43 protein-coding genes (2 of these 43 only partly in view) are annotated in these 57,671 nt (G+C 37.8%); 20 read left to right on the top strand and 23 right to left on the bottom strand.

The genetic code is table 11. The features are described 5' to 3' along the window. On the top strand, positions 1 to 325 hold the 3' portion of the coding sequence (locus ACMAYL_RS02930; RefSeq protein WP_412462705.1) for an acetyl-CoA C-acetyltransferase. It extends 947 nt beyond the left edge of the window; 325 of the gene's 1,272 nt are visible here — the last part of the coding sequence; the start codon falls outside the window, past its left edge; it ends in the stop codon at positions 323 to 325. Positions 326 to 384: 59 nt separating this feature from the next. On the opposite strand, the gene ACMAYL_RS02925 is transcribed toward ACMAYL_RS02930, so the two are convergent. The 3 genes from ACMAYL_RS02925 to ACMAYL_RS02915 all read right to left on the bottom strand — a co-directional run bounded on the left by ACMAYL_RS02925 (position 385) and on the right by ACMAYL_RS02915 (position 1,861). Then, entirely contained in the window at positions 385 to 660 is a 276-nt protein-coding gene (locus ACMAYL_RS02925) for a hypothetical protein (protein ID WP_021266765.1), read from the bottom strand. Between the two features lie 18 nt (positions 661 to 678). Next, positions 679 to 1,035, bottom strand: coding sequence for a hypothetical protein (locus tag ACMAYL_RS02920; RefSeq protein ID WP_412462704.1), 357 nt, complete (start codon positions 1,033 to 1,035; stop codon positions 679 to 681). Between the two features lie 88 nt (positions 1,036 to 1,123). Then, on the bottom strand, positions 1,124 to 1,861 hold the full coding sequence (locus ACMAYL_RS02915) for an NAD-dependent deacylase (RefSeq protein ID WP_392991645.1): 738 nt from the start codon (positions 1,859 to 1,861) through the stop codon (positions 1,124 to 1,126). Positions 1,862 to 1,909: 48 nt separating this feature from the next. On the opposite strand from ACMAYL_RS02915, the gene ACMAYL_RS02910 reads away from it, so the two are divergent. After that, on the top strand, positions 1,910 to 2,962 hold the full coding sequence (locus ACMAYL_RS02910) for a metal-dependent hydrolase (RefSeq protein WP_412470720.1): 1,053 nt from the start codon (positions 1,910 to 1,912) through the stop codon (positions 2,960 to 2,962). On the opposite strand, the gene ACMAYL_RS02905 is transcribed toward ACMAYL_RS02910, so the two are convergent. Further along, positions 2,948 to 3,616: an acyl-CoA thioester hydrolase/BAAT C-terminal domain-containing protein gene (locus ACMAYL_RS02905; RefSeq protein ID WP_412470719.1), complete on the bottom strand. Its 669-nt coding sequence runs from the start codon at positions 3,614 to 3,616 to the stop codon at positions 2,948 to 2,950. The genes ACMAYL_RS02910 and ACMAYL_RS02905 overlap by 15 nt on opposite strands. A 36-nt stretch (positions 3,617 to 3,652) precedes the next feature. On the opposite strand from ACMAYL_RS02905, the gene ACMAYL_RS02900 reads away from it, so the two are divergent. Next, on the top strand, positions 3,653 to 3,940 hold the full coding sequence (locus tag ACMAYL_RS02900; protein ID WP_146037820.1) for a hypothetical protein: 288 nt from the start codon (positions 3,653 to 3,655) through the stop codon (positions 3,938 to 3,940). A 19-nt stretch (positions 3,941 to 3,959) separates the two neighbouring features. Here the strand turns inward: ACMAYL_RS02900 and ACMAYL_RS02895 are convergent, their stop codons facing one another. Continuing rightward, positions 3,960 to 4,676, bottom strand: a complete 717-nt coding sequence (locus ACMAYL_RS02895; RefSeq protein WP_412462701.1) for a diacylglycerol/polyprenol kinase family protein — start codon at positions 4,674 to 4,676, stop codon at positions 3,960 to 3,962. Positions 4,677 to 4,713: 37 nt separating this feature from the next. Further along, positions 4,714 to 6,039 (bottom strand): cation:proton antiporter, encoded by a 1,326-nt coding sequence (locus ACMAYL_RS02890; RefSeq protein ID WP_412470718.1) that lies wholly within the window; start codon positions 6,037 to 6,039, stop codon positions 4,714 to 4,716. A 157-nt stretch (positions 6,040 to 6,196) separates the two neighbouring features. On the opposite strand from ACMAYL_RS02890, the gene ACMAYL_RS02885 reads away from it, so the two are divergent. Together ACMAYL_RS02885 and ACMAYL_RS02880 are read left to right on the top strand one after the other, a co-directional pair. After that, positions 6,197 to 6,664 carry a hypothetical protein gene (locus tag ACMAYL_RS02885; RefSeq protein WP_103217473.1) on the top strand — a complete coding sequence of 156 codons (468 nt, stop codon included), beginning with the start codon at positions 6,197 to 6,199 and terminating at the stop codon, positions 6,662 to 6,664. Positions 6,665 to 6,892: 228 nt separating this feature from the next. Continuing rightward, positions 6,893 to 14,512: a beta strand repeat-containing protein gene (locus ACMAYL_RS02880; RefSeq protein WP_412470717.1), complete on the top strand. Its 7,620-nt coding sequence runs from the start codon at positions 6,893 to 6,895 to the stop codon at positions 14,510 to 14,512. A gap of 22 nt (positions 14,513 to 14,534) precedes the next feature. Here ACMAYL_RS02880 and ACMAYL_RS02875 read toward each other — a convergent pair whose 3' ends face one another. Genes ACMAYL_RS02875 through ACMAYL_RS02835 form a run of 9 tightly spaced genes read right to left on the bottom strand, consistent with a single transcriptional unit; the run spans position 14,535 to position 23,128 of the window. After that, positions 14,535 to 14,666 carry a hypothetical protein gene (locus tag ACMAYL_RS02875; protein WP_412470716.1) on the bottom strand — a complete coding sequence of 44 codons (132 nt, stop codon included), beginning with the start codon at positions 14,664 to 14,666 and terminating at the stop codon, positions 14,535 to 14,537. Then, positions 14,657 to 15,370 carry a sulfite exporter TauE/SafE family protein gene (locus tag ACMAYL_RS02870; RefSeq protein WP_412470715.1) on the bottom strand — a complete coding sequence of 238 codons (714 nt, stop codon included), beginning with the start codon at positions 15,368 to 15,370 and terminating at the stop codon, positions 14,657 to 14,659. Before ACMAYL_RS02870 ends, ACMAYL_RS02875 begins: the two co-directional genes overlap by 10 nt. Continuing rightward, positions 15,354 to 16,757, bottom strand: a complete 1,404-nt coding sequence (ccoG, locus tag ACMAYL_RS02865) for a cytochrome c oxidase accessory protein CcoG (protein WP_392991655.1) — start codon at positions 16,755 to 16,757, stop codon at positions 15,354 to 15,356. The genes ACMAYL_RS02870 and ccoG overlap by 17 nt, the downstream gene beginning before the upstream one ends. A 24-nt stretch (positions 16,758 to 16,781) precedes the next feature. Then, entirely contained in the window at positions 16,782 to 17,393 is a 612-nt protein-coding gene (locus ACMAYL_RS02860) for a cbb3-type cytochrome c oxidase N-terminal domain-containing protein (protein WP_158246832.1), read from the bottom strand. After that, a complete protein-coding gene (locus tag ACMAYL_RS02855; RefSeq protein WP_021267131.1) occupies positions 17,386 to 17,586 on the bottom strand; it encodes a cbb3-type cytochrome c oxidase subunit 3 in 201 nt (66 codons plus the stop codon). Before ACMAYL_RS02855 ends, ACMAYL_RS02860 begins: the two co-directional genes overlap by 8 nt. A gap of 2 nt (positions 17,587 to 17,588) precedes the next feature. Beyond that, positions 17,589 to 19,742 carry a cytochrome-c oxidase, cbb3-type subunit I gene (gene ccoN, locus ACMAYL_RS02850; protein WP_103217575.1) on the bottom strand — a complete coding sequence of 718 codons (2,154 nt, stop codon included), beginning with the start codon at positions 19,740 to 19,742 and terminating at the stop codon, positions 17,589 to 17,591. 8 nt (positions 19,743 to 19,750) lie between these two features. Then, the gene (ccoS, locus tag ACMAYL_RS02845) at positions 19,751 to 19,927 is read right to left on the bottom strand and encodes a cbb3-type cytochrome oxidase assembly protein CcoS (protein ID WP_103217468.1); all 177 of its coding nucleotides are present in this window, start codon (positions 19,925 to 19,927) and stop codon (positions 19,751 to 19,753) included. Then, on the bottom strand, positions 19,927 to 22,371 hold the full coding sequence (locus ACMAYL_RS02840; RefSeq protein ID WP_412470714.1) for a heavy metal translocating P-type ATPase: 2,445 nt from the start codon (positions 22,369 to 22,371) through the stop codon (positions 19,927 to 19,929). The genes ccoS and ACMAYL_RS02840 overlap by 1 nt, the downstream gene beginning before the upstream one ends. 52 nt (positions 22,372 to 22,423) lie before the next feature. After that, the gene (locus ACMAYL_RS02835) at positions 22,424 to 23,128 is read right to left on the bottom strand and encodes a Crp/Fnr family transcriptional regulator (protein WP_412470713.1); all 705 of its coding nucleotides are present in this window, start codon (positions 23,126 to 23,128) and stop codon (positions 22,424 to 22,426) included. 228 nt (positions 23,129 to 23,356) lie between these two features. On the opposite strand from ACMAYL_RS02835, the gene ACMAYL_RS02830 reads away from it, so the two are divergent. After that, positions 23,357 to 25,084 carry a DUF6178 family protein gene (locus ACMAYL_RS02830; RefSeq protein ID WP_412469645.1) on the top strand — a complete coding sequence of 576 codons (1,728 nt, stop codon included), beginning with the start codon at positions 23,357 to 23,359 and terminating at the stop codon, positions 25,082 to 25,084. Between the two features lie 128 nt (positions 25,085 to 25,212). Continuing rightward, positions 25,213 to 25,710, top strand: a complete 498-nt coding sequence (locus ACMAYL_RS02825) for a hypothetical protein (RefSeq protein ID WP_103217464.1) — start codon at positions 25,213 to 25,215, stop codon at positions 25,708 to 25,710. Between the two features lie 29 nt (positions 25,711 to 25,739). Here ACMAYL_RS02825 and ACMAYL_RS02820 read toward each other — a convergent pair whose 3' ends face one another. Both ACMAYL_RS02820 and ACMAYL_RS02815 read right to left on the bottom strand, forming a co-directional pair. Then, positions 25,740 to 26,540, bottom strand: coding sequence for a LysR family transcriptional regulator (locus ACMAYL_RS02820; protein ID WP_103217463.1), 801 nt, complete (start codon positions 26,538 to 26,540; stop codon positions 25,740 to 25,742). A gap of 3 nt (positions 26,541 to 26,543) precedes the next feature. Next, positions 26,544 to 26,981: a HesB/IscA family protein gene (locus tag ACMAYL_RS02815; RefSeq protein WP_412470712.1), complete on the bottom strand. Its 438-nt coding sequence runs from the start codon at positions 26,979 to 26,981 to the stop codon at positions 26,544 to 26,546. A gap of 117 nt (positions 26,982 to 27,098) precedes the next feature. Here ACMAYL_RS02815 and ACMAYL_RS02810 point away from each other — a divergent pair, with 117 nt between their 5' ends. Further along, positions 27,099 to 28,841, top strand: coding sequence for a M61 family metallopeptidase (locus tag ACMAYL_RS02810; protein WP_103217461.1), 1,743 nt, complete (start codon positions 27,099 to 27,101; stop codon positions 28,839 to 28,841). Here the strand turns inward: ACMAYL_RS02810 and ACMAYL_RS02805 are convergent. Further along, on the bottom strand, positions 28,838 to 29,410 hold the full coding sequence (locus ACMAYL_RS02805) for a 4'-phosphopantetheinyl transferase family protein (RefSeq protein WP_412470711.1): 573 nt from the start codon (positions 29,408 to 29,410) through the stop codon (positions 28,838 to 28,840). The two genes, ACMAYL_RS02810 and ACMAYL_RS02805, sit on opposite strands and share 4 nt — an antisense overlap. A gap of 51 nt (positions 29,411 to 29,461) precedes the next feature. Between ACMAYL_RS02805 and ACMAYL_RS02800 the strand changes: the two genes are divergently transcribed. Together ACMAYL_RS02800 and ACMAYL_RS02795 are read left to right on the top strand one after the other, a co-directional pair. Next, positions 29,462 to 29,620 (top strand): hypothetical protein, encoded by a 159-nt coding sequence (locus ACMAYL_RS02800; RefSeq protein ID WP_158246831.1) that lies wholly within the window; start codon positions 29,462 to 29,464, stop codon positions 29,618 to 29,620. Between the two features lie 79 nt (positions 29,621 to 29,699). Beyond that, positions 29,700 to 31,874 (top strand): glutamine synthetase III, encoded by a 2,175-nt coding sequence (locus ACMAYL_RS02795; RefSeq protein ID WP_103217459.1) that lies wholly within the window; start codon positions 29,700 to 29,702, stop codon positions 31,872 to 31,874. 36 nt (positions 31,875 to 31,910) lie between these two features. On the opposite strand, the gene ACMAYL_RS02790 is transcribed toward ACMAYL_RS02795, so the two are convergent. Further along, a complete protein-coding gene (locus tag ACMAYL_RS02790) occupies positions 31,911 to 32,654 on the bottom strand; it encodes a glutathione peroxidase (protein ID WP_103217458.1) in 744 nt (247 codons plus the stop codon). Positions 32,655 to 32,977: 323 nt separating this feature from the next. Here ACMAYL_RS02790 and ACMAYL_RS02785 point away from each other — a divergent pair, with 323 nt between their 5' ends. Together ACMAYL_RS02785 and ACMAYL_RS02780 are read left to right on the top strand one after the other, a co-directional pair. Then, the gene (locus tag ACMAYL_RS02785; RefSeq protein ID WP_412470710.1) at positions 32,978 to 35,086 is read left to right on the top strand and encodes a hypothetical protein; all 2,109 of its coding nucleotides are present in this window, start codon (positions 32,978 to 32,980) and stop codon (positions 35,084 to 35,086) included. A gap of 157 nt (positions 35,087 to 35,243) precedes the next feature. Beyond that, positions 35,244 to 36,071, top strand: a complete 828-nt coding sequence (locus ACMAYL_RS02780) for an SAM-dependent methyltransferase (protein ID WP_103217456.1) — start codon at positions 35,244 to 35,246, stop codon at positions 36,069 to 36,071. Between the two features lie 15 nt (positions 36,072 to 36,086). On the opposite strand, the gene ACMAYL_RS02775 is transcribed toward ACMAYL_RS02780, so the two are convergent. After that, positions 36,087 to 37,865 (bottom strand): S41 family peptidase, encoded by a 1,779-nt coding sequence (locus ACMAYL_RS02775; RefSeq protein ID WP_392991674.1) that lies wholly within the window; start codon positions 37,863 to 37,865, stop codon positions 36,087 to 36,089. A gap of 334 nt (positions 37,866 to 38,199) precedes the next feature. On the opposite strand from ACMAYL_RS02775, the gene ACMAYL_RS02770 reads away from it, so the two are divergent. The 3 genes from ACMAYL_RS02770 to ACMAYL_RS02760 are packed head-to-tail and all read left to right on the top strand — an operon-like array spanning position 38,200 to position 40,993. Continuing rightward, positions 38,200 to 38,871 (top strand): hypothetical protein, encoded by a 672-nt coding sequence (locus ACMAYL_RS02770; RefSeq protein ID WP_103217454.1) that lies wholly within the window; start codon positions 38,200 to 38,202, stop codon positions 38,869 to 38,871. Positions 38,872 to 38,894: 23 nt separating this feature from the next. Then, positions 38,895 to 39,980 (top strand): hypothetical protein, encoded by a 1,086-nt coding sequence (locus ACMAYL_RS02765; RefSeq protein ID WP_103217453.1) that lies wholly within the window; start codon positions 38,895 to 38,897, stop codon positions 39,978 to 39,980. Next, positions 39,977 to 40,993, top strand: coding sequence for a hypothetical protein (locus ACMAYL_RS02760; protein ID WP_412470709.1), 1,017 nt, complete (start codon positions 39,977 to 39,979; stop codon positions 40,991 to 40,993). Before ACMAYL_RS02765 ends, ACMAYL_RS02760 begins: the two co-directional genes overlap by 4 nt. Here the strand turns inward: ACMAYL_RS02760 and ACMAYL_RS02755 are convergent. After that, the gene (locus ACMAYL_RS02755) at positions 40,980 to 45,866 is read right to left on the bottom strand and encodes a hypothetical protein (protein ID WP_412470708.1); all 4,887 of its coding nucleotides are present in this window, start codon (positions 45,864 to 45,866) and stop codon (positions 40,980 to 40,982) included. The genes ACMAYL_RS02760 and ACMAYL_RS02755 overlap by 14 nt on opposite strands. 368 nt (positions 45,867 to 46,234) lie before the next feature. Here ACMAYL_RS02755 and ACMAYL_RS02750 point away from each other — a divergent pair, with 368 nt between their 5' ends. From ACMAYL_RS02750 to ACMAYL_RS02735, 4 genes are all read left to right on the top strand, one after another. Then, the gene (locus ACMAYL_RS02750; RefSeq protein ID WP_412470707.1) at positions 46,235 to 51,511 is read left to right on the top strand and encodes a hypothetical protein; all 5,277 of its coding nucleotides are present in this window, start codon (positions 46,235 to 46,237) and stop codon (positions 51,509 to 51,511) included. Positions 51,512 to 51,555: 44 nt separating this feature from the next. Then, positions 51,556 to 52,527 (top strand): hypothetical protein, encoded by a 972-nt coding sequence (locus ACMAYL_RS02745; RefSeq protein WP_103217449.1) that lies wholly within the window; start codon positions 51,556 to 51,558, stop codon positions 52,525 to 52,527. A 44-nt stretch (positions 52,528 to 52,571) separates the two neighbouring features. Further along, on the top strand, positions 52,572 to 53,036 hold the full coding sequence (locus ACMAYL_RS02740; protein WP_103217448.1) for a cyclic nucleotide-binding domain-containing protein: 465 nt from the start codon (positions 52,572 to 52,574) through the stop codon (positions 53,034 to 53,036). 340 nt (positions 53,037 to 53,376) lie between these two features. Beyond that, on the top strand, positions 53,377 to 53,991 hold the full coding sequence (locus ACMAYL_RS02735; protein ID WP_103217447.1) for a transposase: 615 nt from the start codon (positions 53,377 to 53,379) through the stop codon (positions 53,989 to 53,991). A 16-nt stretch (positions 53,992 to 54,007) separates the two neighbouring features. Here ACMAYL_RS02735 and ACMAYL_RS02730 read toward each other — a convergent pair whose 3' ends face one another. Further along, positions 54,008 to 55,249, bottom strand: coding sequence for a CinA family nicotinamide mononucleotide deamidase-related protein (locus ACMAYL_RS02730; protein WP_412470706.1), 1,242 nt, complete (start codon positions 55,247 to 55,249; stop codon positions 54,008 to 54,010). Positions 55,250 to 55,339: 90 nt separating this feature from the next. Here ACMAYL_RS02730 and ACMAYL_RS02725 point away from each other — a divergent pair, with 90 nt between their 5' ends. After that, entirely contained in the window at positions 55,340 to 56,890 is a 1,551-nt protein-coding gene (locus tag ACMAYL_RS02725) for an NAD(P)/FAD-dependent oxidoreductase (RefSeq protein WP_392991682.1), read from the top strand. On the opposite strand, the gene ACMAYL_RS02720 is transcribed toward ACMAYL_RS02725, so the two are convergent. Continuing rightward, on the bottom strand, positions 56,887 to 57,671 hold the end of the coding sequence (locus tag ACMAYL_RS02720; RefSeq protein ID WP_412470705.1) for a tandem-95 repeat protein. It continues 6,040 nt past the right edge of the window; the window shows 785 of its 6,825 coding nt (coding positions 6,041-6,825); its start codon lies beyond the right edge, outside the window — the gene reads right to left on this strand; the stop codon is at positions 56,887 to 56,889. The genes ACMAYL_RS02725 and ACMAYL_RS02720 overlap by 4 nt on opposite strands.

The raw sequence follows: 57,671 nt of genomic DNA, 5'->3' as shown, positions 1-57,671 counted from the left end.
GCGTGCAGGACTTACTCTTCAAGATTTTGATTTCTATGAAATTCACGAAGCCTTTGCTGCTCAAGTTCTTTGTACACTGAAAGCTTGGGAAGATGAAGAGTTCTGTAAAACAAAGCTTGGCCTAGATTCAGCGCTTGGGTCAATTGACCGCTCAAAGCTAAACGTTAAAGGTGGCTCTCTTGCTCTTGGACACCCATTTGGTGCAACTGGTGCAAGAATTGTTGCAGGCCTTGCTAAAATGCTTCAAGAAAAAGGCGGCGGACGTGGACTAATCTCAATCTGTACAGCAGGTGGGATGGGCGTTGTTGCTATCGTTGAAAGATAAAATTGAATAAAAAAAGGCACCCATTGGGTGCCTTCTTTATTTATACTTTATTGTATGAATTATTTTTCAGTACAAGTTTCGTAGCAAAGGTTTCTTTGAGCTTCGTCTTGAACAAGAGCACACTCATCAAAACACCATGGCATTGACTTGTTACCTGATTGGTACATGTAGTTATCAATACAGTAGTCACGTACTGAATTGAAACATGTGTAGAAGTCTTCTTTGTTTGTTAACTCTTTACAAGTTTCTTGAGCTTCCATTGCACAAATTTTGATTTGGTTTGCGCTTGCATTTACTGAAATAAAAAGAGTTGCTGCTAGTAATAGTTTTTTCATATTTTTTCCCTCTAATGATTAAAGATCATAAACACATGAAGCTTTATTTCCTGTGATCTTTGCAAGTTCACTAAGGGCCGCTTCATATTGATATGAATTTAGTTTTCCATTTTCTTTTAAAGTATATTTTGATTTGTTATTACCTAGATCTTTCTCAGCTAGAACTTTGAAGTAGTCTGAGTAGATAATATTCTCAAGATCAACTAGGGCGTGATCCGAAATACGGGCCCAGTTGACGATGAGATTATATTGATGAAGCTTAGTATAGCCAGTGGCATAGTAAGCATTTTCGCAAATTTCTCTAATATTACTTGAAGCTTGTGCGTTTGATGTAACTGCAAACAGCATCGCTAGTGTTAAAATCACTGATTTCATTTATCTCTCCAATAGCATTGAGTGCCCACTTATAGCCAAGGGAAAACGAAAATTAAAGTGATTTTATGAGATATGTAATTTCTGCATGCTAGATGGCAAGCATGGATTCCACGAAGTGACGTACGCCCTGCGTTGCAACTTCTGCGATTGTTTCATCAAAGAGCTCAGCATTATTTGTCGGATGTGGATTAATCTCTAAACAATGAGCACCAGCGCTTTTTGCAATAGCAACAAAGTTTGCGGCCGGGTAGACTAGCCCTGAAGTACCTATTGAGACAAATAGATCGCAATTGAGTAGTGCCTGTTGAATTTCATCTAAGAAAAGCGGGACTTCACCAAACCAAACGATATGTGGCCTAAGATTTCCTTTGGTATGACAACATTGGCAGCGATCTTCGATGGTAAGGTCTTTAGTCCATTCATAGATTTTCTTGGTTTTCTTGCAGCGAATTTTTAGAAGTTGGCCATGCATATGAAAGATATTCTTTGAGCCGGCCCTTTCATGAAGATTGTCGACGTTTTGAGTGATAACCGTTGTATGAAAACTTCCTGTCTTTTCAAGCTCCGCAAGTGCTATGTGAGCATCATTTGGGTGTACTTCACCTGACTGTAACTGTCGTCTTCTTTGGTTGTAGAATTCGTGAACTAAATTGGGGTTATTGTTAAAGGCCAAGGGGGAGGCTACCTCGTAGATGTCGTGGTTTTCCCAGAGCCCATTTTGGTCACGAAAAGTCTTTAATCCCGACTCCTTAGAGATGCCAGCGCCTGTTAGTATACAAATATTTTTTATGCCAGCAAGGAGTGCTTGGTCTTTTAAAAATTTCATTAATTTATGGTAACATACTCTTGGTGAATACATAAAGTGAGGATTTTAGTGGACCCATTATCACAGGCAGTGCTCGGTTCGATGGCATCTCTTGGAGCGGCCAAAGTTAAAGCAAAAATGCGTCAAAAAACAAAAGATAGTAGTGACTCTAATGACTCTAATGAATCTAAAGAAATGCCTAGATTAAAGGTGATAGCTCTATGGGGTGCTCTTGCTGGGATGGCCGCTGACCTAGATGTCTTAATTCGTTCATCCTCTGATCCTCTATTTCATGTTCAGTTTCACAGGCATTTCACTCACTCTCTCTTCTTTATACCAATAGGGGCCTTAATCGTTAGTTTATTTCTTAAACTATTTCGTGTGCCAGTGAAAAGAAGTTACCTTTATACGTTTTGTGCTTATGCAACCCATGGGCTTCTTGATTCATTCACAAATTATGGAACTCAGCTTTTTTGGCCACTTTCTTCAACAAGAGTGGCGCTAAATACCGTTGCTGTCATTGATCCACTTTGTACTATCCCGCTCGTTATTCTTGTTATTCTTTGTCTTCGAACAAAGAATTTAAAATTTAATGATGCCGCCATTATTTATGTCATTGCTTTTATGTCACTTGGTTTTTATCAACGTGAGCGAGTTACTAATTTCCTAACGTCTAAGGGCCTTATTAATGAACAAACACAAAGGCAGATGATTAAGCCGACAATTTTTAATAATGTCATATGGCGAGGAATTGTCGTCGATCAAGATCAAGCAAAGTTTTATGCTGTTAAAAGTATTCCTTTTGGTAAGATTAAGCTTTATCCAAAAAGTGAGAGTGCATCGATTGTTAAAGAAAATGAGATTAAAAACCTTTTAAAGCACTATAAGTCTCAGAAGTTTCCTTATGACTATGAGAGGTTTAGAAGCTTCACTAGCGGTTATCTACATTGGGGCCAAGATAATACAATTGTGGATTCACGCTACAGTATTCTTCCTTATTCATCACAGGCCATGTGGGATATTAAATTTCATAAGGGAGAAGGACACGTTGTCTTTAATACATCTCGTGCCGTTGATATCAATTCACGAAAAGAGTTCTTAAAGTTACTATTTGATTTCTAATAAGAAGGTCTCACTAGCTCTAATATTCTCAGGCGCAATTTCGTGAGAGTTAATTTTAAAGCTTACATATTGAGCATTAGAAATCTTCTTTTTAAGCTCAATAAAGCTATTATGAGAGTTTTGAAATTCAACAACGGGGTCACCTTCATTATGTATTGAAAGATGATCAAAGCTTAGGTTTTCTCCAAGCTTATCAACTCTTGTATTTGCATTAATTGCAATTGAAGCTTTTATTCCGGGTAGGTAGCTTGCCATAATTGGCGCAAGGTAGCCTCCCTGAGAGTATCCAATAATTATGACATGCTTAAAGTCAATTGCGTTGGCCTTAAGATAGTTTCCAAGGGCCTGGATTGGTGTACTCATATCAATATAATATTTCTGTCTTGTGTGGTCGTAGAAATACCAACTATAGCGATAAGTAATTTCTTTAGGTCTAATCTTAGGGATTGGAAAAATCCCATTTGGAATAAGAATACGAAAGTTCTGTATAATCTCTGATGAAAATTTATCGACAATATTTTCTTTTATTTGTTCATTGTTTTGGGCAAAACCATGTAGGACTAAAAGAGTTTTTTGCGCTTTAGGATTGCCGACTTCAATAGAATCAATCGGGAGATTTGTACCAACATTTGTTCGACTAGTATTATTTTCCATATGTTTTATAATAGATGGAGCGAGGAGAATTTAAAAGTGAATTCTAAAATGCAGCATACATTCAAGGACGATGAAATCGATTTAGCAAAAGAGATTATTCTGGAGAATATATCATTCTTTGAATGGATGAATATGGAAAATCTTCTCATTTCAATAAAGAGTGAAGATCTAAGCCTTCTTGATGATGTAAATATGGAAGTCCTCGAAGCCTATCTCAATGAGTTTATTAGAGAAGGACTAGTGGAAGTGAAGCATGAGGCTAAGAATGAAGCTTTCTATCGTCGCGTGCAAATAAAGAAGAAGAAATTTTTAAAGTTCTTCTAGTAGCTTTCTACTTATCTTTCTAAAGAAAAATTGCCATAAATAACCAAAGCGCTCCAGCTGTTGAAAGTGGAATCGTTAGGTTGTCATCAATTTTAAAATCCATAAAGTCTACTGCTGTTACCACAAGGGAGCTGAAGATTGAAACGAGTGCTATCTTTATATTAAACTCATAGACATTTATAAGCACCATTAGGTGAATGGCAAGTGTGGCAATTAAGAAGGCCAAAGTTCCCTCAAGGGAGCGATTCGCTTTTAATTTAGTTTTACCAAAACGAATTCCAATGATTGCGCTTAATGGGTCACAAACAGCAAGAGTGAAGACGGCCACTAGTGAAATCGTTTTTGGAAAAGTTAAGATTGTAAGAAGTAGGCCCATAAGATACGGCATGGAAGCTGACTCTTTAAGTTGTTCCTCTGCACGTAAAAGGTAGCGGCTACCTAGCTTCATTAATTTATTTTCTGGATAGTTAATTCTTATCTGTTCAAGTATATAGAATACACATGTAGCAATACCAAGGATGTGAACAGCTTGGGCGTGAGTAAGAAAATGCTTATAGATCATTCCCGCAATAAGGCCCATCGAAAAGTGAAAAATCCTACGTGGCATATGTAGGTCTTTTCTTGTTTTCGTTATCTCTTCTTTTGTATCGTTTTCTTCTTGTGAAACTTGTTCAGCTATATCTTTAGTCGATGTTTCCACATCGTTTTTTTCATTATTTGCAATTGTCGTATCCATATGTGCATCTTAACTCAGGTTGTTAATCCTGACAAAACTATTTTTTTAGTCCTGACAGACTGTTCGAGATAAAATCTTTGGTGATTTTGAAGATTGATCGGCGATCCTGTCCATAACTATACTGCCCATCACTCAGGGACTCTAAAGAGACCTCTCCACTGCGTTTTAGGGCCTCTTTGAGGATAAGTGGCCCTGCAATTTCAAAGATGAATATACTGGAAATGATGGTCTGAAAGATTATACCACTTGTGATATGGGGGATTCTTTGAATAGTCATGGCAATAGCTATGGCCGTACCAGCATGTGAATAGAGGCAATGACCTAACATACTGTAATCATTGATTTTTACTCGCTTTGCAAAGAAGCGATGGGCCACAAAAATAGATAGTGTTCGAATGACGATGTACATGATCACAAAGAGTGCGTCATCAGATATAAGCCCTGCAATATTGATATGGGTGCCAGCAAAGACAAAGAAAATGGCATAGAGTGAACTTCCAATATCTCTAACTGTCGTATGAATGAGGCGACCTTTTGAAGAAGCTTGGGTGACAGTAAAACCTAAAACTAGCGATATTAAGAGAACATTCAACTTTAAGAAATAAGCGAGTGTTTGAGCAAAGAGAATCATTGTTATGATGGAAAAGAGAAAGTTACCAATCTTATTCTCAAAATTTTCAAGCCAAGTAAGAAGAAGTCCCAGTACAACTCCTACTGCAATTGATCCGATCACTTCTTTGGCCATGGAAAGTAGTGACTGATAAGCAGAGGCAGAAGAAGGCCACAGGTCTGTTGCTTCAAAAATTGAAGTCAAAAATAAACTCCCTACAATTGTTAGTCCAGTGACAACGGCCAAGTGAATCATGATAGCATCAGTAATTGGGCCATGTGTGTTGTATTCTTTCATTACTAGTACCGTTGTAGGGGGAGCCGCTTCGATACTTATAATTCCAAGCATTGAGGATATTATAAAAATATTTGTTAAGGAGAGTCCGGTAAAGATAGCAAGACAAGTGGCAAAGAGAACACTGCTAATCAAGAACATCAGAAAAACTTTAAGGTGAGTTTCCTTAATGATTTCATTGCTTAAGCGCCTTAAGAGATACTTATTAAATTCCCCGCCAATATTAAAGAGAATAAGGCCTAGAGCAAGGTCAGAAAGATAATTAGTTTTTTCAAGAAATTCGTGAGTGATTAGGCCTGTGACATATGGCCCTAGAATAATCCCTAGCATAATAAAACCACTGACCTTAGGGATTCCTATAAATTTAGTAAAACGTGCTACCACAAGACATAACAGAAGGCACAGGCCTAGAATTGGAATAACGGCCTGGGTATCTGTTAAATCGATGAAGTCGAACACATTTAACCTCGCTCATTGGCTTTGTTGAAATTTAACGCACACAGACGCTAGATCAAACTTAAGAGGTATAAAGATGCGTTAATAATATTAAGTTTTTTACAACTAAGGATGTAAATGGCTACAATAGAGCTATCAATTATTTAACGAGGTTGTTCATTTGAAGAAGAAAATCTATTTCACACTTTTTATTCTCGCAATTATTGCAGGTCTTCTAGGTTGGGGAATTTTAAATTATCCAAAGTCTGATGGGACTCGCTCGGGTAAATTAGTGCGAATCACAAAGAAAGGTGTCTTCTTTAAAACTTATGAAGGAACGCTAGATCTTGGAAGTGGTGATCGACTGACGTGGGGATTTTCTGTTCATGATAAAGCGCTTGGCGAACAATTAATTGCTCAGGCCGGAAAGAATGTAAAACTTGAGTACAAAGAACTCTTTTTTAAATTTTTCTATGAAACAAATAATGTCGTTGATGGCTGGTCAATTGTTGAGAGCCCAGAAGATAATGTCTTTCTATGTCGCTTAGTTCGTATCCTTCAAGAAAACTCTTCAATTGTTGAGTATTTAAGACCTCGAATTCAAGAACAGGATAGTGAACTACTTCAGCGCATGCGAGAGTGTAAGTAGTTTAGCTGGCCTTCGAAGTTGGCAGTTTGGAATTACGCCATGTCAAATCAAGGCCATGGCAAGAATTTCACTTTTCAATAGAGTAGTTTTGTAAGAGCTTAATATTACAGGACTTTATGAATGGCTTCTTGAGTTTATTCTGCTAAATACTAAAAATTGTTAAGAAAATTAACTTTATGTCGATAAACTTGTTTGAGTAAGTAAAATTATTTAACAGGTTTGATATCGATGCACGTTTTTCTCCTTCTATTAGCAATAGCTTTTAGCTCCTGTTCGAAAATTAAGTACTCTATCGTTGGTGATGGAGCAATCACAATTCCGACAGTTTCTTTATTGGATTCAGACTCTAGTAGCCCCGAAATTAGTAATGACTTAACTGTTGGGCTTAATATCACCAACACAAGTGGCGCTACAAAGTATTGTGTTTCAGAATCTCAGACAACTCAGCCTACAGATACACTAACTTGTAACGGAGGAGCGTGGACACCTGCCCCTCCTGCGACTTATACATTTTCTCCTGGAGAAGGTAGTCGCGACCTGTATGTTTGGACAGCAAATAGTGGTGATGAAGTTTCAGAAGATCCTATTATTGGAACCATTGAAGTTGATACCGTAGCACCATCTACTGCAATCACAACTCCTCCCGCTACTGTTATTGATGAAACGAATCAAACGAATTTTACTTTAGCGGGAACTTGTAGTGAAGATGGTGGTGAAGTTCATTTATCAAATGCAATAACAGCAACAACTACTTGTTCTGGTGGGAGTTGGAGCGTTGATGTCGATACATCAGCAATACCTAATGGCAGTCTCGATTTTGATGTTGTCTATACTGATAGCGCTGGAAACTCCTCTGCTCAAGAAACGATTACTCTGACAAAAAATGTTTCGATGCCAGATCCTACAATCACGATGGCAACGAGTGACTCAAATGATTTAACAGTAGGCCTTAGCATTGGTAATGATACTTATGCAACGATGTGGTGTTTATCTGAATCACAGTCTACAAAGCCAGCGGATACTTCTACTTGTAGTGGCGGTAGTTGGGTGACGACTGAGCCTACTGATTTTACCTTTTCAGCAGGAGCAGATGGATCAAGAACTGTTTATATTTGGACCGCTACAACTGGTGAGTATATTAATGATAATCCCATTAGTGCGACAATAAATTATGATACTTCAATTCCAAGTGTGACTATTACAAACACAGCAGGTGAAGTCTTTGGCCCAAGTGCTACATTATCAGGAACGTGTACAGAAGATGGTAGCGTGACTTTAAGTGGAAATGTCGTAACCAAGTCAACTGCATGTACAGGAGGCAATTGGAGCGATACCTTTGATTTTAGCTCTCAAGCAGATGGAGCTGTAACCGTAAGTGCAACAGTTACTGATAGTGCTGGAAATACCTCAAGTGCTGAATCTAAAAACTTCTCAAAAACTTCCAGCTACTTACACTCACTAAATCTCGATACAATTAATAGTTATGATATTGCTTTAAGCTACGCTGTTATCAATACAACAAATCTACAAACATATAAGTATCACCTTGTGACGGGAGCAATTGCCCCTAGTGATTGTTCTGCGGGGATTGACTTTGGTAATACAAACTTAACTCAAAATATATCGTCACTTAATCCTTCGACTCAATATAGTTTAACGGTTTGTTATATTGATACTTCAAATAATACGATCGGGCAGCAGGCCCAGACATTCACAACAGCAGCAATCGCTTCATCTGGAACTGGCCTTGTTTGTTCAGGTGGAGGAGATGTAAACACAACTTGTTATGTAAATGATCTACAAACAATGGCGGATTCAACAGTTATTTATATTCCAGGAAATCTTGTGATTCAAAGTGGAGGAGACATCTCTTCAAATGCTCTTGAAAAAATAATTATGCAAGTTGATGGAAATGTCACAATTGAATCTGGTGGAAAAATTTCTGCAAACCTTACTCTTTTAAGTACAACTACTCTTGATATTCAAGCAGGTGCAAGTATTGATGTTTCAAGCAAAGGTTATGCTGGTGGAGCAAGTGGTGCTGCAAATGGAAGTGGGCCATCAGGTGGTCTAGGACATTCAAATACAAGTGCTGATCCAGGTGGTGCAGGACACGCTGGTGCTGGTGGTGATGGACGCTCAAGTGGTGGAACAACTGTCTATGGTTCAAGAACTGAGCCGGTCGATTTTGGTTCAGGTGGTGGAGCTGGTGATGATCAGTCTGGTGGTGCCGGTGGTGGTGTCGTAAAAATAATAACAACAAATTTAAATATTGATGGAAATATACTTGCTCAAGGTGGAGCAGGTGTTCAAACTTGTTGTGACCAAGGAGCTGGTGGCTCTGGTGGGTCGCTATGGATTATTTCTCAAAATACAATTACTGGTGGCGGTAGTGTTTCTGTTAATGGTGGATCTGCTGGTGCAATCGATGGTGCACAAGGGACAGGTGCTGGAGCAGCTGGACGATTAGCAATTTATCAAAACACTGGTGTTTATACATTTAATGGAACCATTGGTGTTTCTGGCGGAAGTGTCGGTACTCGCGCATCAGATGGTAGCTTTTATCTAGGTCTTGCAAGTAATGACCAACTTTGTGATAGTGGAAATTTTTCTTCAACATGTATTATCAATACTCCTAAAGTAATCGGTGGTGACATAAATCTCACAAGCGGAAATTTAACAATTGATACAACCGGAAACGTAAGTATTAAGGGCCTTGACTCTGACTTCACTTTTAATAATGCTGGCGGAGATTTCACAATTGCTACTGGTGGGCTTTTATCAATGGATGCAATGACGGCCATTAGTAATATTATTGCTAATAATTTTAATATGGCCGGAACGCTAAACGCTAATATTTCAGATTCAACTATTTCTAATGCAACGATCACTGGTACCATTAATGTAAATAGTAAAGGCTACTTTGGTGGTCGTGCTATGGGCAATGGTGGAGGACCTGCTGGCGGTATTGGAACAGATGATAATGGTGGTGGCGGTGGTCATGCTACAGATGGTTTCAATGGTAACGCAGGGACGGCCGGTGCTCCTGCATATGGTTCAATTAGTGCTCCTGTCGATTATGGTTCAGGTGGAGGTGCTGGTGGTTCACGTATTGGTGGAAGCGGTGGTGGTGCCGTTAAGTTAAGCGTTACAAATACTTTAGAAATTTCTGGAACAATTTCTGCTAATGGTGGCAATGGCCAAGAAAATAGTGATATCTCAGGTGGTGGTGCTGGTGGTTCAATTTGGCTAACTGCTGATAACTTAATTTTAGCTGCAACACTAACGGCTACTGGTGGAACTTCTGGTCATACCAACTCCGCTGCCAATGGTGCTGGAGGACGAATTTCAATTATTGCAAATCAGGCAACTGTTAATGCAAATGTTAGCCACCTTGCTGGACGTGGAGTTGCAGAGGGAACGGCCTATGTAAATATCCCAAATATTTATCCAAATTGTAGTGGTGGCGGTGATGTTCTAACAACGTGTTATATCAATGATACTCAAACACTCATGGCCAATGTAACTTATACGATTTTAGGAAACTTAACTCTTCAAAGTGGTGCTCTTGTTCAAACTCCTGATGCTACAAGTATTGAACTTAATATTGGAAGTAATCTTGTGATTGAATCTGGCGCAACACTTGCGGCCAATATAACAGAACTTACGGCCACATCTATTGATATCCAAACTGGTGGTGCGATTAATCTAGATGGTCGAGGATACACTGGTGGACGTGATGGTGGTGCTGATGGGAAGGGGCCATCTGCAGGTTTAGGCAATGGTACTGACGAATCAGGTGGTGGAGGCCACGCTTCTGTTGGAGAAAACGGAGAGAATGCTTCAACAGCTGGTGGTAGCGTTATCTACGGTGTAGCTAGTGCTCCAATTGAATATGGTTCTAGTGCTGGGGCATCAAATGGTTACGATGGTGGAGATGGTGGTGGTGCCATTAAAATTATTACAGATAATCTAACGGTTAATGGCTCATTAACGGCCAATGGTACAGACGGTGCTTCTGGCTCAATCTATGCGGCAGGTGGTGGAGCTGGTGGTTCAATCTGGCTTCAAGTAAGCAATTCTTTTACTGGATCGGGGATGATTACTGCTGCTGGTGGTGCTGGTAAGGTTTATAGCTTTGGTGCAGGAAGTGGTTCTGGTGGCCGAATTGCCATTGAGTATAATGGTTCTTCTTATGACTTCTCTGGAAATGTTTTTACGTCAGGTGGCCTTGGAAAGAAAAGGGCCGGAGATGGAACATTTTATTTAGCTCTAGGAAATCCTTCTTCAATTTGTGATAGTGGTGATCTGGTTTCAACTTGTTATATAAATGAAAATAAGACGATTGGTGCAAACTATACGATTACTGCAAATAACTTAGAGATCGCAGATAGTGTCTCGCTTTCTGTTGATGGCCTTAACCCTGGTATCGCAGTTGATCTAACTGGTAACTTAACTCTTAAGCCAAATTCTCGTATTACATATATTGCCAATGCTCGTGGTATTGAACTGCTTGCAGATGGAAATGTGACATTAGAAGCAAATGCAATGGTTCTAGCTAATCTCACAAATCTTGAGGCCCAAACACTTGAACTTCAAGCAGGATCAAGCCTCAATGCAAAAGGGCTTGGTTATCGTGGTGCCGGTCTTGGTTATCAAGAAGGATTTGGGATCTCTCCTGGACTTTCAAATAATACAGATGAAGCTGGTGGTGGTGCTCACGCCTCTGTTGGTGGAAACGGAGAAGGCGCAGCAACGCTAGGTGGACAATCTCCATATGGTAGTGAAACTAATCCTGTTGACTATGGTTCAGGTGGTGGAGCTTCTAAGAATATTTCTGGTGGTAATGGTGGTGGGGCCATTAAGATTGTGGCCAACGATATTATTCTAAATGGTAATATCCTGGCACAAGGAAATGACGGAGCAACTACTTCTATTTATGCTTCAGGTGGTGGTGCCGGAGGTTCTGTTTGGATTCAAGCGGCCAATTCAATTATTGGTAGTGGAAATATTCTTGTTTCTGGTGGTGAAGGTAAATTGTATTACTACGGAAGTGGTAGTGGTTCTGGTGGAAGGCTTTCAATTGAACTTGCAGGTAGCAACTATAACCTAACAGGTGTTGTTAATACTAATGGTGGCTCTAGTAGTAAGCACGGAGGCCCTGGAACATTTCACTTAGGACTTTCAACTAATGATGCTATTTGTGATAGTGGTAATTTTGCAACTACTTGTACAATTGCTGCAACTAAGCCATTAGGAAATAATATTTCTCTTACTGGTGCGAATCTTATTCTATCTCCAAGTGCAGGGCTTGCAATTCAAGGCCATAATGGAAATTTCTCAATCGATTTAACTGGAAGTCTAAGCCTTCAAGCTGGCTCAAGTATTTCTTATACAGAATATCTTCGATCGATTTCAATTGCGGCCGACACGGCCATAACAATTGCGAATGGATCATCAATTAATGCGAACCTATCTCTTCTTGAAACATCTGCTTTTGATCTTCAATCTGGTGGCCTAATAAGTGCTGTTGGACTCGGTTACTATGGTTCTAGAAATCGCCTTGAAGAAGGTTTTGGGCCATCGCCTGGACTCACAAATAGTAATGATGAAGCTGGGGGCGGGGCGCACGGTGGAAATGGTGGTAATGGTGAAAACGCAACATCAACTGCTGGTGGTAATAGTCCATATGGTAGCTTAACTGCTCCAATCACTTTTGGTTCAGGTGGTGGTTCATCTGGAAATTACCGAGGTGGTAATGGTGGTGGTGCCATCAAAATTATTGCTGATACTGTTAATGTCGATGGTGAGATTAAGGCCGACGGAAATGCTGGTGCAGGTGCAAGTATTTACGCTGGTGGTGGTGGTGCGGGTGGTTCCGTTTGGATTACTGCTAACACAAGCTTTACTGGTACAGGAGATATTCAGGCCAAAGGTGGTAACTCTGGTGGACGTGGTGCTGGTTCAGGATCAGGTGGTCGCTTATCAGTTGATATCACTACTTCAAGTAATACATTTTCTGGAATATTCAACTATGGGCCTGGTACTTCAACTCATCCAGGTGATTTTGGAACTTTATATTTAGCTTATACAACATTAGACCAATTCTGTGATGTTGGAACAAGTGGAACGACTTGTGAAATTAACAATGCCAAATGGCTACCGAGTGATCTCTTTGCAGGTAACTTAACTATAAATAATGATATTTATCTCTATGATAGCGCTACAAATATTAACGTTACTGGAGATCTGCTTGTAAAATCTGGTGCAACGATTCAATCTCAAAATCGTGACAAGTACACTTTTGATATTTCTGGAAATGCAACGCTTGAAGCCGGTGCCACGATGAAGGTTAACCTTGCAGATTTTATTGCAACAAATCTCGATCTTGCAGGAACAGTTGATGTTTCACAAAGAGGTTATACGAGTACATCTGGACCTGGTGGAGGTAAAGACTCTAGTGGTGGAAATAATCATGGCGGTGCTGCTAGTTACGGAAGTATTGGTGGCCAAGGTTATAGTGCCAACACTTGGGGTAGTCTTTATGGAGATGAAACTGCACCAACTGATTTCGGTTCTGGTGGTGGACGTCATGCTCATGCTGCCGGTGGTGACGGTGGTGGTGCCGTTAAGTTTTCTATTTCAAACTTAACAAATTTTACGGGCGCTATTTTATCTAATGGTGGAAATGGTACTTATATATCAGGAAACTATGGTTCAGGTGGTTCTGGTGGTTCAATTTGGATCAATACTGGTTCAATTACTGGAAATGGATCAATGGCCGCTCAAGGTGGTTCTGCAAGTGGATCTTCAAGTGGACATGGTGGCGCGGGTCGAATTGCTATTACGATGACAGACATTAGTGGTGTCTATCAATATGGTGGAACAATTGATATGAAAAATAATGATCGTGGAATTGATGAAGGTTCATTCTATGTATCATTAATGGATCAGGACTCAATTTGTACAACAGGTGACTTTGCCTCAACTTGTACCGTTAGTAACGACCTAACTCTAGGTGGTGTACAAAGCTTTACTGGTGCCGGAAACTTTATTCTTGATACAGCGATGACTCTTAGAGTTTATGGAAATAATACTGATGTAGGTTTTGATATTAGTGGGAATTTCTCAACAGCAACTTCTAGTTTAATTTCTGCAAGTAAGGATATTTCTCAAATCCATTCAGGTGGTGTTGTCACTTTTGATGGAGCTGTTGAAGCTGGTCTTCCTGATGTCTACGCTGTTGGTGATATTAATGTGAATGCTTCTATTTCTTCTCTTGGTAAAGGGGAGCTTCCTGGCCGAATTGGTCATAATGGATATGGAGTGGCAGGTGGACTTGCCTGTTCTAGTGGAAATAATCCGGCCGGAGCGGGAGGACACGCTGGTGCCGGTGGTGATGGTTATTGTACCAATAGTGGAATTACATATGGTAGTGCAACTGAGCCAAATACTCCGGGCTCTGGTGGTGGAAGTGATGACTCGGGAGATTACAGTGGTGGTGCTGGTGGTGGTGTCATCTGGTTAGTTTCAGATGCTAATGTAAATATCTCTGCTGCAGTCGATTCAAATGGTGTTAACGGAAATCTCTCTGGTGCAACAGGTGGCTCTGGTGCTGGTGGTTCGGTTTATGTAAAGGGCCTTACTTGTGATGGTAGTGGAAATATATCAACAATTGGTGGATCAAATACGACTGGCTTCCGCGGTTCAGGTGGCGGTGGTGGTCGCATCCATGTAAATTGTGGAACGAATAATTGGCTCGGTTTAGCTGACGCATCAGGTGGTCTTGGTGCCGATGCTAGTCGTAATGGTGGAGTCGGTAGCATTGACTATACAGTCATTCCATAAATATATGTATTGGATACGTTTACTAAGACCAGTATTTAATAGTTAAAGCAACTAGTAGACATGGAAATAAGATGATGACTGTAAAGATCAGAAAGTTAAATGCATAGAACTCTGGGTCTTGAAAGAATTTTGTTATCATTTTTTTTAGTGACATGTTGGCGCTCCTGCCGCTGGACTCCACATCATATACACACGATAGACAATTGTGGCAGTTCCAATAATTAAAAATAAGTAAGGGACTCCAGCTTGAATACGAGTTGGAAATTTTATTTTCCTAATCGCACTTGGCCCAAGGAGAAGTCCTGGTAGTGTTCCTAGCCAAAAGAAGAACACAAAGAGTGCCGCAAGTGTTGGAGAGGCCGCACTTATTGCAAGTGCTAACATCGCCCATAATAGCCCACATGGAAGTAGAACACTAATACCTCCAATTGAAAAATTAAAGATGTGAGGTTTATTTCCTACTTTCTTTGATATCTTTGGCCAAAGCCTTGCATTTAGATTGTGTAATTTTTGAGAGACTATTTGAGCTAATTTGAAATTTGAAAATTTAAAAAGTCTTTTAAGTCCCATCCAGATTAAGATCAATCCAATACTTAGCCCTGAAAAGAGCATGAGGTATGGATTTGATTTTATATCAAGGATTGTAAAGCCAAGCACCGGAATAACCAGTGCTGTGGCCATGTAGCCCAATAGTCTGCCTACTTGGTAGGACATATTTTGACTAAAGGACTTAGAGACGGCCATGGTAATTCCACCACACATTCCCACACAGTGGAAATTTGCAACAAGTCCCATTGTCAGACCTGCGCTTATGATTACATAAGGTGAAATTCCCTGCAGACTACTTAGTTGGTCCAACTAAAACCGCCTCTTTTTTGATCTCTTCATTTGTGTCGAGATCTTTTATAATGAAATTAAACTTTAAGCTTCCGTTAGTTAGTACATCATTATTAAAAACAATGAAGACAATTTTTCTTTCGTGGTTTGATTTGAAGATGAATGGATTTCTGGGCATCTTCATTTCGTAAGAGCCTTCTTTAATCCCTTCAACTGCAATTTCAATATTTCTTTCAACAATCTCACCACTTTGTTCAATTACAATATGAAAGTGGTTTCTTGTTGTCGTTGGTGAACTTACTGTAAATGGTGTTCCTGGACCTCTAAGGACTGTTGTTGTGATTCCTTGTGACATTGAAACACTATAAACAAATCCAATTAGTAGACCAATTAGAACAACTAGGTAGCTAATATTTCGAATTGAGAAAATATGGCGCCCTTTTCCTTCAATATTACTTTGAGTGTCGTAACGAATGAGTCCTGTCGGGCGATTCGTTTTTAACATGATGTCGTCACATGCATCAATACAGTTTGTACAAGCGATACATTCTAGTTGAACACCTCGTCTGATATCAATTCCTGTTGGACAGGCCTTTACACAAGCATAGCAGTTGATACAATCACCATGTTCTTCAGGTTTCATTCCTGGCTGACGTCTTGGTTCTCCACGTCTTTCATCGTAAAGAATTGCTAGTGAGTTCTCATCCATAATTACAGACTGCATTCTTCCATATGGACAAGCGATAATACAAAACTGCTCTCTAAACCAACCAAAGTCTAGAAGGACAATTGTTGTGATGAGAAGCATGATCGTAAATAGTGTGAAGTTCTCAGCTGGGTTTTGAAAACTTATTGATAGTAGGTGATGAGTACCTACGAAATATCCCAAAAATGTATGTGAGATATGTAGTGAGACTGCAAGAAAAGCAATCCACTTAAGAGATTTTTTAATAAGTTTCTCTTTTGTCCAAGGGCCTTCTGCAAGTTTCTTTCTCGCTCTTGGCTTTCCTTCAATTAGGGCCTCGAGCTTGAGGAAAATTGATGAAATGAAGACTGTTTGTGGACATGCCCAACCACACCAAACGCGCCCAAAAATACTTGTGATAAACCCGATAAAGAAAAGAAAACCGAGTATCACAAATATTAAAATAGGCGCATTGTGGGCATAAAATTTGTATGTAAAGAATGAAAATTCTCTGGCCGGGATATTAAGGAGAATCATTTGTTCTCCTTGAATATATATCCACGGCAAGACTAGATAGACAAAAATAAGAAACCAATAGAATATCTCACGCCTGGTTTTCCAGATACCTTTTACTTCTTCTGGAAACAGGAAGACGCGGTGTCCACTGTCGTCAGTTGTACCAAGTCTTGATTCGTGTAATTCAAATTGTGATTTCTTTGCCATTTCTTTCTCTTTCAAATTCTAATTTTATTCGCTAAGTAGCTCACCTTGTGGCTCTTTCGCTTTTGCAGGAGTAGTTCCTTGCAGTGCTAATACGTGGTCAGTAACGGCCATGATGTCTTCCTTGCTTAAGATATCTCCCCAAGCAGGCATCCCTTTATCTTCATTACCATGAACAACAAACTTATAGATTTGTTCTGGATCAAGTTTAGTAATATTAATCCAATGTTTATCTGTTAAGTTTGGACCGATGTCCCCACCACCATCATCTAAGTGGCAGGCAGCACAGTTTTCAATAAAAACAGTGTTACCAAGCTCTTTTGCAGCAGGTGTGGCCACGTAGCTGTCGTATGCTTGAATATCGAAGTTGGCAGTGTTTGCTGCTTCTGCATCGATGATCTTTTGCATTTCAGCCATCTCTACCTTGTATGTATCCAACAGTGTTGGTCCATCCATTAGTACGTAGTACATAAAGTAAGGTATCGAGAAAATGAATGATAGGGCCCAAACCCCAGTCCACCAACTTGGAAGCGGGTGGTTGAGCTCTTGAATACCATCGTACTCATGATCCATAACAAGATCTTTCTCATCCTCAAGTACGATATTTTCCTGTTTCGATTTATTATTTTCGTTAGTCATTGTTGCTTCCTTTGTTTTCATTAACGACTGCTTCGCCGTCAGAAAGTGCATTGTTGGCAACTTCTTCATAAAGCTCTTTTGAGCCCGGTCTCATTGACCAGAAGAAGGCCCCTAAGAAGATGGCCGCAAAAATGAATAGCGACACTGCTGGCATCCATTCCCACGGCATATTTTGCATTACTTCAGATTTCATCTCTATTCCTCTGACTTAGTTTCTTTTGTGTCAATTCCAAGTCTTTGTAGATACGCAATAAGTGCGATGATTTCTTTATCTTGCATCTTCATTGGTACACCAAACTCATTTAATCCCTTAGTGATTTGAGTTGCTTGCTCCATTGCAAGATCAATAGCATTCGAAACTTCGTCTTCACTATATGGAGTTCCTAGTGCAACCATAACATCCATTTTCTTTGGAAGCATTTTGAAGTTAACTTTCTTCTTAGTTAGCCAGTCGTAGTTAGGCATGATTGAGCCTGCTGTCACTTCACGTGGATTAATCATGTGACGGTAGTGCCACATATCATTATATTTTCCACCTACACGTGCAAGATCTGGACCGATACGACGTGATCCCCATTGGAATGGTCTATCGTATACAGATTCTGCTGCAGTTGAAGGATTTCCATAACGTAGCTTTTCAGAAACAGTTGGACGAATTTGTTGAGAGTGACAAACGTAACATCCTTCTTTAACAAAGATATCTCGACCAAGAAGCTCTAGTGGAGTGTATGGTTTTACTCTAGGGTCTACTTCGACAAATTTGTTTGAAAGCATTGAAGGAATAATTTCAATTGCTCCACCAACAAGGATTGCAACTAAAGTTAGAACAGTAAAAGTAACAGGAAGCCCTTCAAGCTTTCTGTGAGTTTCAGCATTTGCATCTTCAGGGTGAGCTGAAATAGGTGCCGCTTTAAATACTTCTTCTGATTCTTCTTTGTCTTTGTTTACATACTTTGATTTCTTATAAGTCATCCATAGGTTGAAGATCATTAAGAAGAAACCTAGTAGAACGAATACACCACCAAATGCACGTACCCAGTACATTGGAATAACTTTGATTACAGTTTCAATGAAGTTAGGGTAAACAAGTTTCCCTGTAGCATCAACTGCACGCCACATTAATCCTTGAGTAATACCAGCTACCCACATTGACATCATATAAAGTAGAAGACCAATTGTTGCTAACCAAAATTGAGCGTTAGCAATTTTCTTAGAATATAATTCTGTCTTCCATAGTTTTTCAACACAGTAGTATAGAACACCAACAATTAGCATGTAGTTCCAACCAATTGTACCAGCGTGCACGTGACCAACAACCCAGTCAGTGAAGTGACCGATGTAGTTAACCGATTTAATTGAAAGTAGTGGACCTTCAAAAGTTGCCATACCGTAGAAAGTAACGGCCGTAGCAAAATACTTTAAGATTGGCTCAGTTCTAACTCTATCCCAAACACCTCTTAGTGTTAGAAGGAAGTTGATCATCCCACCCCATGAAGGCATCCATAGGATAATTGAGAAAGTCATACCAAGTGTTTGAACCCAATCTGGAACAGATGAGTAAAGAAGGTGGTGAGGACCTGCCCAAATATAAATAAATACTAGAGACCAGTAGTGAATAATCGAAAGTCTATATGAATAGATTGGACGATTAGCAGTTTTTGGTAAGAAGTAGTAAATGATCCCTAAGAACGGAGTTGTTAGGAAGAAGGCAACAGCGTTGTGCCCATACCACCATTGAACAATCGCATCTTGTACACCAGCATAAATTGGATAAGACTTTAAAAAACTTACTGGAACAGAAAGAGAGTTGAAGATGTGAAGAACAGCAATTGTTACAATTGTTGCTATGTAGAACCAAAGGGCCACATACATATGACGTTCACGTCTTTTAACTAGCGTACCAATGAAGTTAACAGCAAAGACTACCCAAATAACTGCAATGGCAATATCAATTGGCCATTCTAGCTCGGCATACTCTTTCCCTGTTGTAATCCCTAGAGGTAGAGTTAAAGCTGCTGAAACAATAATCAGCTGCCATCCCCAAAAGTGTACCCAAGATAAGAAATCTGAAAAGATTCTTGCCTTACATAATCTTTGAGTTGAATAGTAAACTCCCAGAAACATCCCGTTTCCAACAAATGCAAAAATCGCAGCATTTGTGTGAAGTGGTCTTAGACGGCCAAAAGTTGTCCATTCTATACCTAGGTTAAGTTTCCAATAGGCCAATTGGAAAGCAATAAAGACACCCATAAATAGTGCAATCGCCCCCCAGAAAACTGTCGCCATAAGAAAAGCTTTCGATATCTTATCGTTATACGAGAACTCTTCTAGATTGGCATTTGTACTCATGCTCATAATCATTCTTCCTTTTTTTGGTTGTGAACAATATTATTTTTCTCTTCTTCAAATAAAACTCTAATAGAAGGCGTATCTAAGTCATCATATTGACCCGTTTTAGTCGCCCAAATAAAAAACAACAGAAATCCTACTGCTAAGAATATTGCAATCGGTAGTAGAACGATAATGACTTCCATCAGCTTTTTCCTTTATTTTTTAACATTCTCTTATCAAATCCAATTAACGGAAGTGTACTTGAAAGAAGAACTGTTAATGAACTGATTGGCATTAAAATCGCCGCATGTAGTGGAGTAATGATATGCATTAGCGCCAATGTTATTCCTGCGATATTATAAGTAACTGCAAACATAATATTACGGCGTAAAGTACCTTTCACATTACGTGCAACTTTAAATAAGACCTTTATGAGGTTTAAGTCTTCTTGTGGCATATAAATGTCACAGCTTCTAAGGGCAATGTCTGCTTGTGCACCAATTGCAATTGATACATTAGACTTAATCATGGCAAGAGCATCGTTGTCACCATCACCCACAAAGACAACATTTTCGAGTCTGTTAGCAAGCTCTAGCTTCTGTTCCGGGCTTTGTTCAATATAAAGACTTGCCTCATTGATGCCAGCTTCTCTCGCTATCTTTTTTGCCATCTCTGAATCATCACCAGTTGATAGGTGAATATCAATATTTCTTTGTTGCAAGAAGTTCACAAGCTCTTTTGATTCAGGTCTGATGCTGTCTTCAATTTTAAAAGTGGCAATAATCACTTCATCAGCAAAAAGGGCAATCTCTGCATCAAGTATGCCCTTGCCAATAAAGTAAGTTGTGTCTTCGATTTGTGCCTTAACACCTTTTCCTGTAATCACCTCAGCAACTATATCTTCGTACTTAGAGAGATCAGTATTTGATAGTTTTTGTTTTGAATATTTCTTTAGTGCAAAAGCAATAGGGTGTTGGGCCGCTCTTTCAAGAGTAAATGTTAAAGCAAGGATTTCTTCATCACTTAGATCAGATTGATTTGTAAAACTACTTACTGCAAACTTTCCTTTTGTAAGAGTACCAGTCTTATCAAAGATAATATTCTTTGCATTATTTAACTCTTCTAGGCTTAGCTCGTTTTTAACATAGATACCATACGACTTAAGCTTATTAATTCTAGTCGCAACAACAATTGGTGTGGCCATAGCAAAGGCACAGGGACATCCAACTATTAAAATTGCTAGGATGACTTCAAATGATTTTGAAACGTCTCCAGTATAAAGACCTTGAATAAGTGCCACGATACTTAGAACGATAATTCCAATTGTGAAGTAGCGTGAAATTTTTTGTGCCCATACATTGGCAGGGTTTTTTACGATTGTATTATTCTCAATTGCAGATAGGTTCTTACCTAGTTTTGTTTGCGTTCCAATTGCACTAATTTCAAGTTTGAGGTCATTGCTCAAACTTACAGCACCTGCTGCTATGAAGTCTCCCTTATTAACAACAAGTGGGCGGCTCTCTCCTGTATTAATTGAGTTTAGAATTAGTGCTTTTTCACTTGCAAGCTTTCCGTCGTAGATAATTCTTTCGTCTTCTTCAAAAAGAATTTGATCACCAACCTCAACTTCATTAGAGAAGACATGTTTAATTGTATCGCCAACAATCTTCTTAACTCCAGTGTTTAGAAATAGAGAGGAGATGCCTTTTGTCGACATTGATTTTTGAGTCAACATCTTTACAAAGTAGCGTGACAGTAAAATCAGAAATATAAGTGTTGTGATTGAATCAAAGTATACAGGTCCAGATTCTCTAAAGAAATTAATTGCCGACAGTATGAAGCCAAAGACAATTGCCATTGCTAGTGGAATATCGACATTAGTACTTCTAAGTCTAATAGCACTGACACTATTAACTAAGATTGGCCTAGCACTATAAAGAATCACTGGAAGACAAAATGCAAAGCTTATTCCATCGAATAATTTTACGTAATCTCCAGTTGCCCCGGCATAATTTGAAACAGCGTAGATCATGATATTACTCATGGCCGAAGCTGCAACTCCAATTTGAAGAATATCGCGACGATCACTTAATTTCTTTTCTTGATCTTTTTCAATATTAAACGGGTGAGGAGTGTAGCCAAGTTGCGCAAGAGTTGCAGCAAGCTTTGCAATTGAATACGGTCTTTTTGTATCAATTGTGAAACTACCTAAATTATTTCCAATATTAACCTGGGCCTCAATAACTGAGTTTTCAAGTTTTGAGATTCTTTCAATTAACCAGATACAAGCAAAGCAGTGGACACCTTCAAGTAGAAAGTGAACTTTAAGCTTATCTCCTTCAATTGTAATGTATTCGCGAATAAAAGCTTCGCTATCCATGTATTCAAATTTATTGGCAGATGTCGTAGGGCGCTCTTTTAGGCTATTGGCCTGAGAGCCTTGCTCATTTTGATAGCGATAGAAATCTTCAAGGTTATTACTAAGAAGAAGAGAGTGGACACTCATGCACCCATAGCAACAAAACTTTTCTAATTTGCCATCTCTTTCATTAGTGATGAGCTCACCAGGGGCAATTTCTTCAGAGCAGTGAAGGCACACTTGTGCCTCGCAAGCCTGTCTCTTGCTTGTGATACTTTGGATATCCATCTCTACATTCTTGTTAGTTATCTTTTTTTTATAAACTTAAAATAGTAAAACTTTAATAAACGCCTTCAGCTCTCTTCTCTAATTCAGCGGCATCCTTGATAATGATTAACTTACCATTTTGATCAATAAGACCGTCTTTTCTGTATTCAGAAATAATACGAATTAGAGTTTCATTGGCCGTTCCAATCATTGTGGCCATCTCTTCTCTTGTAAGCTTTAGCTCGATTTGAATTTCACCATTGATAAGCACGTTACCATGAGTCTTAGCAAGATCGAGTAGAAGTTGAGCTATTCTCTCGCGAACATTTTTTTGATGGAAAGCACTTGAGCGCTCTTCTGCAATTCCCATGTCGCGGCTTAACTTATTAATTAGTTCTAGCGCAATTGCTGGTTTATCATTGATTAGTTTTAATAAACTTGGTTTATCAATAAAACATACGGAAACATTATCAATGGCCGTTGCTGTTCCATTGAAGTCTTGAGCAGTGAATAGTGATCTGTGGCCAATAACATCTCCATGTTGAGCAATTCTCACAATTGTCTCTTTTCCATCGGAGCCTGTTTTTGTCAGCTTGATATTTCCTGATTGTACACAGTAGATACCTGCTGGGCGGTTTCCTTGCGAAAACAGCTTTTCACCACGTTTAAACCTTAATGAAGATGCAGTAAGTGATACTTTAGCGGCTTCTTCATTTGATAACCCACAGAAAATCCCTAACTCTCTTGATGGGCAATCTACACACTGTTTCTTTTCCATAATTTATACCTTTTCTTGGTTAAACCAATCTTATCACTTCATATATCTAAATTAAATAAGTTATAGGGGAAATAATATGACGAATATCATGTTTTCGTGTTAGAAGGTGTTTTTCTTCTTAATATTTTTAGTAATTTACTGTATCGCAGTACAAACTTTAGATTTAGGTTAACAACTTAAGTTAAATAGCTTAAATTAAAGGCTTATTTGACAATATTGGTGGACAAAATGAGCGACAATAAGAAAGACAATAAGAGTAATAATTTAGCGACTACTGACGTTATTTCTTTAATTCTTAAAGAGTCTAAGGCCTATACTTCGATGGAGTTAGTTAATAGCTACATCTCTAAAGGAGAAAGCCTTGAAAAGCTACCTGTTCAGCCACTTTATGTCTCAATTAAGGCCCTGCCTGTTGAAGTCAAATCTCACGCTCTTAAGCTTCTGTCTAAAGAGCAGAGAGAAACTTTCTATGATATTGACCTTTGGACAAAAGATGAACTTGATATCAATGAATTCACATCATGGGTAAGTACAGTTGCTAAGTGTCCTGATGAAGAAATTCGTTATGAATTTGTAAAATCGGATCAGTTCATTTTATTTCTTAAAGGACGCTTCAATGTTTGGACTTTTGATGTTGAAGATCCTCTCTATCCAGATGATCACGACAACTACTTTCTAACTGAAGATAATCTTCTTTTATTCGAATTTGATGAAGATAATGAAGTTGTCGATGAAGTACGCCAACTTATCAAAGACCTTTATACTGAAGTTGGAGTGGAAGCTGCTTACCAGCATCTTTTTAAAATGATTTCTGAAGACTATATGATCTACAATGAGAATCAGTATCAAGATAAGAAAGAAAGGCTAAGAGACTTTGGCTTCGTTGATTATTTCGAGGCCCTACAAGTGGTTAACCCATTTCCTTCTGTTGGCCATATTGATTTATTCATTAACAAAAAACAGCCTCTAACTGGTAATATTTCGACAAAAGGTAAACTTCAAACACTTCACCAAAATTCGATTATTGCCTTTGAAAAGAATGCTGCAAGTATTCACGAGGAGCTGAATAAGGTTCAAGATGAGAAGCGCTTTAGCTACCTACATTTCAATTTTATTCGCATGCTTAATGCAAGTATGGAGTACTATGGGGTTTTAAAAGATGGCCCTGTTGCTATGACTCGTATTGGGAATCAGAACCGAGAATTAATCCTTCTTGGAATGTCTTATATTAAAGATATCCGAAACTTTGCTGATGAAAGTATTTTTGAGTACTTTGATTTTACTGATATTTATAAGATTGGAAATTCGCTCATTCGCATTCTGCAAAAGGATGTGAAAAAGGCGCTAAGAAATCATCTCTTTGAAGATACTGAAGAGAATTTTTTAGGTGCTTCTTTTGATTTATTTCTAGATGATTTCTTTAGTGATCTTGTGAAGTATCGTGACAATGACAATAAGATTGTTGTTGTTAACAATGTTGAAGTCTGGAGAAAGTTACAAAGCAAGTGTAAGCTTCTAATTGAGTTGATGCCTTTTATTAAAACACTTAAAGAGACTTATTTATCTCTTAAAGACGATGGCATGCTTTCTGATAACTTCTATTTAAACTACGATATTAACTCAATTGATTTTGAGGCCATCATCCTCTCAACTCTTATTAACTACAGTCTTGATAAGTTTGACAAAGATGACTCTCGCAAAATGGGTGTTTCAATTGAAGAGTTTAGAGAATTTTCTAAGAAATCTAACCTTAGCTCAGGTATTTTTCAAAATGATTACATTACCCAAAAGGTTGCAGGCTTTGCTCAAACCTTTGGACTTGATCAAATTGAGAATATTAATGAGTATATCCTGAAAATATTACACGACCATTTAACGGGTTACGAATTTGAAAATCTTCGTGATGATGAGTTTAAGCACGTTGGTGGGCCTATTATTTTTAACACCTTAAGTTAGTCTAATATGTATTATTAGTTACAACTAATGTTTGAAGAGTTGTCTTTCTTACATAGTTGTAAAATTTTCTCTCCCATTAACAAGTGATTAATGGCAATATGCCGTATCAATTTGAGAGGGAGATGAATATGAAATCATTGATGAAATTACTTCTTTTAACAGTTGTCACAACAACATCACTAATGGCCGCTCAGGTTAAGCTTGTTCATATCACAAATGACGAGGATCAGAGCTTCTATCATCTAGGTGTTAACGTTGATGAAGAAATGGGAGAGGTGACATCAGTCTATAAAAAAGAATTCTCTGATAAGGGAAAAATCATTGGAAATGAAACATATTCTCTCGAACAAGTGATGAAAGGTGTTGTTCTTGTAAGAAGAAGCGATCGCGATGTTGTTAAGATCACTGTTAGTAACTTAAACCCTTCTGATGGTGGTGATATCGAAATCGATACTCTTTATAGTGGAGTAAATGATAGTCGTAAAAAGTATTCTGCATCTGTAGAAAGAGTTGGTGAAGATTGGCTCTTTAATTTTGAAAATAGAAGAACTAAAACTCTTCATTTCATCTCAAACAAAGTATTCCTAATTGGTGTTGTTGGAATCAAAGACATCAAAAGAAAATAAAAAAAAGGCGAACTAAATGTTCGCCTTTTTTATTTCGTATTTAAAATCTTAATAAATTCTTTTAGAAATGCCGGTTGATTCTTGTAGCTTAAAGTAGTCATATAGATATTCATATTCTTTAGGCCACTTACTTGCTCTGTCGTAAAATTATCGTGCTTCGATAATGTATGATCTGGTACAACAGCAATCCCCACACCATGCTTTACAAGTGCCTTGATACTCTCTAGAGAGTCCACAACGATCTTCTTTGGTGGCGCCTTTGTTGATAATTTATGAAGGTGGTCAAGTTCACTAAAAACAATCCACGTATACTCGTGAAGCTTCCTCTTATTGATTACTTCATTTGAGATGATCACAAATTTTTCTTCAAATAATTTTAAAGATGACGTTAGGTCTGATTGGAAATTATCTGTTGAGAAGATAATATCGTATATACCATCCTCAATCCCACGTCTAAGTGCTGGGCTATCGGCAACGTGAATGAAAATATCTCTTTTATAATTCTTTGCATACTTTGCAAGGATAGGGTTAAACCAGTTAACTAGTAGTCCATCTAGAATCCCGATATGTACAGGACGCTCTTGAGTGGTTTCAAAGATATTACCAAGGCTATCTTCAAATTGGTCGATAGACTTTAGAAGTTGCTTGGCCTTCTTTGTTAAAATAACTTTCTTACTTGAACGAATAATAAGCTCTTCATTCATCGATTCTTCAAGGAGTTTTACTTGTCTTGAAACTGCTGATTGAGCAATCTTCAACTCTGCGGCAGCTTTTGAAAAGCTTAAGTATTTTGCCGTAAGAGTAAACGCCTTTAGGTAACGATAGTCCATTGCTTACAGGGCCTCTGCCTTAGGAGGAATCTTTGTCTTATCTTTACGCCAGAATTTGCCTTGGAATTCTTCTTGTTGCTTATTAGTTACAACAAAACCTTCTTCGTCATTAATATAATTAAATTGGTAATCAATTAAAGTTTCACCAAGATAAAATGCCGTAAATGGATCAATAATAACTTCGATATCCATACAAGGGACAGGAATTAGAAAATCATCGTCATTTAAGTTATGGAACCCAATTGAATACTTAAATCCCTCACAACCTTTACCACTAATAAGGATTCTTAAGTACTTTCCTTGTAGTGTGAAATCATTTTCAAGCATAAGATTGAGTTGATCTTGTGCTACTTGAGTAAAAGAAAGTTGTGGTAGTACAACTTGTGAGCGGTCAATATTATAATGCTCAGACTGCTGTGCGTTGTCAGATTGATTTTCCATTAGATTTTCCATTAAATTGTGTTGTTAGAGGGCTTTTAGCAATTAAACGAATCCTTTTCAAGAGGTTTTTCTTGAAATAAATTGGTAGAATACGAAAGCTTATGAAAGGAGCGATAAATGCTTAAATATATAATCGATATTCCAAATCCCCATACTCACTTAGTTAATATTTCTTTAGATGCAGTGCTGGATACAAATTCAAATGAAGTTCGCTTCTTTATGCCTTCTTGGTCGCCAGGCTCTTATTTAATGAGAGAGTACTCTCGTCATATTAAAGAAATCAAGGTTGAAGATTCGAAAGGACAACGTCTTTTCCATGAACAAGTTTCAAAGAATGAGTGGAGAGTTGATCTTACTCACCCAAGTTTTAAATCGACTTCATTTGGTGAAGATGGAAAAATAAGAATTGCCTATAGTATCTATTGTCATGAATTAACTGTGCGTACTTCTCATGTTGATAACACGCATGCCTTCTTACATGGGCCAAGTGTTTTTCTTGGCATTGAGGGGCAAAGTGGTAAGTCACATGTAGAAATTAAAATTAATCCACTTTGGTCAAAAGTAACAACGGCCTTAAAAGATATTTCTGAAAAAAGAGATCATTTTATCTATGAAGCGCAAGACTTTGATGAGCTTCTTGATACTCCAATTGAGATTGGATGCCATGAGACTTATGGTTTCATGCACCAAAATAAAGAACACCATATTGCTTTCTATGGAGATTTTGCTCATGCTCAATCTTCACAAGAAGTGATGGATAAGCTTAATGATGATATTAAGACGATCGTTGAAGAGACTGCAAAGATAGTAGGGGACGAGCTTCCTTACGATCACTATTATTTTATCACTCACTTAAGTCCAAGTGGCTTTGGTGGACTTGAGCACTTAGACTCGACGGTACTACAATTTTGTCCATTCCATTTAGCAAAAGAGAAAGGCTATAAAGAGTATATGGAACTTGTTGCTCACGAATACTTTCACCTTTGGAACGTAAAAAGAATTCGTCCAGTTGAGCTTGGGCCATTTGATTATAAAAATGAAAACTACACTCGTATGCACTGGTTAACGGAAGGGATGACTAGCTTTGTTGATCAGCTTATCACTTATCGCAGTGGCTTCTATTCTCTAAAAGAATACTTAGAGTGTATGAAGAAGAATATTAACAATTACCTTGGCACTCCTGGGCGTGGTTATCACTCTCTTGAAGATTCATCATTCAATGCCTGGATTAAACTTTACCGTGCTGGTGAAAACTTTAAAAACTCATCTGTTAGCTATTACCTAAAAGGTGGGCTTGTTTTCTTTATTCTTAATACACTGATGAAGAATGAAGGAAAGGGAATCAACGATCTTGTTCGTGCTCTATGGGCGGATTATAAAGAAAGACCTGCTGTGGGAATTACAAAAGAAGGCTTCTTCGAAATCCTAGAAGGACTTGTTTCTAAAAATATTAGCGATGAATTTAGACTTCTTGTTGAAGGTGTTGAAGAAATTGATTTTGAAGATTACTTAAAGCGCATGGGTGCTAGTGTTGAGTGGACAACTCCTAAGCTAGATATTGGTGCAACAGTGGCCGAAGAAGGTGGAAAGCTTATCATCAAGTCAATTCGCCAAGAAAGTTGTGGGTATAAAGCAGGACTAAATGCAGGTGATGAACTTATTGCTCTTAACTCATTAAGACTTGATAAGAAGGCCTACGATACAATGGCCGAGATGTATAAAGAAAATGATCAAGTTGATTTCTTAATTGCTCGCACAGGGAAGTTGATGACTTTAAGAGTTACTCTTGGAAACGGTCTTAGAGAGATTAAAGAAATAAATATCGAAGATGAAAAGAAATTAGAAAGCTTTTTATTTTAATATTCACTCAGGGCAAGCTTAAAGGGCCTGCCCTGATATTTCTCTTCGATGATTTCATAGACAAGCTTATTGTCCTTGGGCCCTTTAAGAACTCCCTTTTCTAAAATCTCAAAGTCAGTTAAGACCAATATCTTCTCATTTTCATCATCATGAAAAGGTGAGTAGGCCTTGAAGGCCGCTTCCTTAATACACCAGATCTCAAGAGGAGAGTGTATATTTAGTTCTCTTTTATGTGAGACAAAATACTTAAAAGTTCCCTCACGCATTTTTCGATCAGACCACTCAATATCAATACCGACTGACTTAACATCTTTATTTGTGCATAGCGCACAAGCCGCAAGCTCTTTCGTGTGACTAATTGAGACTAGCATATTGTCATGATTATCTAAATGTAAGTGATTGATAATAGATATATCTTTAAGGCCAGTTAATGAAGATAAACAATAACGACTCAGTCTAAAGTCATTGCGCTTGTCGGCCATGAAGCCTTCTGGTAGCTCCTCTTGGCCAAGGTATAAAAATGTACTTCGCATGAATTTTTTGTTGCTCATCAGCATTTCTTTTGCCATTATGCTCTAATATTAAGTCAATTAAATTAGCCTAAACTTTTGGAGTTAGCAATGTTACCACCGGATGCATATGAAGCAATCGTAAAAATGATCTTTGTTTTAATGGCAGGATGTGTACTTTGTATGTCCAAAATCAAGGCGGCCGAAATTGATCATAATCAGGTGTTTAAAACGCAAGTTTACTCTCAAGCAATCACAATCAAGAAATAAATTTTCATTGGACACAAATCCTCTTTAGTCCTTATAATATAGGGAGTTATCCATCTATACTGCCACGGAGAGGAAGTAAATGAGTGTCCCAAGTAATCTAATTCAAGGTTTAAATTTTCTACGTCCCAGAGACAAATCAGGTAAGCACCAAAAAGTAACAGACTACTATGGTGAAAATACGTTTGATATTCAAACGGCAGAGGAAATCCCTGATTCAATTAAAGAAGAAATTAACGAGGCGATACATTCAAACTCTCATATCTCTAAGGCCCAGGCCGAGATCGTTGCAAAGGCCGTTACAAAGTGGGCCCTTGATAAAGGTGCAACTCACTTTTGTCACTGGTTTCAGCCTTTAACTGGATCAACTGCTGAAAAGCACGACGCTTTCTTAGATTTTGACTATTCAACTGGAAGACCTATTGAAAAGTTATCAGCGTCTCAGCTAACTCAAGGTGAGCCAGATGCATCTTCTTTTCCAAATGGTGGATCTCGCTCTACTTTCGAAGCTCGTGGCTATACTGCTTGGGACTTAACATCTCCAATGTTTTTAATTGGTACAGGTGAATCAAAAACTCTTTGTATCCCAACTGCCTTTGTTTCTTATCACGGCGAGGCCCTTGATATGAAGACACCACTTCTTCGTTCAGTTTCGGCCCTGGGTGAAACCGCAAAGAGATTCTTTCACCTATCAGGTGAAACGAATGTTAAACGAGTCATTGCAACTTGTGGTGCAGAACAAGAATATTTTTTAATTGATAAGAATTACTATAATTTAAGAGAAGATCTTGTGATGACAGGACGTACTCTTTTTGGAGCTCCTTCAACAAAGAATCAACAATTAGATGATCACTATTTTGGGGCCATCAATGAGCGTGTGCTCGCTTTTATGGAAGAGCTAGATTATGAACTTCATAAACTAGGAATTCCTGCAAAAACTCGTCATAATGAAGTTGCACCAGGACAATTTGAGCTTGCTCAAATCTTTAGAGATGCTAACGTTTCAGCTGATAATAATCACATGGTAATGGCCATGATTGAAAATGTGGCCATTCGTCATGGCTTTGTTGCGCTTTTACATGAAAAGCCGTTTGCCGGTATCAATGGTTCAGGAAAGCACCTTAACTGGTCACTAGCAAGTGATACGGGAATTAATCTTCTTGACCCAGGAAGTGAACCACATCAAAACTATCGTTTCTTGGCTTTTACTTCTGTTGTTATTGCAGCAGTACATCGCCATGCTAAACTTTTAAGGGCCGCAATTGCTTCTCACAGTAATGATCACCGCCTAGGTGCTAATGAGGCCCCTCCTTCAATTATTTCTGTCTTTACTGGTTCAACAATTGAAAGAATCTTTAAAGCAATTAAAGAAGGTGAGGAATTCTCTCCTGAGTCACAAACGATTCTTGATCTAGGTGCAGGTGCACTTGCTAAGCTTCCAAAGGATAACACTGATAGAAACCGTACTTCACCATTTGCATTTACTGGAAATAAATTTGAATTCCGTGCCTGTGGCTCAGACCAATCAATTGGTTTTCCTCTGACAATTCTAAACGGTGCCGTAACTGCAGTTTTAGAAGAAGCAAATAATCTTCTAGAAGCAAAGATTCGTGATGGTGTTTCTATCGATCAAGCACTCCTTGATATTTGTCACACATTTATCAATGAGTCTTGGGATGTTATTTTTAACGGTGATGGCTACTCTCAAGCGTGGCTTGAAGAAGCCCAAAAAAGAGGACTTCCTAATTTAAAAACAACAGCTGATAGCTTAAATGTTCTTGTCGATAGACAAGAGACAGCATTTCTAACGAAGCATGGTATTTATCGTGAATCAGAACTCGATACTCGCTACAATGTACTTCTGGAAACATATATCACGAAACGTAATATCGAATTTGGTACTCTTTCAAATATGGTTAACCAATTAGTTATCCCTGCGGCACTTAATTACAAGGCCAAGTTAACCGCATCAATTGCTGCTTCAAAGGCCATTAAAGTCGAAGCGTCAGTAGAAACAGAAATTCTAAAAGATCTACAATTCTCTTTAGAAGCTGTTTTTGAGCAAAATAGAAATCTTAAGAATGCCTTGGCAGGTTTAAGTGATGTACATGATGAAGAAAAAGTGGCCCATTCATTAGCTTATGAGTTAATGCCTATTAGTGAGATGATTGCTGATCACTGTGGACGTCTTGAAAGTATTATTCCGGATGATTTATGGCCAGTGCCAACTTATTTTGAAATGTTATTTTTGATTTAATAATGTAGAAGGCCGCCAATAGGCGGCCTTTTTTATTTAAAGCTTTCCTTGCTCATTTAATTCTTCTAATTTATCTCGTCCACCAATTCTTTCTCCATTGATAAAGATTTGTGGAACCTTCGTTTGCCCAGTGATAGCAAATAGTGACTGGTTAGAAGTATGTTGCCCAAGTATGATCTCGTTATACTTATGCCCTTTTTCTGTTAGAAGCTCTTTAGCGCGGTGGCAGTGTGGACAACCTGGACGTGTGATAATAGCAATTGCCTCTGGTGCTTTCGCCTCTGGGTTTAAGTACTTAAGCATTGTATCAGCATCTGACACTTCAAATGGGTCACCTGGTTTATCAGGTTCAATAAATGATTTTTCAACAACACCATCATTTACCACCATCGAGTAGCGCCACGTTCTTGCCCCAAATCCAATATCAGACTTATCTACTAATAGTCCGATTCCTTTAGAGAACTCACCATTGCCATCTGGTAAGACACCAATTTCATCTGCATGTTGATCTTGTATCCAAGCATCCATAACAAATGCATCATTTACAGATAGGACGTAGATAGCATCAACACCTTCTTTTTTTATTGCACCAGCAAGCTCATTGTAACGAGGAAGGTGAGTTGATGAACACGTTGGTGTATATGCACCAGGTAGTGAAAAAACCACAACTCGCTTACCTTTAAATACTTCATCATATGTTAGGTCAACTAGGCCACCATCTTTAAAAATCTTAAAAGAAGTCTTTGGAACCTGCTTTCCATCAATACTTTCAAATGCCATTATAATTCTCCTTGTTTTTGTTTAGTTTACTTAAGTTGACCATAACAATAGGTCATCACTTTTGTCTTGTCTTTATTATCGGCACTATCTCCTAATAATTCTATTAAATTAAAATTAACTTAAGATAAGCAAAATCTATTAAAAATTCTGGGTAACTATTCAAAACTTGATGAATGACAATAAATAATAAGAATTTCTTGCATCGTGTCGAATAATGAACGTAGAATCCCTTTTAGGCTAAAAGAATCTGTATTGCACGTTCGTTCCCGTTTCTTTTCCGCTAGTGAGCCTTGGGTATTGGGTAATCACTAAAGGGGGACGTGGTGAACTTAAAAAGTAATACAGAGGACAGAGTGAAGAAAACACTTATTCTCTTAATTTTCACATTTTTATTTAATACAAAGACGTCGATTGCTCTTGCGCAAGATGATGTCGTTGAAGCTGTTACTTTTTCTAATTTTTCTGTTGATAATCATAAATTAGAAACAGAATTTTCAAGTACGGACTTGGCCGATATCTCGCCAATTTACCGACAAATCTATGATAATTATCAGGCCAATTATCAGGCAATTGGTGATCGTCTAAGTCATGATGCCAATGGCTTCTTTGGTGGAGTTAATCTTGTCGGTTGGCGCCATGCTGGAGATTTTCATGGTTTTAAAGTTCTCTTTAACCGAAGTGCGGCACCTTCCTTATTTGATGAAGATCGCTACCTCGTTAATGATGAGATGGTTATTGAAATTTCAGCTAGAAACTTCTTAAGTGCACTACAACAAAAGGGGATCATTAATATATCTCCATCTGTCTTAAAGTCTTATAGTAATCTTTCCCTAAAGAGAACAATGAGATTTAATCACTTTGCAAATAATGTAGAGGATGCACTTCAAACAAAATTTGATCGTCTCTTTTTTATGTATAAGTATTTAAGGCCGGAGAATTTTTCTAAACTTGGTGATTATGATTTTATCAAAAAGGAAGATGCGCTTACATTTGCTGCTGGTGCAGCCGCCACTGCTTCTTATCAAGGAATTGGTGTCGCTGCTGGTGCTCTTGCAAAGTACGAAAGAAAATCAACTGTTGAGATTCAACGTCTAGGGCCAGCTGATAATGCTAAGGCCAATGAGATGATTCGATTAAGCGCTGAGGATTCAAAGTTAATCTCTGCAGGTGCCAATATTACTTTAATGGCCGATTTCTTAAATCTAATTAGACTTACTTTATTTCGTTATGACTTTAATTATAGCTTTGAGAAGTCATATAAAGCATATATGTCTTTATATGTTGATGATTTAAACAATAGTGAGAAATTAAATGAGCTTAAAGGCGTTGTGCGTTTTGGTAAATTTAATTACTCAACACTTGCGAGTAATATTACTTCTTATGAAAACCGTAAGAAGGAATTAAAAGAATCGAAGTATCTTGCTTTCATCATTGGTGGAGTAAAGAACTCTCAAACTGAGTCAACTGAGGTTGTTAAGGATGGGAGAGTTTATAAATTCTTCTCTCATCGTTATGAAAGACTATCTTATACTCAAAATATTTTCTCTAAATTACTAGGGGCCGTCTTAGGTAAGCTTATTGGTTACGATCAATTAGTTTCTAATGACCGTGTTGAATCGAAGAAAGTGAATATAAATTATCAGTCAGAAGAAGAACTGATTCATGCTAGACGAGACTTTGATATCTTCAGCAGTAACGTATTTACGATGACTTTTGATCAGCAAAGTAAGGTTAATAAGGACTATAGTTGGGCAGTGTCAAAGACAGAAGATAAAATGAGGGATCTTGTTAGGGCCCGTACAAATAGCTATGGAAACTTTGTCTCGATGTTTGATAATTATCAAGTCCGAGCTCCGGCGGAATTTACATCAACTATTACGATGGATAATTCAAATATAGCTAATTTTTTAAATCGTAATTCAGATGAAATCTACAATGTCTTCAAAGAAGCGTGTGGAGGAAAATCGAAAAATATTTTCGTGAAGCTTCGCTCACTATTTAGTAGCTGTCGTCATAAATTATATGACTCGTATGCAGACTTTTTAAAGGAGTGGTCGACTGGCAATTACACTTCTGAGATTAAAAAGAAGTGTGAGAAGAAGTATCGTTGGAAATATATTTTTAGGCCATCTAAGAGAAGGTCAATGATTGCAGCATGTATGGAAATTGGTTCTAAACAGTTATTTGCAAAATATAAGCATGAACTACCGCTGTGGCGTTTTAAAGATATTGCATATAATGTAAATAATCAGATTAAAAATGATCATCTTTTGACACGTCTATTTGGATCACATCCTAATAAAGGTAGTGTAAGTGCAAATTTAAATGGGAATATTCCTTATCAAAACTTCTACTCTGAAGGTGTTAATAAAGAGAATATTTTTACGCAGTTTCAAATTAAAGAAAATCTAAGATCACCAGCATCTTTATAAGATGTATAACGTTGTGGACGCCCTTGTTTTGGGCGTCCCAATTTCTTGGCATTTTATGCCACATTTTTAAAAATCGAGAAGATGCCTATTTATTAGAATTCTATTAAGAAGCCAGTTGTTCTATCCCAAGCTATCTATTCATGCTACTATAGCTTTTATGAACACATTTTACTTATTCTTCTATCATCCAAAACTTAAAGATCTTCTTTTAGAAGAAATTAAGCTAAAGCACCCCAAGCTTCACCTAAGCTTTTCTAACAAAGAGTTTGTTAGCATGAAGGGGCCAGATAATTACGAAACACAGCTTATTAAAAAGCCTGTTGCCTTTGCACGTAGACAGGCGACTTTTATCGATAAATATAATGAGATCCCTCTTGATGGTGAGTATATTCGAGTGGGGGAAAATCAATTTTGGCACTTTGATACTATTATCACTCCTGTCGATACCTTCTCTTTAACGGAGAGTGAAATTTCTGATGAGGTTCCTGCTAGGGCCTATCATAAGGCGTGCCAAGCATTTAGGCTTTATAAAGAAGAGATTAGTGCGCAAGATCAGATTGTGGAAATAGGAAGTGCTCCAGGTGGAATCTCATACTATGTCCTCGAAAAAGGGGCCAAGCTTGTCTCAGTTGATCCGGCGCTTATGGATCCAATTATTTCAGAAAAATTTGGAGATCAATTCTCACATATTAAAAAGAGTGTCTTTGATGTGACTAGGGCACAGCTACCAAAGCACTGTGACTGGCTCATTTCAGATTTAAACTTGAATGGAGATTTAAATACGAATCAGTCGCGTCGTATAATGGACTTTTATAAGAATATTAAAGGTGCTTTCTTAACTATTAAGACACCTGTAATTAATGATCTTAAAAAGGTTGATGATTGGATAAAGGTATTTACTGCTGATAAGAAGTATGAAGTCTCTGTCTGTCATCTTCCTTCGCATCGAAGAGAAATCGGAATGTTTATAAGGCCACGCAAATAGCGTGGCCTATGTTTTTTATTGGTTTAAAACTTCAATTGCTTTTTCAATCCAACCTGACATGTAATTAGTTAAGTCTTTCTTTGTCTCAACATAATTAATATCGGCCTGAACTGGAACGTTTTCAGAATTTAACTCATAAGCAGAGTCAATTCCTAAGAGATTACCAAATTGGTGACCTTCAACACCGTATCCAAATAGCATATTTGGGATCTGTGTTGAAAACACGTTATAGCGGTCCTTAAATTGCGTGTTATACACGTCATTTGAGCGGTATCCTGCACCAGTACCGTTTGCATGAGTACCTATTAATTTCGCTCTTTTTGAGCCTTGCAGTAGAATACTTGTAATATCACACGCTGAAATACAATTTGGTGAAACTAGAGCAACGATCTTTCCATCATATCCACCTACTTGTGGGTCAGCTGTAATATCAATATTCTGAGTTGCACGAGAAAGCATTCTTCCTTCACTTGCAGCTTCAAAGAAAGCATCAGATTGCATTGTCCAATCACTTCCATCAATGTCTTTAAAGATTTCTTCAACACCGTAGTACTCAATTAGTTGTCTCATATAACGAGTAACTGCTGAGGCCCAAGTAGCATTTGGGTATGTTTTATCTGCTTCTGTTAGCATAGAAAGAAGTTGAGCAGGGTAGCCACCATTACCACCACCATTATTTCTAATATCTAAAATAAGATCTAAGTTTTGTGCTTTAAAGAATTTAATATTTTTTCTAAGTGCTTCGATAAAAGAAAGCTGCTCACCTTTAAAGTATACTGTTGATACTGAAAAAGAGTTTACCTGCATATAAGCATATGCTTTTGCATCTTTAAGAATTAGAGCAGAGTGAACGATAGGGCTTCCACCACCATTTGCTGATGTCCAGTTTTCTAATTCAATAGCACCTTTTGGAAGGCCTTCTGGTAAAGTATCTACTTTTAGACTTGTGTCTTTTACAAAAGTTCTCTGTTGATTATCCCATTTAAAACGAAGCTCTTTTAACTTTAAGAAACCTTTTTGATCAAGGTAGAATGAAATATCTTTCTTTCTTACGATACTAGTATCACCAGAGTAGTATAGAGGTAGGCGAACCTTGTGAGTCTCTTGTGTTTTTGCACTTCTAAATTCAATGTCAAAATATGGCCTTGTTGGAAATAGAAAGTAGCGCTCAATTAACATTGCAGCAGCTCTTGATCTTGCAAAGGCAGGACTTGATGCGTCAATGTAAGGCATAAGTGCATCAATTGCATCACTTACTTTTACACCGTCAACACTGATTAGCTCATCACCTAATTCGATCTTATTAATGTAGTAGTTTTGTGTTTCAATAACTGATTTTTCAATAACCTTACCGTATTTTGAGGCAATGATTACTTTTCCGCTAGCTTCAACTAACTTTGTATTAAAACCTGATACAATCCATGGAGCTGCAATATGAGTACTTAGTCCAAAGTGTGTATCTTGAAAGTTAGCAATTAACTTTCTTGCACGATCGTAGAACTCCATATTACTTCTTGCTTGTGAAACAGCATCATCAACGTCAGCAATTGTTTGCTCAGCTTCAATTGCTTCTTTAAATATCTTATCTCCGTCAACACCGATGCGCTTCTTCTTCACTTCCCACAGGGCGTATTCAGCTTTTGTTTGCTTGTATAGATCTGTAATAATCTCAACTCGATCGATTTGATCGATGTACCAGAAATTCTTGCCAGAAAAAGCAGATTTATTAATTTGCATTCCATAGCTTGAAACGGCCATGAAACTTAATAGTAGTAGGGACATTATTGTCTTCATTGGGCTCCTTTTGTGAATGGAGAAAAATAGCAATGAGGCCTGCGCAAGTCATGGTACTTGGCATTAATTATTGAAATTATTCACACTTGTACAAATTCGAAAGGTAGCACTATGACACTAATAATTATTGCAAATAATATTTTTTTGACGGAAATGGCCAAAAATGTTGTTAGAAATTGAATAAGATTTCTCATGGCCCTTTCTAAGCGCGCAATTTTATAGGTATTATTAGTGCGCAGGATGAAATTGGGGAAATTTTAATAATCTTTTGAGATTTTACTGATGCTTAAGCTTATTCCTAAGATGTCCCCATCAACTCTAACAGGAGAGAGTAATGATTAGACAATTAGCTGTTTTGCCAGGTGTTATTGTTGGAACGGGGCGCCGAGTTAAGCGTATTTATCGCTCGGAACTAAGATGCATTAACGAACTTGATGAATTACAAGAGTTTCAACAACTCGCTTACCAAAGAATTGGTGTTAAATTTCCTTTAGATTTTCTTGCTAGAAATAAGACATTTGCTCTGTTTAATAAACACGGGCTAATGTGTGGTGGTTTTACTTTCGCACTAGGTAGTGATTCTCGTGTCGTAAAAAGTTTACCTGATGATGCCCTAGCAAAATTAAAAAAAGATGTTCCAGATTTTGAAAATGATTTATTCGAAGCCACAGCACTTTGGATGTCACGCTATCAACGTTGTCGACTGCTAGGAGTTTACTTCTGGCTTATGATGTATATTGAAGCATCACGCATGGGACGTAACTTTTATATTTATGCATACTCAAGTGCCAAGCCAAAACTTGGTGAGATCTATAATACAATACGCCCGTTTAGACTTTATAAAGGCTATACTAAAATGCTACCTGGTATGAGTGAGCCTGATGATGAAGTTATTGAGTATGGAACAATGATGAATGTCCATTTATCATTTGGTCGCATCGTAATGTTCCTTTTAAAGAGACTACTAAAAGCTCGCTCAATTAAAAAAGTTAAATCTTATAGCTAGTCTGGCTAGCAAGGAGCGTTTGTATGTTGACCTTGGAAGAGGTCGTTGCCCCTTACTCACATATTAGGCTGGCGACTAAAGAAGATAACGAAGGGATCTTAAACTTTTATAAAGATATTCATATGGAAACTGGTGATGAAGCATTGTCATTTGATCGTGGCAGTGACTTCTTCAAGTTTTACGAAAGAAAAGGAAACCATTTCTGGACCTTCTTATTTCTAAATGAAGACTTAAGTATTTGTGGTGTTGGTACAATTGTAAGACACTTACGATTTATCGATGGTGACTATCGACCTGTTGCATATTTTTGTGATTTAAGAGTTTCTCCTCAAGGAGGAAGAAGAGCAAAGGTACAGTGGCGTAAATGTTTTGCTGATGTCATTGCTGCTCTTCCTAAATTGGCCGAAGATCTTCGATGTGAAATGGCCTACACCGCGATCTTATCGGATAATGAAAAGGCCATAGCTTCCTTAACAAAGGGAGGGCGAGGTTATAACTACCGCTATATCAATAATTATCACGTCTATTCTGTTGTGATTCCTGCAGTCTTTAATCCAACGTTTTTTGATGTAAGAGAAATCCCTTTTTCTGATTTTTCAACTTTCTATACACAAGAGGCCCATGAGTTAGACCTTATGGAGGAGCTCGATGATCAAGAAGGTAATGCCTATTACGGTGTATTTGATGGCAGTGATTTAGTCTCAATCTTTATGATTGCCAATCGCGATCTTGGACGATCTTACAAGCTATATAACTTAAAGTTTGCAAAGAAGTTTTTAACTAATATTGTTGAAATGATGGGAAGGCCCAAAGTTGATAATGGTATTTTAAAAACCTTAGAGGTTCAATACCTCTGTTTTAAGTCTGCTATGAGTAACGATACAAAAAAAGATATCATATCAGCTATGATTAAATATTTAAAAGATTCACATCTGTTGAGTCATTATCATATCTGTAACTTATATACGGGACAGGATGAGATTCACTTCTCGCCACTAATTGACGGCGTTGTTGTGGAAAGCACAGGACATATGTTTGAAATTCACAGTGATGAGAATCAGGGCCTATGGCCTAAGAGATCTTTTCGTTTTGAAGGAAGTCTGCTGTGATATGGCCTTTTAATATTATTTCTAAACGTTACTTTGGCCGTGACTGGGTAGGTGTTTGGTATGAATTATTAAAAGAAAGGGGAGAGAACGATCAATGTGTGATTGGCCGTGCTAAGTGGCATGACGGTAACCTTCTTTCACCAGAGTACTTTGAATACTCTCATTCTCTGATGGATGGAAGTGCCTCAATTCCTTATTATTTAACTCAGCTTGGAGCAAAGAGAACTCCAGTCTATTCTAATTATCATAAGAAAATATCTTTTTGGAAACATCTGATGCTTGCTTTAAAAGCAAAGGATATTTCACCTGCAAGTGCTCCTGATTGGAAGGAGAAAAATGATAATAGACCTAAAGATAATTATGAATTTGAGGTAGGCGTTCTTAACCATGAGGAAACTAAGGCCTTTAATGATTTCTTAAAGGAGAAGAAACTTTCGCAAAATGTTGTTCTTCTAGAATTAATTAATCACCACGTTTTTTCTCTCATAAAAGATGATGCACAAGAGTTAAGATACTCATGGCTTCTGCCAATTAATATTAGAGGGATTGTAAATAAGAAGAGTCCTTACGAGAATCATACTTCTTTTGTTCAACTACGCTTAAATGCGAACTCTGATTATAACGAAATTAGAAATGGCTTTTCGCAAAAAGTAAAAACTTTAAATCACATTGGCCTATGGTGGGTTCATCATATTGGTGTTTTATTTGGCCGTAATTACATGGCAAAACTTTCACGAAACTCAGCGACTAAAAATTTCTGGCTAGGAACATTCTCTAATATTGGCGCCTGGGATGTTAGTGATGAAAGTTATAAATCTCTTGGTCAAGATGAAGTGTGGTTTGCAACGACTCCTGGATCTAAAAATTTTCCAGTAGGAATTGTTGCAATGGAGTTTAATGGCCAATTAAGTCTCAGCTTAAAAATTCATCCTTATATAGCAAAAGATAATAGAGGAGCGGCCAAGGCACTCCTCGCTAAGATTATTGCTGATATTAAATTTAATTACAGTTAAGAACTTGAACAGCTGGTGTTGAGCCTTGTAGCTCAGCTGCCACGTTGGCCGGTAGACAATACACGTGTGCATTCCACTTTAGACCTTCTAGGAAATAATCCACTCGACCTAATTCATTATCATTGTCAGTGTTTTGCATGAATCGCTTAACGTTACCAACACCAGCGGCATCTGCATCTGCCAGTGTCTCTTCTGGAAGTCCATACTGTCCATGAGCAAGACCAAAACCAACATAACCATCAGCACACATGCTCTGCTGACATGCAACGATTGCTAACTTTTCACGATCTTTCATATGTCCTGTTAGTGGTTCAAAATCTGAATCCGGTAGATTTTGAAGCTCACTTGATACAAAACGATTTGTATATGCTGATACGTTCGAATAATTTTTAAGTTGACACTTGTTATTTTGCGGATTGATATAACCTGTACAACATAGATTAGCATCATCACCGGCCTGCATCTGTGTTCCCGCTGGCATACAACAAGCAAACTCATCACTTTCAAATACTGGCTTAAATTCGTTAGCTTTTGATAGTGGCTCGTAGTCAAGAGTATCTGCAATCATATAACCGTCAACACCATATTCAGGAGCTGCTGTATCATCACGGTAAATAGGTTTACTACATTTGTTATCACTCATATCAACTACACCTGAGATATGATCTTTAATAACAATATTTGGAATACCTGTTAGTTCAAAATATCCAAGCCACTTTGTGATATCTTCACCGATTGCGTCTGGAATATCTACTAAAGAACAACTTGATGTATTTTGCGCTTGAGTTGCACTACAGTTTTGCTTTGACTGATCAGCGTAGTTGTAACATTTGAAATCTTCAAGTGAGTCCTGGCCGTGTGCTTGCATTTTATTTGGTCCCCACTCATGGCCACCACCATTAACTTCTTTATTGAAACTACGAACCCAGTTTTCGCTACAGCACATTTTCTTTCCATATGTTGAAAGTGCTTTAAATTGTGAGTAGGCACTAGCTTCTGGAATTCCTGCATCCTTTGTGGCCATCGTCATTGTGTTTAGCCCGTCTGTTTCTCTCTCATATTCTGTTAGAACATTTCCTGAGAAGCGTGTTGAAGTTTTTGCTCCAATTTCTGCCCCAGGTACTCTTGTAAGATCAACACCATCACTATTTGTGATTGTTGAATCATTTGAAATTGGTCTTCCAAAGATATCAAGAGTAGGGACTTTAAATGTATTTCCCATTTGAGTACAGCAACGATTATTTCTTATGTCATAGTCATCATCACCAACACGTGCTGGTTGTGAACATACTTGTTCTGTTTGCCAGAAAGAAAGTTCATACTGACTTGTGGCCGTGATTAGATCATCGATTGATACACCTTTTGTATTATCTGTTACAAATTTAGAAGCTGAACAATCTAAATCTGTAAAACAAGTTGAACCTGGTGCTCTTAGACATGCATTAACAGGTAGTGCCTGTGAGTCAACATATGGTGCATCTTCATCTTCAAGATCTTTCAGTAAATTATTATTTGTCAGTCCATTAAAAATCTCTAAGAAGTAAGTACTTAGGTTTTGAGAACGAGAAAGAAGTTGTAAGTCAGATGTTCTTGTATTCACATTATTAATGCGGTCAAAGGCAACATAGTCTCCTGTCGTATCGAAAGTTGGACAGCTTAGGTAAGTATTAAGATTCACATTATTTTGTAGATCTGTAACAGTGTTCCCCATATTCCCAATAAAGTCTGGTACTAGAACTGATTCGCGATCCATTGAAACGACAACATCTTCTAGATTTGCATCACGTCCAGGAAGGCATAGTCCCTGAACATTATTAAGAAGTAGATTCTTCTTTGCATTAGAATTAGGTGCTTCATTACCAATATAGTTAAATGGACGGCCAAGTGCTGGTGCTTCAAGACCTACTGTTGAAACAAGATCTTCATCTGAATCAACTTGACCATTTTGAAATGCTAGGGAAGTTGCCTTACGAGAAAGACGATTGTTGAACTTTTCATTATTGGCACCTTCTAGTGGCTGACAATGATTGTTGAATGAACAACCGTGAAGTCTCTTCGAACCGACTGTCGTGTAAGATTGAGACGAGTTGTTCACATTATTATATTCTGGTAGACAAGCTGCTCCACGTCCTCTGTATACACATCTTTTAACTCCACCTGAGAATGTCCCACTTAAAGATAGTAGACGATCAATATCACTTTCTTGTGGGATTTCATTTCCGTTAACGTCAAAATTTGGAAAAGGTGACGATAGAGTTGATATATTTTCACAAGCGTAATCCCAACCTAGAGCTGAGACACATTCATTATCTGTGTTACAGGCATGAACCTGCTGGCAAGTTGCACCATCTGTTGCATAGTCAGTAGTTGGAATATTTGAACTACCATTAATAACAGAATCCTGTACTGTTACAGAGTAGCTGTTTTCAACAGTTTGATCTGCAAACTTAGCATTAATTGCTAAGAATAGTTTATTACTTGTGGCCTTAATTCTTCTTTTTGAACCAACTGCGAACCACTTGACTCCATCAAATGATCCAATAACAGATCCGTAGTTGAATCCATACCAGTCGCGGTCATAGCCATTAGCAACCATAAAGTGCTGTGCCTTCATGCGATTTAATCTTTGATCTTGCTGATCTTCATATGGCTGATGAGTCCAAGCAAGCATTGTTGCTGGTACAAAACAGGCACGTCCAAATAAAAAGTCATCAGAGCGATATTTTGTTGTTTTTGTACGCGATGATGTTGTTAGGTCCGGTTGATATCCTGCTGGGCCATTTATAAATTCATTTGAAAGATACTTTAAACTTGAAGCGTAGTAATCATTTCCACATGATGAACAACTAGAGTAGTTTCCACCTGAAACGAAGATATCATAAGTTATACCTTCATTTACTTGGATTTCTTTTGCTGCTTTGGCAGCTGTACTTGTCAGATCAAAGCTTCCATAAATCTCACTAAAACCAACGTAATCCGTTAGATTGTTTGGCTTTGACTTATCACCGTTAGCATAGGCAAATGCTGTTCCTTCTTGAGCAAGGTTTGGTTCAAGAATAACATCAGTAAGCGTTAGGTCTTTTTTAGAAACACCATTGCTGTCAAAATACCTTTGCGGGGCCGTCTTTGCAGAGAGATAGAATGATTGTTGTAAAGGAGCTTGTGGTTGATTTGAAACTAGGTAACATTGGTAGTTTACAACCACGTCATTTGTATCTCTTACTTCTTCTAGTGCACATTGAGAAAGTGAACATTTACAGTATGTCGCAATCTCTTGTTGAGCAGCTTCTTTTGAAGTTAGAATGGTAGGATAAGTGCTAAGGTCTACATAAAATGTAATCTTAACAGTCTGTGAGTCCTGAACAATATAATTGTCTCCAAAGACAACTTCATTGATTGATCCAATTGAAAGTGTCCATGAAGAATTCTGTGTTCTTGTGACTTCATCAACTTGAACAACTAGCTTATTTCCTAAATTTGCATAATAAGGAATTTGGAATCGTTGTGTACCAGGGTAGTGGTCTGTTGCCATCCCTTCATTTTGTCCCTGCTTATATACTTTATAACATTGTGCTTGGAAGTTATTGATTCGTTTACATGAAACATCAGTATAGGCATCAATCTCTAAGTTCTTGTACTTATTCGTCTCACTATATGGAGTTGTAATTTTAAGTTTTGTTGTATCTGTTAAGTTGTCATTCTCTCCTGATATTGTCACTGTTCCAGGAACAATAGCAGCACCTTCTTTATAGATGATTCCATTTTGATAACGTACTTCATGAACAGAGTTTGCAAAAGGCTTTGTTCCTTTATAGGTAGAAGCAAAATTTGTATCATCAATATTTGTCTCGTAGTTTTCTTCTAGATCAGTACGAGCACCTTCATAAATTGTTGTACAGATACCTCGCTCACCATCAAATGGAGTGGTACATTGAAAAAGTTGCTTTAGGCGATTAAAGCGAATGGCCGCTTCTTCATCTGGTGTATAATCCTCATCTGGGTCAGTTCCAGGTACAGAACCTGTCGTACAGATATTATAGTAATTTGGATAGTTATAGATAGCAGATGGGTTAAGATCAATCTCATTTAAAACAGTACTTGGAATATTCTGTGTTTTTTCCGATAAATCCTGAACACATTGTCCATTAAGACAACAGTAGTCACTACCATTTCCACTACATTGTGAATCTTGTGAACACAAATTTCCTGTGTCAGGTGTTCCTATATAAGTGAAGAATAGTTTGAAAGAAATATTATTTCCAAGGGCCGTTGTAAGGTCATCCCCTGAACTTGTGGTTAATAGAAGTGAACTTGACGTTGTTGTTATATTTGAACAAGTTGGACAAATTTCATCAATATCGTATTTTACTTTCGTTGAATTTAGGGCCTTACCTACAATAAATGACTGAACATCAATATTGTCACAATAGCTCTGAGTAATAGACTTATCAATTGAGCGATAAGTAAATCTTAAGAAGTATTCTTTTGAATTCTCTGAAACATTAATTGTGTATTGTGGAAAACCAACTGCCACTAGTGGTGTACCACTCTCAATACCTGGGAAGTTAACGACAGCACAGTAAGTCTTATTAAGATTTACTTTCACATAATTATGAATTCCACGGCCCCTTAATGTCAGCTTATCATCAAAGTAATTATCCAATTCAAATACGCCATCATAGACATTACCTGCATATTGAATATAGGCCCTTGAATCAGCGAACGTTGGATCGTTGATCTCTGTTTCCACACCATCGTTTTCACTGCTAGATGTAGAGCGATTATTAGCTGCCTGAGGTACGCATGAACTTGCCATCATAAGCATTAGCGTAAACATCAGAATGAATTTAAACTGTTCCGTGTATTTCTTCATTTACTATCCCAAATAGTTATCGTCTCAATCACGTAACTACTTAAGATTAATATAAAGTAAGGTTAAAATATGCCGCAGTAAAATCATAATAAAATGAGTTATTAGGAGGTTAGAGCTGAAAATCTCTAAAATCCATCTGAGCATTTGACTCAGATACTTGGCAATGGCCAAAATTATTTATGTTGGCCACAATACTTGTCACTTTTGGTGTTCATCTTGCAAGTTGGTTTTTGGCCCCAAAAATGCTCATAGACTAAGCTAAGTTCGTGTAAATATTTAAGATAGACAGAAATTTAAACGGCTTAGAGGCCATTCTCTTTAATAAACTTTAGAAATCGCTATTCTAATAGCTGTTCGAGGGTAGGATTATGAAAAGAGAAGAAAGAAAAGACGACGGGTCAATCTGGAGTTCATACTCAGATATGTTTACAACCGTTGCGGTTGTATTCCTAGTTATGTTCGTTTTCGCCATGATTAAAGTTGGTGTTAAATCTTTGCAGCAAGCGCAGGAAAAGAAGAAACACGAAGAACAACTTGAAGGAATGGTTTCCAAAGAGCAAAAAATCAAAGAAATGAAGGCCAAGAATGAGATTGAGCAATCAATCACTGAGGTTACTGATTATAAGAACGTGATCAATCAAAAAATGGTCGAGCTTTCTAAGTTTGTTGAGAAACTAGAAAAGAATAAAAAGATCATGGAAGAAATGGTTGAGAACCAAACAAAGAAAGAGTCAATTGTTGAAAAAGTTGGACAACAACTTGATAAAGAAAAGTATAAGTCAAAAAAGATCTCTCGTGAAAATACTGAATTAAAGAAAGAAATTAACGAAAAAGCAAAAGAAATGAAGAAGCGTCTTGAAGAAATTCGTAAGAATCAAGATGATCTACGTTCTAAAGAGGCCCAACTTGATAAGCTATCAAAAATGATGGAGCGTCAAAAGAAGGAAGAAAAAGAGCTTGAGAAGAAAATTCAGCAAATCGTTAAAGAGATGAAGCAGAAGTCTCAAGAGAATGAAAAGCTTTCTAAGAATCTTGAGCAAACAAAAGAGAAGATTAAAGAGCAAGAAGAAGAGCAAAAGAGAATTAAAACTGTTTTAGAGTTCAAAGAAAAATCATTAGTTGATCTTGAAGAACAAATTAAAGAACGTGACTCGATGCTTGCAAAAGCAAAAGATAAGAATAATATTCTTTACTCAAAAGTTGGTGAGTTAGATAAGAAAAAGAAACAAGTTGAAGAGCAGAAGAAGAAAATCGAAGAAACTCTTTCAAGTGTAGAGCAAGTTAAAACTCAACAAGAAAAGAAACTTAAAGAGCTTGAACAAGAAATTACTAAGCAAACTGAAGATATTAAGAAGATTACTCAAGTTAAGTCAAAGCTTGAAACAAAGCTAGAAGTTGAACAAAAGAAAGTTCAGGAGCAACAAGCTGAAAACAAACTTGTTAATAATGAGATTGTAAAAGTAAGATCAAAACTAGCAAATACTCTTCAAAAAGTAACAGAAGATACAAAGAAAATTCAAGAGCTTCAACAAGTTAAGCGCAAAAATGAAGAAGCAATTGCTAAGGCCAATCGTGAGATTGAAGGGCGTATTATTGCCCAAGAAAAGCTAGAGAAAGAAATTGTTGAACAGAAAAAGCAACAGCAACAAGAAGTTCAAAAGCTTAATCAAGATCACACGCTTAAGGTTGATAACCTAAATAAGAAGTATGCAAATATCATCTCAACAAAAGAGCATGAAATTAAAACTCTTAATGCTGATCACCAGAATAAGGTTGCGGACTTAACAAAGTCTTATGAGCAACAAAAACAGCAACAAAAAGCAGGTTATGAGAAACAAGTTGCTGATATGAATAGAAAGTTTCAATCAGAACTTGATACAAAGGATAAGCAACTTGCGGGTCAGAAAAAAGACTCTCAAGAGACGATTGCTCGTCTAAACTCGGATCATCAGAAAAAAGTTGCTGACCTTACAAAGACTTATGAAAAGCAGCAGCAAAACACTAAAATGGGTTATGAAACTCAGATTGCTAATCTTAATAAGAAATATCAAGGTGAACTTGATGTTAAGGAAAAACAATTAGCAGGTCAAAAGAAAGAGTCGCAAGAGACGATTGCAAAGCTAAATTCTGATCATGCAAAGACTGTTAATGACTTAACTAAATCTTATGAAAAGAAGCAACAAGATACGCAAATGGGTTATGAAACTCAAATTGCAAATCTTAATAAGAAACATCAATCAGAGCTTACATCTAAACAACAACAGTTAGATGGTCAGATTAAACAATCAAAAGATACGATTGCTAAGCTTAATTCTGATCACGCTAAAAAAGTAGATACGATTACTAAGTCGTATGAAAAGAAGCAACAAGATACAAAAATGGGTTACGAAACCCAGATCGCTAACCTAAATAAGAAATACCAATCAGAGCTTACTTCTAAAGATCAACAATTAGCAGGACAAAAGAAACAGTCGCAAGAGACAATTGCAAAGCTTAATGCAGATCACGCAAAGAAAGTTACAGATATAACGAAAGCTTATGAGAAGAAAGAACAAGATACGAAAATGGGTTATGAGACTCAAATCGCAAATCTTAATAAGAAGTACCAATCAGAGCTTGATACTAAAGAAGCTCAACTTGCTGGTACAATCAAGAAATCACAAGAGACAATTGCGAAGCTTAACTCGGATCATGCTAAGAAGGTTGATGACTTAACAAAGTCTCACCAGAAGCAACAACAAGACACAAAAATGGGTTATGAGTCTCAGATTGCAAATCTTAATAAAAAGCATCAGTCAGAACTTGATACTAAAGAAGCTCAACTTGCTGGAACAATCAAGAAGTCACAAGAGACAATTGCAAAGCTTAACTCAGATCATGCTAAGAAAATTACTGATCTAGAGAAAATGCATAAGAAATCTGAAGCCAAACAAAAAGCTGGATATGAGTCTAAAATTGCTGATTTAAACAAGAAGTTCCAATCGGAGCTGGAGTCAAAAGAAAAGCAATTAGCAGGTGTTAAAAAAGATGCGCAGTCACAGATTGCAAAGCTTAACGCTGATCACAAACGTGAACTTACTGATCTTACAAAACAATTTGAAAAAAGTAAGTCAGATCAGAAGCTTGCATATGACAATCAAATTAAAGATCTAAAAGGTAAGCATGCGCAAGCGATGGATTCACTTACAGCACAAAAAGATTCTCAAATCAAAAAACTTAATGCTGATGTTGCCGCTCGTGATGGAAAAATCGCAGGTCTTAACGATGATGTTAATGGACTTAAATCAAACCTTGCTCGTTCTCAGCAGAACAATCAAGGATTAAAAGGTGATATCAAAAACCTTCAATCAAAACTTGCACAAGGGGACGCTAAGAATAAGGGGCTTGCTGGTGAAGTTGATCGTCTTAAGGCGATGGTTGGTAAACTTGAAGGTGATAATAAATCTCTTATGGCACAAAATGGTGGACTTAAAGATGCTCTAGGGCAGGCCGAGGGTCAACTTAAGGGAATGTCTGAAGAGAATGGTGGACTTAAGAAAGCACTAGGACAAGCTCAAGGTAAACTTGCTGGTATGGCAGAAGAAAACGGAGGGCTTAAGAAAGCTCTTGGTGAGGCCAAAGGTAAGATGAAAGGAATGGGCGAACAAATTGGTGGCCTTAAGAAAGCACTTGGCCAAGCTGAAGGTAAGCTTGCTGGTATGTCTGAGGAAAATGGAGGGCTTAAGAAAGCTCTAGGTCAGGCAAAAGGTAAGATGAAAGGTATGGGTGAAGAAATCGGTGGACTTAAGAAGGCCCTTGGACAAGCTCAAGGTAAGCTTGCTGGTATGGGTAAGGAAATCGGTGGTCTTAAAGAAGCACTTGGACAGGCCAAAGGTAAGATGGCCGGTATGGGTAAAGAGATCGGTGGACTTAAAGACGCTCTTGGAAAAGCTAAGGGTGAGCTTGCTGGTCTTGGTAAAGAAAACGGTGGTTTAAAAGAGGCCCTAGGTCAAGCTAAAGGTAAGATGGCCGGTATGGGTAAAGAGATCGGTGGACTTAAAGAAGCTCTTGGAAAAGCTAAGGGTGAGCTTGCTGGTCTTGGTAAAGAAAATGGTGGCCTAAAAGAAGCTCTTGGCCAGGCACAAGGAAAACTTGCTGGTATGGGTAAAGAGATCGGTGGACTTAAAGACGCTCTTGGAAAAGCTAAGGGTGAGCTTGCTGGTCTTGGAAAAGAGAACGGTGGCCTAAAAGAAGCTCTTGGCCAGGCACAAGGAAAACTTGCTGGTATGGGGAAAGAGATCGGTGGACTTAAAGAAGCTCTTGGAAAAGCTAAGGGAGAACTTGCTGGTCTTGGTAAAGAGAACGGTGGACTTAAAGACGCTCTTGGAAAAGCCAAGGGTGAACTTGCTGGTCTTGGAAAAGAGAACGGTGGTCTAAAAGAAGCTCTTGGTCAGGCACAAGGAAAACTTGCTGGTATGGGTAAAGAGATCGGTGGTCTAAAAGACGCTCTTGGAAAAGCTAAGGGTGAGCTTGCTGGTCTTGGAAAAGAGAACGGTGGCCTAAAAGAAGCTCTTGGTAAGGCCCAAGGTAAACTTGCAGGTCTTGGAAAAGAGAACGGTGGACTTAAAGAGGCCCTTGGTAAAGCAAAAGGTGAGCTTGCTGGACTTAATAACGAAAATAAAGACTTAAAAGGGAAGGTTGCAGGACTTGGAAAAGAAGTTAGTGATCTACAAAATGCCCTTGCTAATAAGAATGATGAAAATGGAAATCTTGGCCGTAAAATCGCATCTCTTGGTGAAGACCTAAATGCTTGTGAGACTGGTTCAAGTGCGCTTAATAAGAAGGTTACTGAACTTGGTAACGGGCTTGATGGTGCTAACAAGAAACTTAACTCATGTCTTGCTGAAGTTAACGATAAGAAAGACTTCATGAAACAAGTTAAGAAAATTGCGAAGAAAGTTGAAGATCAGAAGAAGAATCTACGTGCAAATATTGCGAGAAACCTAGCTGATAAATTTAGAAATAATAATATTGATGCAGCGGTTGATCCTAAAACTGGTAACGTAACACTTCTAATGGATAAGAACCTACTATTTGAAACTGGTTCTTCAAGACTGAGTGTTCATGCGAAGAAGAAGCTAAAAGATCTAATCCCACTGTACTCAGAAGTTTTATTTGCTGATGATACAGTTAGAGAGCAGCTTGATAGTTTCAACGTAGAAGGTCACGCTTCACCACTATTTGCTGGTAAGGCACTAGATCCTATGATGGCAGAAGCTTATTCGTATAACTATAACTTAAACCTGTCGTCACGACGTGCACTAGCAATTTCTAACTATATCTATAGTGATGGAATGAGCTATCCATATAAGTTCTATATGAGAAATGTGACGAAGTCGATTGGTTATGGTTTCTCAAGACCAGTTCTATTAGATACGGTTATTGAGAGACAACGTGAGTCGATTGCAGCTGAACTTATTGAGCCAAAAGGTTTCATCGTCGAAGAGAGAAAACCTGCAAGCTACGCAGTTCCACTTGCAAACGAAGACATGAAGTGTGGTGACTATAGTTGTAAACAGTCACAACGTGTTGAGCTGAGCTTTACACTTAAAGATGATCCAAAAGCGATGGAGAGGTTATTACAATTGTCTCCAGAACTAAAATAGAATACCAATAGTCGAGGATTGGTAGACCTAACAAAGAGGTACGTATGATTGAGATAGTTTTAGGGTTTTTCGGTACATATCTTATCGAATTTATGATGGGGCTTTTAGTTTGTGCCCTAGTATTCCGCTACTTAGCTTATCGCCACAGTAAGGACGATGATGCTTATTACTCTCGTTTTACTCGCGAGCTTGATGCGGCCATTGATGATGATAAGCAAAAAAATATACCAATTGATGATATCGACTCTTATATGTCGAATCTTCTAGGACGAGTAAATGCGGCCCTTCCTGATAACGCTCTTCGTTTCAGTAATAATGCCAATATTCAAAATCGTCACTATGATGGAAAAGAGGCCATGCAACAACAGCAAAGAGAAATCGATAAAGAGATCGATAGCTCTGAAGGTTCAAGTATTTCGCTTAACCAGTATATTGGTTCTAAGCACGGTCTAATTGCTTCAATTCATGGGGAGAGTTCGGTTTTTAAATCAACAGTTCCTCCTAATTATACAGAGCTTACTGACCGTATCATGAGTGATGATAGAAATTGGACTAAGCTTTACGGACAGATCCCTATTGATGGTGCTTCACGTATGATCGATATTCTTCCAAACCTTTTTATTGTATTTGGGGTTTTCGGGACGTTCATTGGTATTGCCATGGCCCTTCCTGAGATTGCGGCCATTGACTTTAATAATATTGAAAAATCTTCAGATAACCTTACTCGTTTCGTTATCAACGTTGCCTTCTCGATGAAGACATCGATTGCGGGGATTTTCTTTTCTCTAATTTTAACTTTCCTAAACACTCTTTTCCCACTACCGGAAAAGCGTTACAAGATTTTTAAGAAAGTTGAAACTTCAATGCAGAACCTTTGGTATCACCTTCAACGTGGTAATGCTAAGGAGCAGAGTACAATGCAAGGTGTACTAAAAGTTCTTCAAAGTATCGAGAGATACATGCGTGAAGACGCTCCTATTAAGAAAGTTGATTCTGATAAGAAGAATGTAGCTTAATAAAGCTAAAAAATTTAAGCTGACTTTAAATTTGGAGAAGAGAAATGAGTGTTTTATCAATCGTTAAAGGTTGTCCGCTATTCTTTGACCTATATGACAACGAAATTATGACAATATGTGAGCACTGTAAGGTGCTTACGCTAAAACCTGGCGACTATGTTTTTAAACATGGCGATAGTGGTGAGGAGTTGTTCCTTATCTTAAATGGCTCAGCAAAAGTTTTTAATGCTGACGATAAAGAAATTGCTCGTTGTAAAAAGGGAGACCTCTTCGGTGAGATGGTACTTCTTAAAGAAAATAAACGTTATGGAACTGTTCAATCAGATAATTATACAGATGTTCTCGTCATGAACTACTCGGACATATTCGGCCTGTACAAAACCAATCCTCGAATCTTTTCACTCTTGATACTCAATCTATCAAGATTACTGGCCGGACGTTTACAGGGCGCAGGTAAACGAATTTCAACCCTAATCATGGAAATGGAAGAAATTAAGAAAGCTGCCTAAAGCTAGCGCTGAGATGGGGGGAGGGGCAGTTCACTGAGCTGCCCCCCTTTTTGGTACGCGCCACCTTTTCGAGATTTTAATCACTTAGTTTCTAATTTCTTCTATACTTAACCCTAAACTTTATATTTCGTTGCTTCTAATTAGTATTGATTATTGAATGAATCTTTTTATATTAGTAATTTTAATTCTTGTGAGATTTTTGACGAAGATTTCTCCTTTTTAATAGATAACTTTCTAGAATCTCGAAAAGGTGGCGCGTACCAAGTTTCGTAATTGAATTAAAAAATAAAATGTTGTCGTTTTTATTTATTTGTCATGTCTGATACGTCAGAACGTTTGAATGCCTAGACCTAAATTAATAAGACAAAATGAGTTTCCTTATCACGTAACATCTCGAACTAATAATAAAGTTCCTTTTCCTCTACCAATGTATCATGTTTGGGATTTAGCTAAGCAGGCATTAATTTATGCTCGGAAAAATGTTAATGTTGAAATAAATTGTTTCGTTTTAATGAATAATCATTATCACTTACTCGTTACAACTCCTAATGAGAATCTTGATAGGTTTATGATGTATTTTAATCTCAAACTCTCAAAGCTAATTAGTCGAAATGCTAGGGTAATAAATCATAAATTCAGTAATCGCTATAAGTGGACTATCGTCTCCAATCAGGACTATTTACAAAATGTATATCGTTATATTTATCAAAATCCTCTTCGAGTTAATATTGTAGAAAGATGTATTGATTATCCATATAGTTCTCTACACTTTACAAGTTTTGAAGCTCGCTTGTTAAACTATAGGCCACACTTTATGTATGCAGATGAGGTGTCTTTTTATGAACAAAGGTTTTCAAGTAATTTAACTAATATTATTAGCACTTCTTTAAAAAGGAGTGTTTTTGAAATCCCACTTAGTGTAAGTACTCATGATCGCAAGATGTTGAAATCCTGAAAAGGTGGCGCGTACCTTAAAGGTCGCGTACCTTTGCAAGTAGTAGGATCAAACCTTGCTGACAGAATTTATTTTTCAAACGAGTTCGATCTCCGCGAAACTCATATCTTTGCGCTGATACACCATCTTTTGTGGCAACGCCGATACATACTGTTCCAACAGGTTTGCCTGGAGTCGCACCACCTGGGCCGGCAATTCCAGTATACGAAATTGCAATGTCAACACCTAGGGCCTTGCGAGAACCAGCGGCCATCTCCGTTGCTGTTTCGTTACTAACGGCACCATGATTTTTTAGTGTTTCATTTTTAACGTGAATAATATTTTCTTTTACTGAATTAGCGTAACTTACGACTCCACCTAAAAAGACAGACGATGACCCTGATACATTTGTGATTGTTGAACTGGCCAGTCCACCTGTGCAGCTTTCTGCAAAGCCAATTGTGAGTCCTTTCGCTTTTGCTTCTTCAACAATAACTTCTTCGATTGTACGAAGGCCATAAGTCCAAATATTATTTTTTAACTCTGTTGCTTCAATGATATCTCTAATTCTTTGACGTGATTCTTCATTTTGAAATTGTGGCCTAAGATTAATTGTAATATCAACTCCTGAGACGATTGGAAGTGAGCTAACTTTTCCAAATTCTTCCAAGTCTTCCCAAAGTGTAGGGCAAAGCTTAAAGAAGATTGTCTCTTCTGGAATGCTGTGAGTACGGCACACAAAAAGTTCGTGACCGCTTTCAGCTCGGTTTTTGAGAAGTGGCACAATACTATCTCTAACCATCGTTTGGCATTCGCGAGGAACACCCGGTGTACAAAAAATCTCACATTTTCCTAACTTTGCATGAATTCCTGGAGCAAGGCCAGATGGATTATAAATAGGAGAGGTGTCTTTTGGCAGCATATGATAGTTGCTCACTTCACGTGAAAACGTTCTGCCAAATGTTTCGTATTGCCTAATTGCTATCTTTTCTGCTTCGAGGTTTTCAACGAGTTCAACACCTAGTGCATTTGCCACAATGGATTTTGTTAAGTCATCTTTTGTTGGCCCAAGCCCACCTGTGATGATAAGAAAGTCATTCTCAGCGGCCTGTTTCTTAATTTCTTGAGTTACTTGATCAAATTTGTCGCCTAGGATTGTGCACTTATTGAAGTCAAAGCCTAGAGGAGCGATCTCTTTTGCAAGTATTTGCAGGTTAAGATCATTAATTTTTGCATTTAGCAGCTCGTCACCAATGATTATTTGGGAAATTTTGGCCATGTTAATCCTTTAATTTGGGCAAGATAGGTTATAATATACGCTGATTATTTTAACACATAACTTTATCATATAGAGAAAGAAAGAGTACGAATGAGTAAAATTACGAATTTTAAATTAGACTACGATCAAGACCTAGAGTTTTATCTAAACAAAAACTTTCCTGGTTTCGCTGATTATCGAATCCATAATAAGGCCCTTGATGCTCGTGGAGCTAATCGCGGTAAAAAACCAATCTATAATTTTAAAGTTGAAATTATTTATCCTGGTGAAGAATTTGCTGCGTATCGAGAGCAGTTTAACTTTCTTGATAACTTTTCTAAGACACCAATTATTATTGGTGCAGGACCTGCTGGCCTATTTTGTGCACTACGCTTAGCGGAATATGGAATTAAATCGATCATTATTGAAAGAGGAGATCGTGCTCATAATCGTATGAAGCATATTGCTCGTTTTTGGCGATACAATGAATTTGACGATGATAATAATGTTTGTTTTGGTGAAGGTGGAGCGGGACTTTTCTCTGATGGGAAATTAATCACGCGTATTAAGTCACCTTACGTACAATATGTCATGAATCGTTTTGTTGATTTTGGTGCGCCTCCTGAGACGGCCTATGTATCTAACCCGCACTTAGGATCTAATAAGATTCGTGGGCTAATCAAACAAATCACTGATCATCTTAAAGAAAAAGGATGTGAGATTCACTATAATGTGAAGGTGGATGAAATACTTTTTGAGGACGATAAGAAAGTTGCCGGTGTTAAGCTGAGTGATGGAAGAACACTTGAGAGTAATAACGTTGTTCTAGCTACAGGTCACTCTGCTAAAGAAATTTATTATCATTTAAAAGAAAAAGAAGTTGCGATGGAGGCCAAGGACTTTGCTGTTGGTGTGCGTATTGAGCATCGCCGCTCGCAAGTTGATTTTCTTCAATATGGACGCTTTGTTCAAGAAGATCTTGGTGCCGCTCGCTATAAACTTACATACCACAACAAGAACGTTGATAAAGGAACATACTCTTTTTGTATGTGTCCAGGTGGCTACGTTTTATCTTCTGGAACTGATGCTGATGGGATTGTTGTAAACGGAATGAGTAACTTTGCAAGAAACTCGCCTTGGTCAAATTCTGCACTTGTTGTTTCTGTAAATGCAGGAAAAGATTTTGGTCTTGATGATGTATTAAATGGTCATTATTTTCAACGTGAAATTGAAAAGAAAGCCTATGAAGCTTCGCTTGCTAATGCATCTGGAAAAGAGATTCCATCACAAAGAGTACAAGACTTTCTTGATGGCCGTGTTTCTAAAGATCTTCCAAAGACATCTTGTCCGTCAGGAATCTTTTCACATAACTTAACAACTATTCTTCCAGAGTTTATTGCTCAAGGTCTTCGTGAAGGACTAGAGTCTTTTGATAAGAAAATGAAGGGGTTTGTAAATAATGATGCCCTTTTATTGGCACCGGAGACTCGTACTTCGGCACCTGTAACTATAAAAAGAAGTCGCGCGACTTTTGAATCAGATTCTCATAAAGGTTTATACCCTTGTGGCGAAGGTGCTGGTTATGCAGGTGGTATTACATCTGCTGCCGTTGATGGTGTTAAAGTTGCAATGGCAATGATTCGTAAAGAAAAAAATATCTAAAGAAAATACTCTGCAACTGCAAATAATCCATTTTGAACGACTAAGAAGTGTACAGAATGATTAGTTGGGTTGTAGAGAATTTTTCTCTGTGATGTATAGCAATCAACTTGCGCATCCCAACTTAATTCAGTTTCGATATCATCCGTAAAATTATATTGCCACATTTTATTACTTGCACAGTAATAGTAGTATTCTTTTGAATTATAGCGAACGTGTGTGAAACCATTAGTTGTTCTTGGTAACATCGTGTAGTCAACGATATTTCCGTCACCACCTTTTATCATAACTCGAGCAGAACTTGTTTGCTTAAACATCCAACCAAGAGTTGAGTCATAATGTGAGTTTACCATACCACCATAAGTTGGTACTCGAGAGCTTGCTAGAGGAGTAGCTGCACTATAGAAATTTCCACGTTCCGTATCTGGCATACCTGCAAAATGAGACTGACGGTAGCTATCGCTCATATCATATAGTTTAATAAATGCATCAGAGGTCGTTGTTCCATTATAACGTGACTTGTGAAGCATAAGCTCGCCATTTGCCACCCCAAGAATTTGCTCATTATACCAGTCAAATTTAATATCTGTTCCGACTAGTCCATCAGATGCAGCATCAAAGTACCAAGTGGCACCGCTTCCAATAACTCGAGTATTGGTTAATGTAGTTCTGCTGTAGCGATTTACACCTGAACCAACATCATCAAAAATATCTCCTGTTGTTCGATCAACTGAGAAGCTATAAGATCTCGCTGAGTAGCCACCAACAATAGTTTCGATGTTTC

The sequence above is a fragment of the Halobacteriovorax sp. RT-2-4 genome, from assembly GCF_047085445.1.
In the GTDB taxonomy this organism is placed as follows: domain Bacteria; phylum Bdellovibrionota; class Bacteriovoracia; order Bacteriovoracales; family Bacteriovoracaceae; genus Halobacteriovorax_A.
This window is presented reverse-complemented; position numbering and strand designations above follow the sequence as displayed.

Bases quoted from the DNA above. Each gene is read 5' to 3' on its own strand.
- ACMAYL_RS02925 (WP_021266765.1), bottom strand. From the start codon at position 660: ATGAAAAAACTATTACTAGCAGCAACTCTTTTTATTTCAGTAAATGCA.
- ACMAYL_RS02920 (WP_412462704.1), bottom strand. From the start codon at position 1,035: ATGAAATCAGTGATTTTAACACTAGCGATGCTGTTTGCAGTTACATCA.
- ACMAYL_RS02915 (WP_392991645.1), bottom strand. From the start codon at position 1,861: ATGAAATTTTTAAAAGACCAAGCACTCCTTGCTGGCATAAAAAATATT.
- ACMAYL_RS02905 (WP_412470719.1), bottom strand. From the start codon at position 3,616: ATGGAAAATAATACTAGTCGAACAAATGTTGGTACAAATCTCCCGATT.
- ACMAYL_RS02895 (WP_412462701.1), bottom strand. From the start codon at position 4,676: ATGGATACGACAATTGCAAATAATGAAAAAAACGATGTGGAAACATCG.
- ACMAYL_RS02880 (WP_412470717.1), top strand. From the start codon at position 6,893: ATGCACGTTTTTCTCCTTCTATTAGCAATAGCTTTTAGCTCCTGTTCG.
- ACMAYL_RS02875 (WP_412470716.1), bottom strand. From the start codon at position 14,666: ATGTCACTAAAAAAAATGATAACAAAATTCTTTCAAGACCCAGAGTTC.
- ccoG (WP_392991655.1), bottom strand. From the start codon at position 16,757: ATGGCAAAGAAATCACAATTTGAATTACACGAATCAAGACTTGGTACA.
- ACMAYL_RS02860 (WP_158246832.1), bottom strand. From the start codon at position 17,393: ATGACTAACGAAAATAATAAATCGAAACAGGAAAATATCGTACTTGAG.
- ACMAYL_RS02855 (WP_021267131.1), bottom strand. From the start codon at position 17,586: ATGAAATCTGAAGTAATGCAAAATATGCCGTGGGAATGGATGCCAGCA.
- ccoN (WP_103217575.1), bottom strand. From the start codon at position 19,742: ATGAGTACAAATGCCAATCTAGAAGAGTTCTCGTATAACGATAAGATA.
- ccoS (WP_103217468.1), bottom strand. From the start codon at position 19,927: ATGGAAGTCATTATCGTTCTACTACCGATTGCAATATTCTTAGCAGTA.
- ACMAYL_RS02840 (WP_412470714.1), bottom strand. From the start codon at position 22,371: ATGGATATCCAAAGTATCACAAGCAAGAGACAGGCTTGCGAGGCACAA.
- ACMAYL_RS02835 (WP_412470713.1), bottom strand. From the start codon at position 23,128: ATGGAAAAGAAACAGTGTGTAGATTGCCCATCAAGAGAGTTAGGGATT.
- ACMAYL_RS02830 (WP_412469645.1), top strand. From the start codon at position 23,357: ATGAGCGACAATAAGAAAGACAATAAGAGTAATAATTTAGCGACTACT.
- ACMAYL_RS02825 (WP_103217464.1), top strand. From the start codon at position 25,213: ATGAAATCATTGATGAAATTACTTCTTTTAACAGTTGTCACAACAACA.
- ACMAYL_RS02820 (WP_103217463.1), bottom strand. From the start codon at position 26,540: ATGGACTATCGTTACCTAAAGGCGTTTACTCTTACGGCAAAATACTTA.
- ACMAYL_RS02815 (WP_412470712.1), bottom strand. From the start codon at position 26,981: ATGGAAAATCAATCTGACAACGCACAGCAGTCTGAGCATTATAATATT.
- ACMAYL_RS02810 (WP_103217461.1), top strand. From the start codon at position 27,099: ATGCTTAAATATATAATCGATATTCCAAATCCCCATACTCACTTAGTT.
- ACMAYL_RS02805 (WP_412470711.1), bottom strand. From the start codon at position 29,410: ATGGCAAAAGAAATGCTGATGAGCAACAAAAAATTCATGCGAAGTACA.
- ACMAYL_RS02800 (WP_158246831.1), top strand. From the start codon at position 29,462: ATGTTACCACCGGATGCATATGAAGCAATCGTAAAAATGATCTTTGTT.
- ACMAYL_RS02795 (WP_103217459.1), top strand. From the start codon at position 29,700: ATGAGTGTCCCAAGTAATCTAATTCAAGGTTTAAATTTTCTACGTCCC.
- ACMAYL_RS02790 (WP_103217458.1), bottom strand. From the start codon at position 32,654: ATGGCATTTGAAAGTATTGATGGAAAGCAGGTTCCAAAGACTTCTTTT.
- ACMAYL_RS02780 (WP_103217456.1), top strand. From the start codon at position 35,244: ATGAACACATTTTACTTATTCTTCTATCATCCAAAACTTAAAGATCTT.
- ACMAYL_RS02775 (WP_392991674.1), bottom strand. From the start codon at position 37,865: ATGAAGACAATAATGTCCCTACTACTATTAAGTTTCATGGCCGTTTCA.
- ACMAYL_RS02770 (WP_103217454.1), top strand. From the start codon at position 38,200: ATGATTAGACAATTAGCTGTTTTGCCAGGTGTTATTGTTGGAACGGGG.
- ACMAYL_RS02765 (WP_103217453.1), top strand. From the start codon at position 38,895: ATGTTGACCTTGGAAGAGGTCGTTGCCCCTTACTCACATATTAGGCTG.
- ACMAYL_RS02755 (WP_412470708.1), bottom strand. From the start codon at position 45,866: ATGAAGAAATACACGGAACAGTTTAAATTCATTCTGATGTTTACGCTA.
- ACMAYL_RS02750 (WP_412470707.1), top strand. From the start codon at position 46,235: ATGAAAAGAGAAGAAAGAAAAGACGACGGGTCAATCTGGAGTTCATAC.
- ACMAYL_RS02745 (WP_103217449.1), top strand. From the start codon at position 51,556: ATGATTGAGATAGTTTTAGGGTTTTTCGGTACATATCTTATCGAATTT.
- ACMAYL_RS02740 (WP_103217448.1), top strand. From the start codon at position 52,572: ATGAGTGTTTTATCAATCGTTAAAGGTTGTCCGCTATTCTTTGACCTA.
- ACMAYL_RS02735 (WP_103217447.1), top strand. From the start codon at position 53,377: ATGCCTAGACCTAAATTAATAAGACAAAATGAGTTTCCTTATCACGTA.
- ACMAYL_RS02730 (WP_412470706.1), bottom strand. From the start codon at position 55,249: ATGGCCAAAATTTCCCAAATAATCATTGGTGACGAGCTGCTAAATGCA.
- ACMAYL_RS02725 (WP_392991682.1), top strand. From the start codon at position 55,340: ATGAGTAAAATTACGAATTTTAAATTAGACTACGATCAAGACCTAGAG.